Below are 55,433 nucleotides of genomic sequence, written 5' to 3' on the forward strand. Positions count from 1 at the left end.
GCTGTTCCGCGGCTGTGCCCAGCAGAAACACCGGCGGCCCCCCGCGCAGACGAAAAACCACAGGCAGCAGCTGGGCCAGCGCCGGCACGGGCAACGAACGGCGAGCCTCCCGCCCGGCCAGCGCCACCCCTATGCCCCTGCCGCCCGGCAGGGGGCGGGGATTGACGGCCGCGGGCACGGCCGGTTCCGTGCAGAAGTGGCCCCAGAAATCCACCAGGTTGAGGGGCGTTTCGGCCCGGCGGGCGCTGAGCCCGAAGCCCAGGGCCGCCCAGGAAGACCGCAGCACGCCCCCGGGCGCGGGCCGGTAGCCGCGGACCTGCTCCGGCGCAAAAACCCGACAGAGCGCGGCCGTCAGCCCGGAATAATTGCAGTTATACACAGCGGCAAAATCCTGCCGCCGCCACTGGGCCAGAATTTCCCGGTTGCGGGCCAGGGCCGCGGCCGAAGGCCGACCGTGCAGGGCCAAAGCCCAGACGCGCGCAAAAGGATAGAGCAGCCGGGCCAGGGGCTCCAGCCCCGCATCCACGGCCAGCTGCACCTCCCCCTGGGCCTGCAGCCCGCGCAAAAGCCGCCCGGTCTGCACCAAGTCGCCAAAGCGCGCCGCCTGTAAAACCAGAAATGCCGCCATATTGCCACGCAACGGGTTACACGCGTTCGCTGTTTTGTGGGGGAGCAGCGCTTTTTGTGTACAGCCCCGCCCCACCCTGCAACGGCCTTTTCCCTTTTCAGGGAGCGCATCGCCCCCCTGACCGAAAGTCGGAACGGCAGGGGTCCGGCCCCGCGCGCCGCAAAAATCCTTGGAGAGCAACTCTATGCGTTGCGCCAGACCAGGGCAAGCCCGGCGCTGCGGGCGGCGGCTTGGCGCAGCTGACCGCGGGCCAGGCGCATTTGCAACGGCCCCCAACGCGCACCCCGCCCTTAAACCATACGAACCATCTGCCGCGGGCGGCGGGCTGCGCCGAACGCGCGGCCGCCAGAGCTTTCTGATCGTGTTCAGAATTTTTCGCACATTTCGTCGTGCCGCGGGGTCAGAATTTTGGGTCTGCCTCAAGGCGCTGCCACGGGGCGCTCCAGCAGATAGCGCCGCAAGGCCACGGCGTTGTTGCAGTCCGTGTCCTTAGCCGCGTAGAGCAAGACCACCGTGGCGTGCCGGGCCAGCAGGCCCCGCAGATCTTCCAGGGCCGCGCGGGCTGGGGCGTCGGCGTCCAGCTCCTGAAAATAGCGCTCTTGAAAGGCCTCCCATTTTGCCCTGTCGTGGGCGAACCACCGCCGCAGGGCCGTGGAGGGGGCCAGGTCTCTGAGCCACACGTCCCAGGGCGCGCCGGCGCGGGCTACCCCGCGCGGCCAGACCCTGTCCGCCAGAACGCGGAAGCCCGCTTCCGGGCCGGGCCGATCGTACACCCGGGCAAGCAGTATCCGGGGCATAAAGGTCTCCTTGGCGTCAAGGGGCAAGGAAGGGCGCGCAACCAGCGGCTCGCAGGAAGGCTCCGAGGCTGTCGGGCCGCTCCGGCCCTACCGCCCCAGGACCAGCTTCTGCAGGCAGGCGGGGTCCGGACAAAGCCAATCCGCGCCGGCCTCCTGCAGTTCCTCCCGGCTGCCGTAGCCGTAGAGCACGCCCGCACAGGCCAGGCCCACGCTGTGCGCGCCCGCCACGTCGTATTTGCGGTCGCCCACCATCAGGCCCGCGGCCGGGTCATCCATGCCGCACAGGGCAGCCGCGTGGCGCAGCACCTCCGTCTTGCCCGTGCGGCGGCCGTCCAGCTCTGCGCCCGCCACATGGCTGAAGCAGGTGTCCAGCCCAAAATGGGTCAGGATGCGGCGGGCAAAGGGCTCCGGCTTGGAGGTGGCCAGGCAGAGCGTGCGCCCGGCGTGCCGCAGCGCCTGCAGCAAATCTTCCACCCCGTCGTAGACGCGGTTCTCAAAGATGCCCGTAACGGTGTAGTATTCCCGGTACAGACGGGTGGCCTCTTGCGCCAGGGCGGGATCCCCGCCCAGCAGTCGGCCGAAGGATTCCTGCAAAGGCGGCCCGATGAGCGGCATGAGCGCCGCCGCCTCCGGCACAGGACGCCCCATGCGCCGCAGGGCATACTGCACGGAGCGGATAATGCCGGTGTGCGAGGCGGTAATGGTGCCGTCCAGATCAAAAAATACATACTGCCAACGGCGTTCCGGGCTGGCTTCGGTCATGGTCTGCAAGGCTTTCTCCCGATGGTTCGGAGGGCGCTCGACAAAGCGCCCGGCGCAAGCCGGACACGCGCCCCCGCAGGCGGCAACGCCGCCTCAACGCCCGGTAAAAGGCGTATGCCGCCCCGTGCCGTCCGCGCCGAAGCGGGCGTCCAGGGCGCGGTTGTCGCCCGGCACGACAAAGTAGCCGTCCGTAGTTCGTTGGGCAACGCCCTGGCGCAGCAGTTCGCTCACGGTCACAAAACTGTAGCCCCGCGCCCGCAGGGCCGCCACCACCCCGCGCAACAGCGCGGCAGAACCGTGGGGCACGCGGTTGGCGTGGAAAAGCAGGATGGATCCGGGCCGCACCCGGCGGGCCACCTCCAGCGCCTGGGCCGGGGCGCTGTTGTCCCCGCCGCTCTCGGCCACCACGTCCCACTGCACCACCGTGAAGCCCAGGCTGGCCAGCAGATCCAGGGCCTGGGGCGAACAGCGGCCGTAGGGCAGGCGGAAGAGCGCGGGCACGGGCGGGATGGCGGGCGCCGCCCTGCCTGCGGCCCGCGCCGCGGCCAGGACGTCCTCCCGCAAAAGCTCATACTGGGCCTGGGTCCACAGCGCCTGCGCCCGCATGCCCTCCGCCGAGAGCAGGGCGAAATTGCCGTGGCTCCAGGCGTGGTTGCCCACCTCAAACAAAGGTTCAGCCAGGAGCTGACGCACCCGCGCCGCATGGGTGCGCATCCATTTGCCGCCCATAAACAGCGTGGCGGGCAGGCCCTCGGCCCGCAAAAAGTTGATGATGGCCGCGTCGTAGCCTGTGGTAACGGTGTCCAGCTCGCAAAGGTCAAAGGTCAGGGCAGCCACCTTGCGTGAATCCGGCACGGCCACCCGCCGCACCATGCCTACGCCTGCGGGATCCGCAGTCCTGGGCGGCAACAGGTGTACGGGTTCGCGCCGCGCCGGGGGGCGGCTGTCATTGGGCAGGGCCCGGCGCTGGTCCTGGGGGCCCTCCGCCCAGGGATCGGCGGCGGGGGCGGACGCAACTGCCGCTGACGCCGCCGCTGACGAAAAAAGGGCAGACAGACAGACGACCATGCCCAGCAGCAGCGCCAGGCCCGGCCACCCAAACAGTATCCGAAAACGCGCAGCAAATGCTCCTTGCACGACGGCCTCCTTATGGCCGGAAACAGTATTCAGGCCCGCCGCACGCCCCCGGCGCAGCGCCGCCCACTGGCGCAACCGCGAGCAAATCCTGCCGCGCGGACACCCCGCCCCTTGCCCCCACGGGCAATGCGCGTTACGGGGCCGTCGGCGTCAGGGGCAGATCCGCCGGGGCGCTCAGGCGCAGCTCGTGGCGCACCGTGGCCGAGCCTCCGGCGGGCACGGCGAGCTCCCAAACCAGCCGGTGTTCGGCGGATTCTTCCTTGGCCGCCGGGCTGTTTTTGAAGCTCACACGCACGTCCTGATCCACGACTTCCGGCAAGGGGCGCTCCAGCCGCAGAGGAATGGGCGTCTGCCGGGCATTGGCAACGGTATAGGTCCAGGCCCAGGTCCAGGTGCGGGTTTTGCCCACCAGGCCGCTTTCGCCCCGGCCCCGGCTGTCCGCCGTCACCCGCAGGCTGACGCGCGGATCCGGCCCGAAAAAGAGCTCCGTGGCCGCGCCGCGTGGCCGGAAGAAGCCCGCGCCCACCCGCTGACCATCCATAAAAAACTCCGCCGCGCCGTCGGGCCAGGCCGTGCCCGCGGAGGGCGTGGCCTGCGCCCGCAGCCAGACCGTGCCCTGCCCGCCCACGGGCCGGGCCAGCCACTGAAGGGGCGTTTTCCAGACGTCTTCGGCCAGCAGCAGGCGCGTTTTGCCCTGGGCCAGGCCGGGGGTTTGGGGCGTCCAGGTCGCGTAAACGCCGCTCGCGTCGTGTTCGACCGAAGCGGCATCCGCCTTGGCTCCAACGGCCATCATGAGGGCCTGGGGCGCTGCCATGCGGGCCACGGGCTGGGGCCGCGCTTCCACCACCCAGCGCGGCAGGGGCGCTGGCTCGCGCGGCCCGGCTGCGCCGTTGGCCAGGGTCAGCCGGGCCGTATCCCAATCCATGCCGGAATGCTGCCAGGCTTCGGCCAGCAGGCGCACTCGCGTGGTGTCGCCCTTGGCCGCGTCCGGCACGGCTTCAAAGGTATAGACGGGCCGCCAGCCGCAGTTGACGAGGCTGTAGCTGTAGCGCACGGGCAGGCCCACGGCGCTGACCGGCTTCTGCAGGACAACGGACACAAGTTCTCCCAGCTCCGGGGCCTGGGGCAGCTGCTTGAGGGCCTCCTGGGCCAGGGCCAGGCGGTGCTCCAGATCGGCCCGCTCATAACTCAGGTTGGGCAGCATGTCGGTCAGGCGTTTGTCACGCTCGGCCAGCTCCTGCAGGGACAAACCGCGCGCGTCGCCCTGCCAGAGGGCCAGCCGGGCCTTGACGGCCTCCAGCTTGCCGGCCAGGGCCCGCACGGCGTGCTCCAGCTCCGCCCGCTGCCGGGCCAGGCCGCCGCTCGCCTCCAGGGGCAGGGGGCTGGCGCTCCAGCCGCTCAGGGCGTGCCCCGGCACGCGCACCTCCAGATTCTGCGCCCCGCCGGGCAGGACAAATTCCACCACGCTGCGGCCCGCTTCCGTGCGCACAGGGGCCGTATGCGCCACATGCAGCACCGCGCCGGAGGGGGCCAGCAGCACGCTATCGGGTGGGACAGGGGCCGTGGGGCTTTCTGCAGCGAACGCGGGCGCGGCCGCAAGGAACACTGCGGCCAGGCAGGCCAGAACGCGGCTCCCCCAAAAGGAACCGCCGCCGGATCGCCGTAAGGCAGACAGGTGCGTCATGAGAAGTCTCCTGTACGCCGCCGGTCCGGGCCGCGCCCGAAGCTCAGCGGGTCAGTTTGCGGAACTTGGGACGGTGGGGCGTGTCCGCCTCCTTGCCCAGGCGCTTGCGCCGGTCATCCTCGTAGTCCGTGTAATTGCCTTCAAAGAAGACCACTTCGGCATTGTCCTCAAAGGCCATGATGTGGGTGGCCACGCGGTCCAGGAACCAGCGGTCGTGGCTGACGACCAGCACGCAGCCCGCAAAGTTGTCCAGGGCGTCTTCCAGGGCGCGCATGGTGTTCACGTCGATATCGTTGGTGGGTTCGTCCAGCAGCAGCACGTTGGCCCCGGATTTGAGCATCCGGGCCAGGTGCAGGCGGTTGCGCTCCCCGCCGGAGAGCACGTCCGCTTTTTTCTGCTGGTCCGCGCCGTGAAAGTTGAAGCGCGTGCAGTAGGCCCTGGCGTTGACCTCACGCCCGCCCAGGGAGACGGTTTCGCGCCCTTCGCTGATGAGCTCGTACACGGTTTTGCCGGGAGTGAGAGATTCCCGCCCCTGGTCCACATAGGCGAAGCGCACGCTTTCGCCCACGCGCAGGCTGCCGGCATCGGGCTGTTCCCGCCCGGCGAGCATGTTGAAGAGCGTGGTCTTGCCCGCGCCGTTGGGGCCCACAATGCCCACAATGGCCCCCGGCGGGATGACGGCCGTAAGCCCGTCCATGAGCATGCGGTCGCCCAGGCTTTTGCGCACGCCGTCAAGCTCAATGACGCTCTTGCCCAGGCGCGGTCCCGGCGGGATGTAGATTTCCAGATCGGGCGCGCGGCGCTCGCTCTCGTGGGAAAGCATGGCCTCGTAGGCGTTGAGCCGGGCCTTGCCCTTGGCGTGCCGCCCCTTGGGGGACATGCGCACCCACTCCAGCTCGCGCTGGAGGGTTTTCTGCCGCTGGGCCTCGGTTTTGTCCTCGTTGGCCAGGCGTTTCTGCTTCTGCTCCAGCCAGGAGGAATAGTTGCCCTTCCAGGGGATGCCGCGGCCCCGGTCCAGCTCCAGAATCCAGCCCGCCACGTTGTCCAGGAAGTAACGGTCGTGGGTCACGGCGATGACCGTGCCGGGGAAGGACGAAAGATAACGCTCCAGCCAGGCTACAGAGGCCGCGTCCAGGTGGTTGGTGGGCTCGTCCAGCAGAAGAATGTCCGGATTCTGCAGCAAAAGGCGGCAGAGGGCCACGCGGCGGCGCTCGCCGCCGGAAATGCGGTCTACCGGCATCTCGCCGGGGGGGCAGCGCAGGGCGTCCATGGCCATTTCCAGGCGGGAATCCAGATCCCAGACGTTGTTGGCGTCCATTTGCTCCTGCACCTGGGCCTGCCGCGCAAGAAGGGCGTCCATCTCCTCCGGCTCCATGGGCTCGGCGAAGCGGGCGTTGATCTCCTCAAACTCGCGGGCTATGGCCGCAAGCCCGCTCACGCCTTCCTCCACCACTTCGCGCACCGTGCGCGTTTCCCCGGCCAGGGGCTCCTGCTCCAGGTAGCCGATGCTGTAGCCTGGGGCCAGCACGGTTTTGCCCTCAAAGGCCTGGTCCACCCCGGCCAGAATCTTCAGCAGGCTGGATTTGCCCGCGCCGTTGAGCCCCAGCACGCCGATCTTGGCCCCGTAGAAGTAGGAAAGGGAAATATCCTTCAATACTTCGCGCTGGCCGTGGCGTTTGCTGACGCGGATCATGGAATAGATGATCTTGTCCGGTTCGTTGCTCATGATGCTCCTTATCTTCCGTCGTCTGCCGTCCGCGCGGACGCGGACGCGGTTTTACCGACCATAGCCGCTGCCGGGCGCTTTTTCAAGGCGGGACTCCGGCCCGACGCTTTGACTCCCGCGCCGACCTGTGCAACTCTCATGAAGCTGCAGGCCGCAGCGGCCCTGCCCCCAGGGGCCGCGCCCGGGCCGGAGCAACCCCGGAACCAAAGGAGCGCGTCATGAAAAAGGAAGTGGTCAGCACCGCAGAAGCCCCCGCCGCCGTGGGGCCGTACAGCCAGGCAATCTGCGCGGGAGGTTTGCTGTTTCTTTCGGGCCAGATTCCCCTGGACCCCGCCACCGGCAACATGGTCCAGGGCGGGGCGGCCGCCCAGGCGGCCCAGTGCTGCAAAAACGTTCTGGCCATTCTCAAAGCGCGCGGGCTCGACGCCGCACAGGTGGTCAAGACCACCGTGTTCATCACGGATATGAAGGAATTCGGCGCGGTCAACGAAGTTTACAAGCAGTACTTCACCGCGCCCTGCCCTGCGCGTTCCTGCGTGCAGGTGGCCGCCCTGCCCCTGGGCGCGCAGGTGGAGATTGAGGCCGTCGCAGTCCTTTAAAAGCGCTTGTGCGCCGTTGCAACAGCAGCAAGAAGACGCGCGCCCCGGCGCACAACTGCGCAGGTAGGCTGGCCTTGCCATTTGGCCTTGCGTGCAGCATACTGCAGCAGTATGGCTAAAAGGACCAGCAAGGCGGCACCCATGAAATCTTTGGACGCAGCGCCCGCACGCGGGTTTGTCCGCAACGCTCAGAAAGACCTCCTCCAGCACAGCCTGGCCGTCTGGCCGCGCCGGGAGCACACGCTGCTGGAGGTCAACTGCGGCTGCGGCGTTTTTTTGCCCTTGCTCTGGAACTGCGGCTTTGACCTGACCGCCACAGAGCTCGCCCCGGACCTGCGGGCCGAAGCCTGCGCCCGCATGGGCGCGCGCACGGAGGTGCTGGCCGCCGCCGCCGACCATCTGCCCTTTGAGAACGACGCCTTCCACTGGTGCGTGCTGCACCTGGAAAACGTGGCCCTCAAGGACACCGCGGCCGTGCTGGCCGAGGCCCTGCGCGTCACGGCCCGGGGCCTGGCCATAACCTTCTGGAACGCGGCCTCGGCGGCCTACGCCCTGCACCGCCTTACGGGGCGCAGGCAGCCCTGGCGCGGCACGGCCCGCTGCTGGTGGTCCCTGTGGCGGCAGATGCGCGCCCTGGCCCCCGGCCGGCTTTCGGGCGGCAGCGCCCTGATCCTGCCGCGCGGCTTCTGGCGCGGCGGCTGCGACGCCGCGGGCCGCGGCCCCAGCCCCCACTGGCTGCCCCTGGGGGCCTGGGGCGTCATCCGGCTGGACATGGCCCCGCCCGGCCGCGTTACCCCCCTGCCGTTGCGGATCAAGCCCCGCCGTCTGCCGCGGCCGGAGCCGGTCATGGAATACGGCCCCCGCGCCTCCCTGCCCCCTGCCCCCGGGACGGACAAACCATGAAGCTGCCGCATCCGTCTTTGCCGGCCTTTGTCAAGACCTTTGCAGCCATGCTGCGGCGTCGCCTCCTGCCGCTGACCATTGCGGCCATGGTGCTGGTGGCGGCCCTGGGCGGCCACATCGGCTGGCGTTACTGGCAGTTTCGCCAGACGGCGGACCACACCTTTGAAGAGCTGAAGGCCGCCCTGCATCCAACCGACGCGAAAGCCCTGGCCGGCCTGGTGGACTTCAACGCCCTGGGCAATCAGCTGGCCGCGGCCGTGGCGCAGAGCTATCCCTTTGTGCGTCCGGGGCCGGAACAACGCACCGACCTCAGCGACCTCATCCAGACCGCCCTGCTCCGCCAGGCCAAAACCAAGGAAGAACCTCTCAAAGATCTTCCGGATCTGCCCCATCGACTCAAAACGCCCCTCTATGTGCTGCCGCAGGATTTTTACACCCAGCTGGCCGCAAGCCTCTCGCTGCAGACCTCAGGCGATACCGTGGCCCTGGTGCGGGCCAAGGTGCGGCACCCCTTGCTGGACAAGGAATTTACGCTGCTTATGGAACTGGAACGCACGCCGGACACGGGCTGGAGAATCCGCCGTCTGGTCAACGGCCAGCAGCTGGTGCGGGATTTCCGCGCCGCGCAGGTGGCGCGCATGGAGGCCAAGCGCAAAGACATTGTGGAAAAAAACGCCGCGGTGACGGCGCGTTTCCAACGGGATTTCCCCATCCGGGACTGCTCGGCCGAGGCGGGCGTCATCTCGGACGGCAAAACCCTGCTGCTGGTGCTGCGCGTGCAAGCCCACAACAACGGGAGCGTGCGCGTCAACAACATGAATTTTGAGGCGACCGTGCTGGGGCCGGACGGGCATGAGCTGCTGCGCCGCCAGTGCAACGCCGTAGCGCCCATAGGCCCCGGAGAGGATCTGGACCACCGCTGGACTGTGGAGCTGGACGCTGCAAGCCCCCCTGGGCGGGCGGTGCGCGCGGCGGGCACCCTGGCCTGCCGGGCCGCCTGGAAAACCCTGGGGCTCGCCAACGGCGAAGTGCTGCACATTACGGATAAGCCCCCCCTGGTGGAAGAACTGCGCTGAACCGCCGGCCAGCCGTCGCCTGTTTGTCGTCATTTTTTTATGAAAAGCAGGGTGCTGCGACTTTCCTCCCGCAGGCTTCTGTGCCATACTTTATGTCGCCCGGCGCGCCGGGCCATTGCCGCCGCCGCGCAGGAAAGCCCCCGGCAACATTCAAATCCTTAAGGAGCTGCCAACATGTCGGGCCTCAGCCGTTCCATCCACCTGACGGTGCACATCCATAAAGACCCGGCCGCCATGGCCGAACGCGCGGCGCACATTCTGGCCGCGGCCTGCGAAGAAGCCGTCGCCGAGCGGGGCGTCTTCAAGATTGCTCTTTCCGGCGGGCAGACGCCCATTCCCCTTTTTCGCCTGCTTTCGGGCCGGGACTGGGCCGACCGCCTGCCCTGGGACAAAATGACCTTCTTCTGGGTGGACGAACGCTGCGTCAGCCCTGAACACCCGGACAGCAACTACGGCCTGGCCCGCCGCGAACTGCTGGGCCATGTGCCCGCCACCCATTTTTTCCGCATGCGCGGCGAGGAAGACCCCGTGGAGGCCGCCCGCAAATACGAACAGCAGCTGCGCGCGGATTTCGACCTGGGCCCGCAGGATCTGCCCCGGTTTGACTTCATGCTGTTGGGCATGGGCGAGGATGGGCACACGGGCTCCATCTTCCCCAATTCTCCGGCTCTGGCCGAGCGCAAACGTCTGGTCATCGACCAGTATGTGCCGGAGCGCAAGGCCGACCGGCTTACCCTGACCCTGCCGGTCATCAACAACGCCCGCTGCTGCATGTTCCTGGTCACCGGCAGAGAAAAGCACGACGTGCTCTCCCGCGCCCTCAACCTGCTGGCCCAGCCCACGCTGCCGGCGCAGATGGTGCGGCCCGGCTTCGGCGACCTGATCTGGGTGGCGGACGAAGCCGCAGCCACGGGCGCGTAGCGCGGCGCACGCAACGGAGCATGAAAGGCATGCTGGACATCAGCGGGCACGAGGCCTGGTTTGCGGCCTATGCGGCGCGGGAACGCGCCAGGGAGGCAGCCCGCCCGCAGGGCGACCCCGCCCCTATGGATCTCAAGCTGACCCACACCAGGGCCGTGCTGGCCGACGCCAGGCGCATCGTGGCCTCGGAGGCACTGACGCCGCCCCTGGCCCGCGCCTGCCTGCTGGCCGCCCTGTACCACGATGTGGGCCGCTTTGAGCAGTATCTGCGCTACCATACCTTCCGCGACCGGGATTCCTGCAACCACGGGCAGCTGGGCGTGCGCATCCTCAAGCGCGAAGGCCTCCTTGACGACGAGCCCCTGCGCAAGATCATTCTGGCCGCCGTGGGCCTGCACAACCGCTTTGCCCTGCCCGCCCGCGTGCCCCAGGGCGTGGCCCTGGCGGCCAACGTGGTGCGCGATGCGGACAAGCTGGACATCCTGCGCGTCATGGACGAACACCTGCGCGGCCCCGGCCCCTACAACCCCACGGTGGTGCTGCAGTTGCCCGACGATCCGCGCCTCTGCGGCCCGGAGGTCTGCCGCGCCGCGCTTGAAGGCCGCGTGGCCGCCTACGCGGACCTGCATTGCGTCAACGACTTTCGCCTCTTGCTGGGCACCTGGTTTTTTGACATGCACTTTGCCGCCAGCCGCCGCCAGTTCGTCACAGACGGCCACGCCCTGCGTCTGCTGCACGGCCTGCCCGACGCCAGCCCCCAGGCCCCGGCCCGAAACGCGCTGCTGCAGCGGCTGGAAGCCGCACGGTGAAGCCCATCCCCCACGCCGGCGCGCTGCCCGGCGTCCATGCAGCCCTGCCGGAGCCCCTGCCCCGGCCGCCGCTGGGCTTTCCTCAGCGCCTGCTGGCCGCCCTTGCGCCCTGGCCGCCTGAGGCGCGCAACGCCCCCTGCAATCTGCCGCCGCCCGATTTGCGCGCCCGCGCCCCGCAGCCCGCGCCCCTGCTGCGCCTGGCCTACGGCCTCTGCTTTTTGCCGCCGGACGCGGGCGCGGCCCTGCTGCGCCTGAACCTGGAGGCGGCCCGGACCGTGCTGGCGGCGGACTTCCGGCCGCCAGAACGCAACCTGGAATGGCCCGCCGCCCTGGGGGCCCGCTGCCTGCCCGGTCTGTGGCCCGCCGGCCCGGCCGCCGCCTTTCTGCGCCAGGGCGGCCTTGAGGGCCTGGCCGCCCGCGCCGACGCCCGCATCCTGGCGCGCCGCGCCTTGCTGGGCGGGGCCGCCGTGCTGCTGCGGCTGGAACGGCCTGCATAGCCGGGGCGCAGTGCGGGGGCAGGCCGCGCCTTGAGGGCCGCCGCGCCTTCTGCTATCCTTACCGCTGTTCATATCCTGCCGTGCGCGGGCGCGCCCCGCGTCGCTTTTGTTCCCGCCTTTTTCCGGAGTTTTTCATGGCCGACTTTGTCCATCTGCACTGTCACACGGAATACAGCCTGCTGGACGGCGCCATCCGCATCAAGGATCTCTGCGCCCGCGCCAAAGATTACGGCATGCCCGCCTGCGCCGTCACCGACCACGGCAACCTCTTCGGCGCGGCCTATTTTTACCGGACCTGCAAAGATTTCGGCATCAAGCCCATCGTGGGCTGCGAGGTCTACGTCTGCCGCGACCACACGGACAAAAGCCCGGATTCCCCTCTTGCCCGCACCCGCCACCACCTTATCCTTCTGGCCCAGAATACCGCGGGCTACCACAATCTGGTCAAGCTGGTCAGCGCGGGCTACCTGGAGGGCTTCTACTACAAGCCCCGAGTGGACAAGGCCCAGCTGCGCAAGCATTCCGAGGGGCTGATCTGCCTTTCGGCCTGCATTGCCGGAGAAATTCCCCGCGCCGTCATCAAAGACAACGACATGGACAAGGCCCTGCGCCTGACGCGGGAATATGCGGACATCTTTCCCGGCCGGTTTTATCTGGAGCTCCAGTCCAACGGGCTCAAGGAGCAGGAGGTGGCCAACACGGCCCTCATGGAGCTGGCCGAAACCACAGGCCTGCCCCTGGTGGCCACCAACGACTGCCACTACCTTAACGCCGACGACGCCGAAGCCCATGAGGTGCTGCTCTGCATCCAGACCCAGACCACCATGGACGACCCCAACCGCATGCGCTTCGGCACCCACGAGCTGTACTACAAGTCCGTGGAGGAGATGGAAAAGCCCTTTGCCCATGTGCCCGAAGCCCTGGCCAACACCCTGCGCATTGCCGAGCAATGCACGGTGGAGATGGACTTCGGCCACCACTATTTTCCGGTCTACGCCCTGCCCGAAGGGGCCAGTCTGGAATCCGAATTCCGCCGCCTGGCTGAAGAAGGGCTGGAGCGCCGCCTGGAAAAGCACCCCGACCGCGAACGCATCGACCCCCAGGCCTACCGCGAGCGCCTGCAATACGAGCTCAAGGTCATCTGCGAAATGGGCTTCCCCGGCTACTTTCTGATCGTGCAGGAATTCATCAACTGGGCGAAAAACCACCACATTCCCGTGGGGCCGGGGCGCGGCTCCGCCGCCGGTTCCCTGGTGGCCTGGGCCCTGCGCATCACCAACCTGGATCCCCTGCCCTACAATCTGCTCTTTGAGCGCTTTCTGAACAACGAGCGTGTCTCCCTGCCCGATATTGACGTGGACTTCTGCGAACGCCGCCGGGGCGACGTCATCCGCCATATGGTGGAGACCTACGGCGAAGGCTCCGTGGCGCAGATCACCACCTTCGGCACCATGAAGGCCAAGGGCGTGGTGCGCGACGTGGGCCGCGCCCTGGGCATGAGCTTTGCCGAGACAGACCGCATCGCCAAGCTGGTGCCCGCAGACCTCAAAATGACCATCGCCAAGGCCCTGGACATGGAGCCGGACCTGGCCAATCTCTATAAGGGAGACCCCCAGGTCCGGCACCTGCTGGACACGGCCCGCCGCCTGGAGGGCCTGGCCCGCCACGCCTCCACCCACGCCGCCGGGCTGGTGGTTTCGGACAAGCCCATGGTGGAGTATCTGCCCCTCTACCAGGGCAAACGCGGCGAGCTGGTCACCCAGTTTGACGGCCCCATGACTGAAAAAGTCGGCCTGGTGAAGTTCGACTTTCTGGGCCTCAAGACCATGACCCTCATCCAGGATACCCTGGACAACATCAGCCTTCAGGGCCAGACCCCGCCAGACCTGGACAACCTGCCCCTCACCGACGCCGCCACCTACGAGCTCTACGCCCGCGGCGACACGGACGGCGTCTTCCAGGTGGAAAGCTCCGGCATGCGTCAGTACCTGCGCATGCTCAGGCCCACCTGCTTTGAGGACGTCATCGCCATGCTGGCCCTGTACCGGCCCGGCCCCCTGGGTTCGGGCATGGTGGACGAATTCATCAAGCGCAAGCACGGCCAGGTGCCCGTGGTGTATCCGCACGATTCCCTGCAGGAATGCCTGCGCGATACCTACGGCGTCATCGTCTACCAGGAACAGGTCATGCAGATCGCCCAGATCGTCGCCAGCTACACGTTGGGCGGGGCCGACCTGCTGCGCCGGGCCATGGGCAAGAAAAAAGCCGAAGCCATGGCCAAGGAGCGCGTGACCTTTGTGGCCGGGGCGGAAAAAAACGGCATCGGAAAGGAAAAAGCCAACGAAATCTTTGACTTGATGGAAAAATTTGCCGAATACGGCTTCAACAAGTCCCACTCCGCGGCCTACGCCCTCATTTCCTACTACACGGCCTACCTCAAGGTGCACTACAAGGTGGAGTTCATGGCCGCCCTGCTCACCTCAGAGATGGGCAACCAGGACAAACTGCTCAAATACGTTTCCTGCTGCAAGGATATGGGCATCGACGTGGTGCAGCCCTCGGTCAACCAGAGCCAGCGCGAATTCACAGCCCACAATGGTCAGGTGGTTTTCGGCCTGGGCGGCATCAAAAACGTGGGGGACGAAGCCATCCGCGAGCTGGTGGAAGCCCGCAAGACCGAGGGCGACTACGCCTCCCTGCTGGACCTCTGCTGCCGGGTCAACCTGCGCAAGGTCACCAAGCGCGTGCTGGAATCCCTGGTCAAGGGCGGGGCCTGCGATTGCTTCGGCGTGCCCCGCGCGGCCCTGCTGGCGGCCCTGGACCTAGTGGTGGCCCGCGCCCAGAAAAAGGCCAAGGAAAAAAGCTCCAACCAGGTTTCCCTGCTGGCCATGGCCCCGGCCCTGGAGGCCCAGCCCCTGCCCGGCATCGGCCTGGAATGCCTTGAGGCCCAGCTGCCCGAAATGAGCGACGAAGATAAGCTCAAGGGCGAAAAAGAGGCCCTGGGCTTCTTCCTCACCAGCCACCCCCTGCTGCCCTTTATCCGCGAAATGCGCCGCCTGAACCTGACCTCTCTGGAAGACGCGCGCGAGCTCTTCCCCGGCGCGGAGCTGCGCTGCGCCGCCCTGGCGGTGAGCCTTAAGGAGGTCATTACCAAATCCCGCGGCGAGCGCATGGCCTTTGTGGGCATTGAAGACCTTACGGGCCACGCGGAGGTCACCTTCTTCCCCCGCGCCTATGCCGAATGCCGCAGCCTGCTGCAGTCCGAGCAGCCATTGTGCCTCACGGCCCGGCTGGACAGCCAGAACGACGCGCCCGACACCCCCGACCTGGAGGACGAGGAAGACGACGCCCCCCGCGAGCTGAAACTGCTGGGGCAGAGCGTCTGCCTGCTGGCCGACGCCTGCGGCGCCAGTGATACGCCAGTGTGCGTGCAGATACCCGAACACCGCCTGGGCCGGGAAGACATGCTGGCCCTGCGCGCCATTCTGGAAAGCCACCCAGGCCCGGTGGAGGCCCAGGCTCAGGTCTGCCTGGACGGTCACGCCTGCCTGCTGCTGCTGGACAGCAGCCTGAAGGTGCGCCCCGGCCCGGAGCTGGACAAAGCCCTGGCCGCCTGGGCCTCGTAAAGGGGCCGCGGCGCGGACGCGCAACAACAGGGCATTTCAACTTTGAGAAGCCCTGGCGGCTGTGTGAGCAGACGCCCGCGGTGGAGGCGTAAGCGCAATTTATCTGCGCTGTTAAGCGCAGAAACAAGCGTCCGCAAACGTTGAAAATGCATATTCTCAACGTTACTCTGCTCTAAAAAGAGGGATTCCCCCTGGCTGCGGGGAATCCCTCTTTTTATGGAGCAGCGCCGTGGGGCACAGGCCCCAAACGGCAGGCCCGCGGCGCGCCGTCAGCGGATGAAGTTGGTGGGCTCCCAGGGCTCCGGCGTGGGCGCGGCCACGCCGGCGGCCTTGCCGGCGGCAATGCACTTGATAAGCCAGGCCATGTTGTCGGCCAGGGTGCGCATAATCTGCAGGCCTTCCTTATCCTGCAGCACTTCCTGCGGCGTGTTGCCGTGCACGGAATTCCAGTACTGGGAAGAAACCACCGGCATGCGCGCGATGGTGAAGTATTTGTTCAGCCGGTCAAAAGAGGCGCTGGCCCCCCCGCGCCGACAGCTCACCACCGCGGCGGCTGGCTTGAAGGCATACTGCGCGGACTTGAGGAAAAACATGCGGTCCAGGAAGGAGCAGACCCCGCCGTTGGGCCCGGCGTAATATACGGGCGAGCCCACCACAAAGCCCTCGGCGGCGCGCAAAAGGTCAATGGCCTCGTTAACGTGGTCGTCATTGAACACGCAGTGGCCCGTGTCCTTGCACTTGCCGCAGGCGATACAGCATTGAATGGGTTTGACGCCCAGCTGCAGCATCTTGGTTTCAATGCCGTTTTTTTCCAGTTGCGCGGCCACGGCGGAAAGGGCCGTGAAGGTGCAGCCCTTGGGGTGCGGGCTGCCGTTGAGCAGAAGTACGGACATGCGATTCTCCTTTGGTTCTCCGGGGCATTTCCAGCGGGATTCCTGCCGGACAAAGGGTTACATAGGCACGGACCACGCCCCTGGCAAGCGCCCCGCCCGCAGCGCGGCCAGGCCCTGCGGCGAAAGGTGCCGCAAAAACGCAAGGAAGTCCGCCGCCTTTTCGCTGCGGCAGGCCAGGTAGCAGGCCGTGTACTCCCTGTGGGTCAAGGCCTGCCCATAGATGGGGTAACGGCGATCCCGACGGGCAAAGGGCAGGCCCAGGCGCTCCCCCACCGCCGGGTGGACGGGCAGCCAGAAATCCTCCAGCGGAGAAACATAGGCGCGCCGCACGCTGGGCGGCAGGCCGCCCAGCCCCAGCAGCCGCAGCAGGCTGTCCGCCACATGGCACATAAGCTCCCGGCCAGGGTGGTTGATGGTCACAAAGAGCTGCTCCTCCCGCCAGCGCTCCCGGATCAAGGGGGCGCAACGGATGGAGGCCGCGGCCTCCTTGGCCTCCTCCCTGGCCAGGCTGGCTTCCGCGGCGGCCTCAAGGGCGGCCCTGTCGCCAAGCAGCGGGGGCGCGCCGCGCAGGTAGAGGGCCAGGGCCTCTGTAGGCGTCAGTCCCTGGGCCAGCAGGCTTTCCAGCAGGCTGTCGCCGAAGTCTATGGGGGCCTCCCGCGTCCAGGTGGGCCAGTAGCCCTTAAAAAACAGGTTGGGCACGGTCAGCGTGCGGCAGGCTGGGGGCAGGCGCGGCAGAAGCTGCTCCGTGGACAGCGCGCCCCACTTGGGGGCCAGCCATTGGTATAAAAAAAGCGCGCACTGGCGCAGATCCACCCTGCCGATTTCTTCCCGCGTATAGTTGACGTACTGCCGAATACGGAACAGCCGGGCAAAGGCGGGCGTGTTTTCCAGCAAGGGGCGCAGGGCGTCGCCCTGGCAATTGGTGTGCAGCAGACACAGGGCCGGGGGCATGGCGGGTTGCCTCGGCGGTCAGCCGCGCGGCGCAGCCAATGGCGGCAGTTCCATATAGGTGGCGCTCTGCGCGCCCTTTTCCGCCACGGTTACGCTGTACAGCCGCACGGCCCGCGCCTGCGGATCGGCCTGCCCCGCCAGCCAGGCTTCCATGCCCCGCCAGATGTGCCGGGCCAGATTCTCCGAGGAAGGATTCAGCCGGTCAAAGGGCGGCGTTTCGTTGAGCAGGCGGTGGTCCAGGGCTTCCAGCACGGCTTTGAGGCCGGTTTTGAGCACCTTGAAGTCCAGCAGCATTTCCGTGTCCGGGGTCAGGTTTTGCCCCTCCACGGCGAGCTCCACGGCAAAGTTGTGGCCGTGCAGGCGCTCGCACTTGCCTTCATAGTGCCGGAGGGCATGGGCAGCCGCAAAGTCGTCTCGTACAGTCAGCCGCCAGAGATGGGTATTCATGACAAAATCCAGGAGACCACAAGGGCCGAAACAATGACTACGGCAATGGCCAGCACAATGCGGGCGTTCTGATTCCACTGAAACGTGGGCGCTTCCTCGTCCAGTTCCGGATCGCCCGTGGAGGGCGGCGTAAACAGCCGCTGCAGCCAGGAAAAAAAGGACATGTGTCTACGGGGGTTGCGGTTTGCCGCGCGCCTTGCCGGGCTTTGAGCCTGCTGCGGCGACGGGTCTGTAAAGAAATTTTAGTCTAGTCCGCGCCGGGCCCATTGTCAAAACCGGCGGCCCTGTTGACCTGCGGGCCGCGCCCTGGGATGCTGGGGCATGGTCTGGAGCAGTGTAACCATCCCCACGGCCCACGGGCCGCAACCCGGCATTGCGCCCATCCTTGTGGCCGCCAGCCGCGCTACGGACATCCCGGCCTTTTACGCCCCGTGGTTCCTCAACCGGCTGCGGGCGGGCTTTGCGCTCTGGCGCAACCCCTTCAACGGCCGGGGACAGTACGTTTCTCTGGCCCGGACGCGCTGCGTGATCTTCTGGAGCAAAAATCCCGCGCCCCTGCTGCCCTGCCTGCCGGAGCTGGACGCGCGCGGCCTGGCCTATTACCTGCACTACACGCTGAACGACTATGCGAAAGAAGGTTTTGAACCGGGCCTGCCGCCCCTGGCCCGCAGGGTGGAAACCTTTTGCCGCTGGTCCGACGCCCTGGGGCCGGAGCGGGTGATCTGGCGCTTTGACCCCCTGCTCCTGGCCGGGCCCCTGGCAGCCCCAGGCGCGGACGGCTGCGCCCGCCTGCTGGACAAAATAGCGCGCCTGGCCCGCGCCCTGGCCGGGCACACCAGCAAGCTGGCGTTCAGCTTTGCGGATATTGCGCCCTACCGCAAGGTCCGGACCAACCTGCGCCGCGCGGGCCTGCCCTGGCGGGACTTTACCCCGGAAGAAATGCGGACGCTTGCCCAGGGCATAGCGCAGATCTGCGCGGACTGCGGCCTTATCCCGGCCACCTGCGGCGAAACGGCGGACCTGAGCGCCTGGGGGGTAGGGCACAACCGCTGCATCGACCCGGAGCTGATCCTCAAACTTACCCGCAACCATCCGGACGTGCTGCGCCTCCTGGGCCGGGAGGGCCGGCAGCAGATCCTGCCCGGCGCGCCCGCGCCCCGCTGGCCCCGAGACCCCGGCCAGCGCCCGGCCTGCGCCTGCGTGCCCTGCAAGGACATCGGCCAGTACACCACCTGCCCCCACGGCTGCGTGTACTGCTACGCCAACGCCTCGCCCGCCGCCGCGCGACGCGGCCGCGCCGCCCACGACCCCCACGGCGAGGCCATTGCGCCGGAACGGGCCGGATAAGCGGACGATTCCCGACGGCAGGAAGAACGCGACCTTATGGACAACCGCCCGGCAAACCTGAGACCACACCATCAGGGGCAGACAAGCCTGAAAGCCTGCAAACCTGGCCCTCCGCAAAACTGGGGCCCGCAAAACTGGGGCCCGCAAACCTGGGGCCCTGAGGGCCGTCGGGGCCCCTTGCGCCCTTGCGTTCCATAGCCTAAACCTAAGAAAAGGATCTTTTCCCAGGGTTCTTTACAACCTCCAACCGCTTTAAGGAGGCGGATCATGTATACCGTTGCACTTATCGGCGCTTCGGGCCGCGCGGGTTCACGCATTCTGGCGGAACTTTCCCGCCGTGGGCACACAGTGACGGCCATCGCCCGCCACCCGGAAAACATCCCCGCCCTGCCCGGCGTGCGCGCCGTGGCCGGGGACGCCGGAAATAAAGCCGCGCTGGCCGCCCTGCTGCGCGGTCACGACGCGGCGGCCAGCGCCGTGCCCTTTGCCGTCAGCGATCCCCACATCCTCATCGAGGCCGTGCGCGAGGCGGGCGTCAAGCGCTACCTGGTGGTGGGCGGGGCCGGCAGCCTGGAAGTGGCCCCCGGCCAGCGCCTGCTGGACCAGCCGGACTTTCCCGCCGCCTACAAGCCGGAAGCCTCGGCGGGCGCGGTTTTTCTGGACCTGCTGCGCAAGACGGACGACCTGGACTGGACCTTCCTTTCGCCTTCGGCCGTGTTTGAACCCGGCGAACGCACGGGCACATTCCGCCTGGGCGGGGACCAACTTCTTACCACGCCGCAGGGCTCAAGCATCTCCTTTGAGGACTACGCCATTGCCTTTGTCGATGAGCTGGAGCGGCCCCAGCATGTGCGCCAACGCTTTACTGTAGGCTACTGATCGCAGGGGCAGGCAAAACGCCGCTCCGGCCCTCCTGCCCCCGCTCGAAGCCATCCTCCGGGCAAGGGCGGGAGGGTCTTTGCAAATGCGGCGGCTTGTGGCATAGCTTGTGCAAGGTCTGTGGCGGCAGCCCCGTCCTGTCACCCCTTTGACACGCCCCACCGGCAAAGGAAGCACTGTGGCCCGTAAGGCAAAAAACATCCGGCGCACGCAGCAGACGCCCCACAAGGCCGTCCTCCCTCGGCTGCTGCCGCCCCTGGTCTTTTTGCTGGCCCTCTGCCTGCTGGTGGTCTGCTTTTACGATTCCGGCTACACCTCCCTGCCGCCCACGGCCAAGCGCTACGACACGGCCAAGGCCGACATCCAGGCCCTGCTCCAGGACAGCCGCCGCGTCAATCTGCGCGAACCCTGGGAAAAACTGGCGGCGGAATTTCAGGATATTTACAAAACTGATCCGGACTGGCCCAACCGGCCCGCCGCCCTGTTCCGCGCGGCGGAATGCCTGGAAGACCTGGCCCGCCGCTCCTTTGCCCGCAGCGACGCCAAAAAGGCCGTAGCGGTCTACACCGCCGTGGCCGACCGCCACGCAGACAGCCGCTTGGCCGACGACGCCCTGTTCCGCGCGGCCAGGCTCAGCGCGGCCTGGCTTAAGGACGACGCGGGCGCGCTGGGGCTGCTTGCCCGGCTCAAAAGCCAATACCCGCGCGGGGATATGCTGCCCCAGGCCCTGGCCCTGGAAAAGGCCCTGCAGGCTTCCGCCGATGGCCGCACCGCCCCTGAAGCCCGTCAGGTGGCCGCCGCGGACGGCAAACCCGCCGCCCGTGATGTGGCAGATACGGAGGATACGGCGGCCGCTGCCGCCAACCCTGCCGCGCCCGCCCCGGACAAAGCCCCCAAACCGGCGCCGACGCCCGCAGTGCAGGCTCCCGCGGCTCTGCCCGTCAAGGACGCCAGCCCCGCAGCGCCGCAGCAGCCAACGGCAGCTGCCCACCGCGACAAAAGCGCTGCCGCCCTGGCCCAGGCCACGGCGGGGCTCAAGCCCTGGCCGGCAAAGGAACTTCTGGCGCGCTATACGGCAGGCAAAGCGAGCATGGCCCGGCTCAGGGCCGACAAAACGCGCTCCTGCTGGCGGCAGCCGTGGGAAGAGCTGCGCGATGATTTTTTGCGCGTCTACCTGGGCCGCAAAACCTGGGCCGCCGCCCCCGGCGCACTGTTCCGCGCGGCACAGAGCCAGGAAGCCCTGGCCGGCTGCTCTCACCTGAACGCCGAATACCGCCAGGCCCGCGACCTGTATCTGGCCCTGGCGGAAGAATTTCCCCGCAGTGCTTTGGCGGACGACGCCCTGCTGCACGCGGCCGCCCTGAGCTCCGGCCCTCTGAACGACCCGGCAGCGGCCCTGGCCCTGCTGGACCGCCTGGACACGGCTTATCCCAAGGGCGACATGCGCCCCCAGGCGGCGGAGCTGCGCGCCAGGCTCGCCGCGCCTTCCCTGGGCACAGCGCAAGCCGCCTCCGACGGCCCCGGCGCGGCGCAGACCGCCCCCGGCAGCGCGGGCGCAGCGGCTGCCCGCACCGCCCAGCCCCGGCACGTCAGCGATATGGCCCGGCAACTGGGGCTCACCGTGCGGCGGGTCTTCATTGACGCCGGGCACGGCGGCCGCGACCCAGGCACAAGCCACAACGGCGTGCTGGAGCGCGTCATTACCCTGGATGTGGCCAGGACTCTGGGCCGCCTGCTGGCGGCCAACGGCCTGGACGTGGTCTACAGCCGCACGGAGGACACAACCCTGGGCCTGCGCCAGCGCACGGATCTGGCCAACGCCGCCGGGGCGGATCTGTTTGTCTCCATCCACGTCAACGCCAATAACGACGCCAGGGTCTGCGGCTTTGAGACCTACTATCTGGATCTGGCGGCAGACCCGGAAGCCGCGCGCGTGGCCGCGCTGGAAAATGCGCACAGCGACCGCAGCCTGGGCGAAATGCAGAACGTGCTGGCCGACGTCATGCTCAACGCCAGGGTGCAGGAATCGCGGGCCCTGGCCCGCCAGGTGCAGCGCCTGGCGCTCTTCCGGCTGCAGCGGCGCGCCTTCAGCGTGCGGAACAACGGCGTCAAGTCCGCCCCCTTCCATGTGCTGCTGGGCGCGCAGATGCCCGCCGTGCTGGTGGAGCTTGGCTACTGCACCCACGCGGACGAAGCCCGCAACCTGAAAAATCCTCGATACCGCCTGGCCCTGGCCGAGGGCCTGGCCGAAGGCATCCTGGCCTACCGCGACCAACTGCTGCAGCGCCGCACGGCACAGAATTCCTTGACGCCGCAAGGGGCCGGTGCTATGTGAGGCAGGTCTTTCCGCCGTGCGCCCCTCGCGCGGGGAAGCGGTCCGATTTTTCTTTGCCGCCAAGGCACACGTGCAACTATACCGGGCTCCATAAAAATCAGTATCGGGGGAAGGAGAAATTCATGCGCAAGGTGTTCTCACTGGCTGTTATGGCCTGCCTGTTCCTGATGGGAACGGCCCATGCGGCTGACAGCTCAGCTGTGCCCGCGGTGAAAATCGGCGTCGTCGACATGCAGACCGTAGCCACGCAAAGCGAGCCTGCCCAGGCGGCCAAAAAGCAAATGGAAAACAAATTCGGCAAGGAGCGCGCCACGCTGGAAAAACAGGGCGAAGCGCTCAAAAAGAAGGCCGAAGCGCTCAAAAATCCCAAAGCCAGTGAAGAAAAAAAGCTGGACTTTATCCGCGCCAAGCAGGATCTGGACCAGAAGACCCGCAACTTTCTGCGCAAAGTGGAGCAGGAAGAAGTTAAACTGCGCCAGGACATGGTTACCCTGGTCTTCAGCGCCACCTATGAAGTGGCCCGCGCCAAGGGCTTCACGTTTGTTGTGGATGTGACCGCCGGCGGCGTGCTCTATGCAGACCAGTCCATGGACCTGACCCAGGACGTGCTGGCGGAAGTGAACAAACTGTACAAAGAAAAAACCGACGGCAAGGACGGCAAAAAGTAGCCCTGCCGGTTTCGCGCTTTCGGCCTCTCGACCCCAACGGGCCGGGAGGCTTTTTTGTACCCGCAATGCGGCGGCCCCGCGTGCGGGCCGCGGAAACGCCGTAGCGTCCCACACCAATCCTCAAGCAAGGAGGCTCCCATGCCGGATCAGATCCCCCAGCAGATGGACATTCAGCGCATTCTGCAACTGCTGCCCCACCGCTACCCCTTCCTGCTGGTGGACAGAGTGGTGGAGTGCGTCCCCGGATCGCACATCCGGGCCTATAAGAACGTCAGCATCAACGAGCCGTTTTTTCAGGGGCACTTTCCCGGCGCGCCCATTATGCCCGGCGTGCTCATTCTGGAAGCTCTGGCGCAGACCGGGGGGCTGCTGGCCGCCGCCGGGCTGGACGGCTTGGAAAACAAGCTCTTCCTCTTCACCGGGCTGGACGGCGTTAAGTTCCGCCGCCAGGTGCTGCCCGGTGACCGCCTGGACCTGGAGTGCGCCAACCTGCGCATGAAGCTCAACCTCTGCAAGATGGACGCGCGCGCGCTGGTGGACGGCAAATTGGCCGCCGAGGCCAAAATTACTGCCGCGCTGGGCGATCGACCGTAAGCCGCCCTGCCTTTCCCCCCGGCCGCCGAGGACGCGGCAGCGCGCCGTGCACCATGCGGCCTCCCCTGGGACGGTCAAACCGCTGCGCCCTTTGCGCGCACGCTTCCAGCTGCCACAAGGTAGGGCATTGCAACTTTGAAATGCCCTGGCGGCTGCGTGAGCAGACGCCCGCTGTGGAGGCATAGGCGCAATTTGTTTGCGCTGTTACGCGCCGAAACGCGCGTGCCTTAAACTTTGAGAACGCATATTCTCAAAGTTAATCTGCCCTACAGTAAGCTGCCCAGCCTGGGTACGCCCGGCGCGTCGCCTGAGGAGAATACCGTTTTTTGAAGGATGGGGGGCGTGGGGGAAGGGAGCTTTTGTTCACAAAAGTTCCCTTCCCCCACAAAAAAACGAACACACCTCCGCCCCAATTTCTCTTCCTATTCCTGCACGGCACGGCTTTCCACGGCCAGACGCTGGATCAGGGCTTCCATATTGTCAATGCCGGTGAGGCGCAGGCCCGCATCCCCTTGGGTGACGCGGCCCAGCACGGGGTAGGACTGACCGTTGCCGCCATCGCGCAGCACAAAAGGCACCAGCCAGCCCTGGCCGTCACGGCGGGCCTGGCCCACCTCGCGGATTTCCTTGCGCCCTGTGGAGGCGTCGGCAAAGAGCGGGGCCAGCAACCCCTGCGCTGCCGCGCCCGTGAGGGCGCGCCCGGCAAACGCGCCGGAGGCTATGCCGTTGTGGATGAACGCGCGCGACTCGCTGAGCAGCAGGGCGCGCACATTGCCGCCCATGCCGTCCTTGGTGGCCGCCTGCGAGAAAAGCAGGGCCAGCATGGGGGGAAGATCCTGGGAATCCTTCGGATCGCGCGCCCGGCGCACAAAAATGTCCAGGGCCTGCCGTCCACATCCACCAGGCGGTCAAAGGCGGCCGTATCAGCCGCATCAACGGCTTTGCCCGCCTCCAGCACGCACTGGCGGGCATCCGCCGCCAGGGCCATCCCGTCCTGGCAAACCACGACCAGAACAAACAGCGCAAAGCAGAGTGCGGCCAGACCGCGGCGCAGCTGGCCGGGCGCAGCAGCACGCGGCGCGGCAACACGACGGGCAACAGGTTTTGCGCTTGTTACGGCAAGGGGGCAGGGGCGCATAGTTCCTCCGGCACGCGGCCTTTGAGGGCCAGGGGCAGGCCGCAGTGCACCAGCAGCACCGTACCGCAGGCGGCGGCCAGACGTTGGTTGGCCAGGCCCAGCAAATCGCAGAACCTCCGGCCCACGGACGAAAGGGGGGTGAGGCCCAGGCCGACTTCCGCGCTCACCACGGCCAGAGGGCATGGGGGCGCGGCGACCACGGCGGCCAGGGCATCCACCTTAGCCAGAATGGCGGTTTCGTCCAGATCCTGGGCCATGAGGTTGGCAAGCCACAGGCTCACGCAGTCCAGCAACGCCGCCTGGGGCCGCTCCCCATCCGGACCTCCGCTGCCGGCCCGGCCTGCGGGGCCCTGGGGAAACTGCGCGCGCAACGCGCCCACGGGGTCCAGGCATGCCTCCAGGCAGCGCCAGCCGGGGCCGCGCTGGGCCTGGTGCCGCGCCACCCGCGCGGCCATTTCCGCATCCTCCGCCCGGCAGGTGGCCAGGTACAAGCGGCGGCGCGCCCGGCCCTCGACCCAGCGCTGGGCCAGCCCGCTTTTGCCGCTGCGCACGCCGCCCACAAAGAACAGGGCCTGGGGCCTCAACGCCCCAGCCCTCCTGCGGGCGCGCGGGGCGCAAGATCCTGCGGACCGGCCGCCGGGGCCAGCACGCTGGCTCCGGGCGCAGGCCCGGCGGTGGGCCGCGGCGCTGCCGTGCCCGTCTGAGCGCAACGGCGGGCCAGATCCCGCAGAATGCCCGCGGAACTCTGCACCGCGGCCCTTGCCTGGGCGTTCTCGCGCAGGCGGCGATCCACCCACTGAGCCACAAACAGCAGCGTATCGTCGTCCAGGGCCTGTCCGCCGCCCTGACGCACGGCCCCCACCAGGGAGCGCTGCACGGCGGCGCGTTCTTCTAAGGCGCGGCGGTAACGGGCGCTCAGGCCGTCCGCCCGCAGCTGCGCCGTGGCGATTTCGGTTTCGCCGGCCTTGTTTTCCCGCAGTTCGTCCAGGGCAAATACGGCTTCGGCCATCTGGCTGTTGATGTCCACCACGGCCTGAGCGGCCTGCTCCAGCTGATGCAGCCGCTTGTCCAGATCGGACTGGGCGGCTGCGGCCTCCAGCGCGCCGGCCAGGAGCACGGCGCGCCCGGCCACGGCCATATGCAGCTGGCGCGTCTGCTCCGGCGTGAAGTTGCGGGCCAGGGCCTCCCGATTCAGATCTTCCAGGAAACGATCCACATACAGGGCGTACAGGCCCTGCAGCATGGTGGGGTGGAAGGCGTAACGCAGCAAGGCCGCCCTTCCGCCACCGGGCCCGCCGGCAATGCCGGGCAACCGCGTGCCGTAGCGCTGGTTCAGCCCCTGCACGCTCACCTGCAGGACGCCGCCGTGGGGGCCGGGCTTGAAGCGCCCTGCCAGGTAAGCGGCCAGATCCTGCACAAATTCCGGCCGCACCCGGCTGTCTTCCGTCACCTTTGGGGGAACGGCCTCAGCCGTCTGCACGGCAGGCCCCGAAGCGCCGTCCTGTACGCCGGTCTGTCCCACAGATCCTTGCACGGTCTGCCCCGCCAACGTGCCGGGGGCCGTTACCGGGCTCAACACAGAAGGGGGCGGAGGCGGCGGGGCGTCCCGCAGCACGTTGCCCACCCCGGCCAGGGGGGTGCCGCTGGTGGCGTTGTCAATAACGGACGCGGCCTCCTCCCGCCAATGGTCGCGGGTGGCTTTGTCGCGGGTGAGCCAAAAGGCCGTACCGCCCACGGCCAGCGCGGCCAGCACGGCCAGAGTCACGGCCTTGCGCGCGCCGGCCCCGGCGGGCCTGGGCTTGGGCAGGTTGGTGATGTCCGCCGCCGGCGGCGCCTTTTTTTCCAGTTTCATGCGGTGCCTCCGTGAGTCTTGCCGCGCCGGGCAAGCGCGGCGGGGCCGGGCCGTTTCCCTGCCCGGGCACGGGCAGTCTAACATTGCCCCGGCCCGGCTGTGAAGACTTTTTCACGACACTTTCTGGATTTCCTGTTGGTACGGGCGGTTGCGTCGGTTCTACCCGCGCCTCCGGCGGGCCGCACGGGCGCGGGACGGGAAACGGAACGCGCGTTGCGCCCCAGTGGCGGAGGGCGTATAGTCTCTGGGCCGAAAGCCCGGCACCCCTGTAACCAGCAAGCCTCTTTACCCAGGGAGCGTTCCTATGCTTACCCCGCCCAACATCCTGACCATCGCGGGCTCCGATTCCGGCGGCGGCGCCGGCATCCAGGCGGATCTGAAAACCATCATGGCCCTCGGCGGCTACGGCATGAGCGTCATCACCGCGCTCACGGCCCAGAACGGCTGCGGCGTCGCGGGCATCCACGCCCCGGATCCGGAATTTGCGGTTCTGCAGCTCAAGACCGTGCTGGAGGGTTTTCCCGTAGCCGCGGCCAAGACGGGCATGCTCTTTTCCGCGCCCATCATCCGCGCCCTGGGACTGGCGCTGCGCAACCGCGCCTTCCCCCTGGTGGTGGACCCGGTCAGCGTAAGCCAGAGCGGCAGCCGCCTCTTGCAGGAAGACGCCGTAACCGCCCTGGTGGAAGAAATGCTCCCCGGCTGCGATCTGCTCACCCCCAACCGGCCCGAAGCCGAAATGCTCACGGGGCTGCGCATCAAAAATCTGGACGACGCCGCCAAAGCCGGAGAAAAACTCCTGACCATGGGGCCCAAGGCCGTGCTCATCAAGGGCGGCCATATGGAAAGCAGCGTGATGGTCACAGATTGCCTCTGCCTGCCCGGCGAGCCCCCCAAACGTCTGCCCCAGGCCAAGGTGGAGACCGCCAACAACCACGGCACGGGCTGCACGCTCTCTGCCGCCATCGCCACGGGCCTGGGCAAGGGCCTGCCCCTGCAGGCGGCCGTGGCCCGCGCGCAGGAATTTCTCAACCTCGCCCTGCGCAAAAGTTACGCCCCTGGCAAAGGCTGCGGACCGGTCAACCACGCGGCGGGGCTGCGCCCGGCATAGTTGCCTTACCAAAACGCGGCCGCGCCGCATACGGTTTTGGCCCGCTGTTTGCAGCTCCGCCAGCGGCAGCATTCCGGGCGTCAAAATCAAGGCGGTGCGCGCGTGCCTTTTCGTTTCAGCATGCAAAAAGTGCTCGAATACCGTGAGCAACTGGAAGAAGAGGCCCGCGTGCAGCTGGCCCAGCAGGAGCTTCGCCTGCGCCGGATCCGGGAAGAGCAGGCGCGCTGCGACGCCGCCCTCAGGGCCGCCGAGGCCCGCCTCTGCGACCCGGCCTGCATGGACACGGCGGAACGCTGGCTGCAGGAGCAGTACGCCAAGGGTCTGCGCGCCGACGCGGCCAACCTGGACCGCCAGGCGCGCATGCAGGAAACGCTGACGGACGAGGCCCGTCGCCTGCTGGCCGCCCGCGCTGTGGACAAAAAGCTGCTGGAAAAACTCCGCCAACGGCAGCAACGGCAGTACGCCCGTGAGGAATACCTGAAGGAGCAGCGCGTCAATGACGAAACAGCCACCCTACGCTACAAAGCGCCCACTCTCTAGACTGTTCCGCTGGCTGGCGGCGCTGTGCTGCTTCAAACTGGTGGTGCTGGGCGCGCTGCTGCTGGATATTCCCCTGCCGGAGCTTTTTCCTGCGGCAACAACGCCGCAAAAGGCCGCGCCCGCGTCGGCCCGCGCCCCCGGTGCCGTCAATACCGCCGCCAATGACGTTGCCGTGACCGCAGTTTCGGCCCCTGTGGCCCAGGCCCCGCGGGAGAACGAAAATCCATTGCAACCCCAGGCGCAAAGGGCGGCAGCGGCTCCTGCCGCCACGGCAGCTCCGCCCCAGGGCGCGGCCGCCGCGCGCCTGGCGGCCGCAGCCAAGCCCGGCGCGCCCTTGCCGCACGCTTTGTCCGATGCGGATCTGCCCGCGCCCCGGCCCACGCCGCCGCCCACGGCCCATCCCGCCCCTGAAGGAAGCGCCGCCCTTGCGCACCCTGCCCTGCCCGATCCTTTGCCCGCGCCCAGCGTGGCTCCGGGCACGGTTCCGCCCCAACCCGCTCCCCTGCTGGCCGCAGCCCCCGCCCCCGCCCCGGCGGCGGACGGCTGGCTGGACGCTCTGGGCCTGACCCGACTGCCCATCCCCGGCCTGGGCAGCGTGCGGGCCGCCCAGGCAGCCGCCCTGGACATGCCCGTGCCGCAGACCCCGGCCACCGGCGCAACGTCCCCCTTTACCCCGGCGGCGCAGACCGCGCCCCTGAGCCTGCCCGGCGCGCCCGCCATTCCGGCCGACATCCCCCGGGGCCAGAGCGCCGACGGCAGCCCCTTGCCGCCGCGCGGCAGCGCAGACGTGCCGCCCTTGCCGCAACCTTCGTCCTCCACGGGGCTTGCGCCCGCGCCCGCGCCCGCCGTGCGCCCCGCGCCCGCGCCCACGGACCCCAACATCAAAGCGCAGGAACTGGCCCGCCAGCAGCAGGACATCCTTACCCTGCGACGGCAGATGGACCAGCGCCTCAAAGACCTGCAAAGCGCCGAAAAAAAGGTCCAGGACATGATCCGCGAGGCCCGGGGACTGGAAGACGAAAAAATCCGCAAGCTGGTGCTCACCTACGGCCAGATGAAGCCCAAGGCCGCGGCCAAGGCCCTGGAAACCATGGACGAACGGGTGGCCGTGCGCATCCTTTCGGGCATGACGCCCAAACAATCAGGTGAAATTCTTACCTATATGAATCCCAAGCAGACGGCCAAACTCACGGAGCTCATCACCCGCATGAGGCTGCCTGAATAATGCGCCTCAAACTGCTGCTGGCCTATGTGGGCACACGCTACAGCGGGTGGCAGATCCAGGAAAAAGCCGACCCGCCGCCCACCATTCAGGGCGCGCTGGAGGCCGCCTTGCGCCGCATCACGGGCCTGGCCGTGCGCGTGCACGGGGCGGGCCGCACGGATGCGGGCGTGCACGCCCACGGCCAGACGGCCCACTGCGACGTGCCGGAAGACCGCGCCCCGCGCGACTGGCGGCACAGCTGCAACGCCGTGCTGCCCAGGGACATCCGCGTGCTGGCCGCCGCGCCCGCCGCGCCGGATTTCCACGCCCGCAAGGACGCCCTGCACAAAACCTACGTCTACCAGTTCTGGCAGGAGCGCGCCTTTACCCCGCCTTCCCTGATTCCTTTTGTCTGGAGCTGCGGCCCCCTTGACGCGGCGGCCATGCGCGCGGCCCTGCCCCACCTGCTGGGCGCGCATGACTTTGCCGCCCTGCGCAACGCGGGCACGGATGTGGAAGGCACAGTGCGCACAGTGCTGGACGCCCGGCTGGAGGCCGCCCCACCCTGCCCCTGGTACCCGGCGCACAAGCCCATGCTGCTCTTCCGCGTTACGGCCGACGGCTTTCTGAAGCAGATGGTGCGCAACATGGCGGGCCTGCTGGCCGCCTGCGGCCAGGGCAGGCTGGACCCCGCGCGCGTCCCGGCGCTGCTGGCCGCGCACGACCGCCGGGCCGTGCCCTCGGTCACAGCCCCCGCCGCGGGCCTTGCTCTGGCGCGGGTGACGTATAAAACAGAATCTTTTTACTGAAAAATCCGGACCGGAAGCGACAGGGCGCACCGGCACGCGGCCGCCCGCCAGGCTGGCAGGCCCAAGCCGCTCCCTCCCTCAGCGCCTGCGGTCCTTGCGCCGCTTGCGCTGGCGCAAGGTTACCCGCCACAGCCAGGAAGCCACCAAGCCTATGGCCACGCCGCCGAAGGCGTAGAGCGTCTGCGCCGCCATGTGCGGCCGGTCAAAGCCCCACTGCGCGGCCTTGTTCAGCGAAGGATGGTAAAGCGCCCAGGCTACGGCCGCGGCCAGGCCCAGCGCCCCCAGCGCGCCCGCCAGCCAGAAGGGGGGGATAGGTTCCTCCCAGAAAAAAGACGAACGGTAGAAGCGTCGCCGGGCCAGACATACGGTCAGCAGCACCACGCCCACCATGAGGGCCGTGATCCAGGAAAAACCGTTGAGCAGCGAGCCCGCCGCGCCCAGGCCAAGAAAAAGCGCCGCCAGCCGGAAGGCCCTGGCCTGCCGCCGCTCCAGGCCGTAGGAGACGAACAGCAGGGCCCCGCCGCTCACGGCGGTGATAAAGTGCCCCACAGCCACCACCTGGTAGGGGATGAGCTCCCGCAGCATATGCAGGATGTGGCGGCCCGGCGGCAACAGGGCGGAGGTCAGCAGGATGGCCCCGGCCGCAAACACCATGTAGGCCGAAATGGAGTGCGAAAGCACGGAAAGCCAGCGCCCGGCCTCGCGCAGCATGTTGCGACGCTGGCGCACCTCGTACACGGCCAGAAGCAGGGCTGCGGCCAGCAGCGGCAGGATAAAGTAGATCAGGCGAAAGAGCAGCACCGCCGCAAAGACCGCCTGCTCGTGCGCGGTATGGGTCAGGTGCAGGATGACCAGCTCAAAAACCCCCACCCCGCCGGGGATGTGGGTGAGCACCACGGCCACCTGAGCCAGCAGGTAGCTGGGCAGAAAATCCAGGAAACTGATGCCCATCTGACCTGGCAGCAGCACATACATGCAGGCGGCGGCGGCAATGATGTCCACCCAGGCCACCAGGGCCTGAGCAAAGGCGATGCGCGGCGCGGGGAAGACAAATTCCTTGCCGAAGATGTGCACGGGCTTGCGCACCACGCAGCAGAGCACCAGATAGGAGCAGGCGATAAGGGTGAGCCCCACGCCCAGGATGCGGATGTCCTGCAGGGGCATTTTGGCCAGCAGTTCGCCGGGGATGACGGGCGGGGCCAGCATGAAGATGACGCCGCACAGCCCCAGCACCCCCACCCAGAAGGTGACGGCCAGCATGAGCACCAGGCGCACGATTTCAGCCAGGGAAAAGCCCCAGGCCGAATAAAACCGGAAGCGCACGCTGGTGCCGCCGAGCAACGCGCCGAAATTGTAGCTCACGGCCTGGCCCACAAAGGAGACCAAGGCCACCCGCGGCAAGGGCAGGGTTTTGTGGATGGCCTTGAGGGCCAGCCAGTCATAGCCCACCAGGATGATGTAGTTGACCGCCATAAGCAGGAGCGAAGCCCCGATGCGCGCCGTGGAGATCTGGTTGATGCTGGCGCGGATTTCGGCCATGCTATAGCTTTTGAGCTTGTGGTAGAGCAAATAGACGGCCAGCAGAAAAATAGCCGTTACCAGCACGGGTCCGAGGTAGCGCAAGTATTTTTTCATGGCCTGCCGGGGTTGGGTTGTGCGCCGGAACGTGGAAAGGCGATTTGGTCAACATATACGCTGTGCCGCCGCCGCGCAAGGGCGCATCCGGGACACGGGGCTTGACCCTTTTGCTTCTGGAGGGTAGTGTAAAAAAACGGTTACGGTACTGCTCCCGGTTTGCGGGCCGGTGAGCGCGGCTGCGGTCGTTGCCGACCGTCCCGATTTTCCCCCAAAAGCTCCAAAAATTTTTTGCGCTCGCTCCGCTGCTTGGGCAGCGGCGCTTTTTTTGCGCTTGCGAGGTTTGACATGACAATGACGAGTATCCCCATTTCCGTGCAAGGCTACAAAAAGCTGGAGGAAGAGCTGGCCCGCCTGAAAAGTGAGCGCCCGATCATCATCCAGGCCATCAAGGAAGCCCGCGAGGAGGGCGACCTGCGCGAAAACGCGGGTTACGACGCCGCCCGCGAGCGCCAGGGCATGGCCGAAGCGCGCATCAAGTATATTGAATCCCGCCTGGCCCTGTACCAGGTTATCGACCTGGACAAGCTCAGGGGCGACAAAGTCGTGTTCGGCGCTACCGTGGACGTGGAGGATGTGGACAGCGGCGAGGCCCGCACCTATACCATTCTCGGCCCTGACGAAGCGGACCCGGCCAAGGGCTCCATCTCTTTCCTCTCGCCCGTGGGTCAGGCCCTGCTGGGCCGCGAAGAAGGCGACGAGGTTACCGTGGATATCCCCCGCGGCCGCGTCACCTATGAAGTGACCGGCATCCGCTTTCAGGGCAGCGCGGTGCTGAAGTAAGCCCCGATCCCGCACCCTCGGCCCTGCGCCGCGCCAGCCGCAACCTTTCCGCCCTCTTGGGGGGGCAGCTTCCCGCCGCATCTCGCCCCCGCCCGTTCTCCAGTCAGTGCCGGAGCCCGGGCGGGGGTCGTTTTTTCCTGCTGCGCAAAAACCCGCGGAAAGGGCGCATAAGACTTGGCAGAACCCGCCCGCGTTTGCTAGGCTGCTCCCTCAAGGGCACGGCGGCAGACGCGCCGCCCCGTCCCGCGAGCCCCGTCGCCACGCCGACTGTTTGTCCACGCAACCCAAGGCTCTTTTATGAATCCGACGCTGCCGCGTCTGCTTTACATTCTGGCCGCCCTCGCCTGGTATCTGCTGCTCTGGCATACGCCCGTCACTATTTTTATGGCGGCCTGCCTCTCCTGCCTTACCCTGCCCCAATACCGCCACCTCTGCCGCAAAGGACGCATCTGGCGGCAACGGCTGGACCGCAGCCGCCCCGTCACCCGCCGCCAGCGCCTCTTGCTGGGCCTGAGCCGCCAGGCCCCCCTGTGCGGCTATATTGTCATGATTCTGACCTGCCTCATCGCGCCCATCGCCACTCTGGCCCTGCTGGTCACACCCCAGGCCGCCGCGGGCTTCAGCCGCCTTAAGGAGCTCCAGGCCAACAACTTCCAGCTGCCGCCGGAATGGGTGTCCACGCTGCAGGACTGGCGCATGAGCCTCTCGGAATACCCCCGGGTGGAGCGCCTTGTTGACGACTTTCTGCAAAAGGTGGACGCCTTTCTGGGCGACGCCATCAGCACCCTGCTCACCCGGGGGGTGGACGTGCTGGGCGGCACCATGACCGTGCTCTGGACGAGCTTTCTCTTCGTCACCCTCACCATTCTCTTCACGGTTTACGCCGGGCATATCCGCAAAATCAGCGCGCGCATCTTCCGCATTCCTCAGGCCATGCTGCGCCGCTTTACCGGCACCATCCACCGGGCCCTGCGCGCCATCATGCTGGGCATCGTTCTCGTGGCCCTGGCCCAGGGCGTGCTCTGCGGCATCGGCTTCAGCGCCGCGGGCGTCAAGCAGCCCGCCTTCTGGGGCATGCTGGCCACCCTGGTGGCCCCCATCCCCATGGTGGGCACGGCCCTGATCTGGCTGCCGCTCTGCCTTTCGCTCTGGTTCACGGGGAAAACCATGGCCGCCGTGGGCCTGGCCCTCTGGGGCTCCCTGGCCGTGGCGGGCGTGGACAACGTGCTGCGGCCCCTGTTTTTACGGCAGGGCATCAACGCGCCCTTTTTTGTGCTCATCATTTCCATCCTCTGCGGTCTGGCCAGTTTCGGTCCCGTGGGCCTCATCGCCGGCCCCGTGCTGCTGGCCTTTGCCATGCAGGCAGTGGAAGAAGCCAACCGCATCTACCAGCATGGCTAACTGCGAATCCGCAAACGACACCCGCGCCCTGCCGCCCGCAAAGGTCGCCCCGCGCCGCGTTCCGGCCCTGCTTTTTCTGCTGCTTGTCCTCCAGCTTGTTCTGGCCCCGGCGGCGCGCGCAGCTCTGGGCGGGGTGCGCGCCGCCATCCTCATCAACATGAACACGGGCAAAGTGCTCTTCGCCAAAAATGCGGACGCCCCCATCCCACCGGCATCCCTCACCAAGGTCATGACCATGTACCTGACCCTGGACGCCGTGCGGGGCAAGAAACTGCGCCTGCAGGAAAAAATTCGCATCCGGCCCGATGTCGCCCGGGTGGGCGGTTCCTCCATGCATCTGCGCACGGGAGAAAGGGTCGCCGTGAGTCAACTGCTGACCGGCATGGCCGTGGCCTCCGGCAACGACGCCGCTACAGCCCTGGCCCTGCGCGTGGGGGGCAACCAGCGGCAGTTTGTCCGGGCCATGAACGCCAGGGCCCGCAGCCTGGGCCTGCGCCGCACGGCCTTTAAAAACCCCACCGGTTTGCCCGCCGCCGGGCAAAAAACCACCGCCCGCGACATGGCCGCCCTGGTCCGCGCCTATCTGCGCAGTCACCCCTCGGCCCAGGTTTTCCACAGCACCCGCTTCTTTACCCACCGGGGCCGCACCATGCGCAACACCAACGCCCTGCTGGGCACGGTGCCGGGCGTCAACGGCCTGAAAACCGGCTGGACGGTAGCCTCCGGCTACAACCTCATTGTCACCGCCCAGCGGGGCAAAACCCGCCTGCTGGCCGTGGTGCTGGGCGGCAGCAGCCGCAACCTCCGCGACGGCGCGGCCCGCAGGCTGGTGGAAGCCGGGTTCCGCGCGCCGGGCTCGCCCAAGGCAGTAAAAAAAGCCCTGGGCAGAAGATAAGCCCGCACAAGGCAAGGGGTGCGGCGCAGCCCCCTCTCCCGCCCCGCGCCGCGCGCAGACCGGCTGCGCCCAAGGACGCAAAGCCGGAACGCCCCTGAACCGCCCTGCCCTCCAAAACCCCACAAAAAAGCCCCCAAGGTCATCGCTGTCCTGAGGGCCCGGGAAAGGCCAACGCCCTACGGCATTCCAACGTTGAAATGCCGTAACGCCTGGCGGCCGCCTGTGCGCCGCCGCAGCATTGCGCTCATGCGGGGGCTCTGGGCGCTACTCCGCAGCGTCCAGCGGAAACCAGTACGGCTTCAGGAAGTGCAGGCGGCACACCTCGCCGGTCTGAGGGCCCCGGTCGTAGCGGCCTTTCTGCACGCGCACTTCCTGCCCGCCCACACGAATCTGATAGTCGATGATCTCCCCAAAAAAGGTGCGGCGCTCCACAGTGCCAGGCACGCCGCCCTCATCCGCGAACTCGATTTCATTGGGGCGGCTTGCCATGGTGCCCTTGCCCGCGCGCACGATGGCCGCCTCCGGCACGCAGCCGGAGGGGAACGGCGCGGCCACGCCGTCCAGCGCCATGGCGTTCTCGGTCACTTCCATATCCGTGAAATTGGAAAGCCCGATGAAGCTGAACACAAACCTGTTGGCGGGTTTGGTGTACACCTCAAGCGGCGAGGCTATCTGTTGCACCACCCCGTTTTTCATCACCAGGATGCGGTCCGAAAGGGCCATGGCTTCGGACTGATCGTGCGTTACATACATAATGGAAAAGCCGTAAAGTTTTTGCAGCTCTTTGATTTCAAACCGCATTTCTTCCCGCAGGTGCGGATCCAGGCTGGAGAGGGGTTCGTCCAGGAGCATCACGGAGGGGTTGATGGCCAGGGCGCGCGCCAGGGCCACCCGCTGCTTGCCGCCGCCGGAAAGCTCCGCCGGGCTTTTTTTAGCCACATCCAGCAGGTTGGTGTGGCGCAGCGCCTCGGTGGTGCGTTTGTCTATTTCCGCCGCCGTGGTCTTTTTGATGCGCAGGGGAAAGGCCACGTTTTCGTACACGCTCATGTGCGGCCAGACGGCAAAGGCCTGAAACACCATGCCGAAATCGCGCTTTTCCGGCGGCAGGTAATATTTTTTGGCGCCGGAGGAAAGCAGCTTGTCGTTGACGCTGATCTCCCCTTCATCCAGGTCTTCAAAGCCGGCCACCATGCGCAGGGTTGTGGTTTTGCCGCAGCCAGAGGGCCCGAGCATGGAAAAGCATTCGCCGTCGCCGATCTGGAGATTCAGCGAAGAAACGGCCTTAACCTTGCCAAAATACTTGCTTACGTTGGTCAGTGTAATGGACATGCTCAGGCCTGCTTGGTTTTGGCAAAGTGGTTGATGATGGTCTGCCCCGTCACGATAAGGATCAGCGCTATGCCTGCCAGGGCGGCCGAGGTTACTGTTTCCCCGTCCTCATTGAGGGTGTAGATGGCCACGCCGATGGTGCGGCTGGTGGTGCCGTAGAGCATGACGGAAACCGTCAGCTCGCGCAGGGCCGGCAAAAAGATGAGGAAAAAGGCCGCCACCATGCCGGGCCGCACCAGGGGCAGCACAATATCGCGCAGGGCCTGCCACATGGTGGCCCCGCAAGCGCGGGCCGCCTCCACCAGCGAATCGTGCACCTGCTCCAGCGCGGCGGAATTGGCCTTGAGCGAAAAGGCCATGTAGCGCGCGATATAGGCGATAAGGATGATCCAGATGGTATTGTACAGGTTGATGCCGAAGCGGCCGCTCCAGGCCAGAATAACGCCCAGGGCGATAACGGAACCGGGAACGGAAAACGGCAGCATGCCCAGAAATTCCAGTATGCCCTTGCCGCGCACCTGCATCTTGACGATGACGTAAGAAATCATCACCCCGGCGAACATGGTGATGGTGGCGGCGGCCAGGCCGAGGCCGATGCTGTTTTTGATGGCCTGCTGGGTCTGATCCCACTCAAAGAGCACGTACTTGTAGTTCTCCAGCGAGAGATTCTCCCAGGTGATGGGCACGCCGTAGGTCTTCAGCCCGCCCACCAGGAAGATGGTCACCGTGGGCAGCACGATGGTTACGCCGATGTAGAGCAGACAAAAGACGAACAAAGGGGTGCGCAGGCCGCGCAGCTTCAGCTCCATGGGGCGGAAACTTTTGCCCGCGATGATCTGGTATTTGCCAGACCCCAGAATTTTGCGCTGCAGCCAGATGATGCAGGCCGCCGTCACCACCAGCACCGAGGCCAGCACGGTGCCCGTGCGGATGGAATCGAAGCTGCCCGCGCTCTGGTGGATGCGTTCGTAGATCAGGGTGGGGATGTTGTAGATGCCCACCTCTATGCCCAACACGGCCACCGTGCCGAAGTGGGCCATGGAGTACAGCATGATGAGCAGCGCACCGGAAAGAATGCTGGGCATCACCAGCGGCAGGGTTATCTTGCGGGTAATGGTAAAGAGCCCCGCGCCGGAAATCCGGGCCGATTCCTCCAGCGTGGGGTCCATGCGCTCCAGCGCGCCGCAGACCTGAATAAAAACAAAGGGGAAAAGGTACATGGTTTCGATGGCGATAATGCCGCCATACGAAAAAATGTTGAACAGCGCATCTTCCGCGCCGGTAAGGTCGCGCCACAAGCGGTTGATGTAGCCCGCGCGGGGAGAGAGCAGCATCTTCCAGGCCAATGCCCCGATGAACGAAGGCAGCATAAAGGGCACCAGGAACATGCTTTTCATAAACCCCTTGTAGGGGATGTCGGTGCGCGTCACCAGCCAGGCGAAGAAGGTGCCCACAGTAGTGGCGCACAGGGTTACGCCGCTGGCGATGAACAGCGAGTTCAGCAGGGCCTGATACGTTTCGCCCTCGCTGAGGGTTTTGACCACGTCCGCCGCATTGAACTTGCCGTCAACAAAGAAGGCGTTGAAAAAAATGAGGGCCACCGGCACCACAACCACGATGACAAGAATGGCAATGGACAGAAACAGAATAACTTCCGCCACGCCGAAAGAATGTTGTCGTTTGACCGCTTGCATACCTGTCCGCCTGATTTGAGATGGATGCGCCACCCCGGGCCGCGCCGCAGCCGGCGCAGGGGCATGGGGCCGCGCGTGCTTTTTTATTTGAACCAATGCGCGTTGCGCAGGGTAAAAACGCAGTCTTCGCCTTCTTTAAAAAGACGATCGTTTGCCAGGGCCTCGTGCGTATCCACGGCGGTGCGCAGGCACTGGCCGCCCACCTCCAGCTGGTAGTCCATAAACGCGCCCAGGAAACTGGCCCGGCGCACCGTGGCCCGCACGCCTTCGCCCGTGCGCCGCAAAACCACGTCCGAAGGACGAAAGCCCACCCTGAGCTCCCCGTCCAGGCCGGCTTCAGGCAGCAGGGGAAAGGCCTGCCCCGCCAGATCGGCCGCGCCGTCCCGCGCCGTAACGTGCAAAAAATTGCTCATGCCCAAAAAGGAAAACACAAATTCGTCAACAGGCCTGGCAAAAAGCTCCGCCGGGGCGCCCACCTGACGCAACGCGCCCTGCTCGTCCATCACTGCCATGCGGTCCGAAATGGCCAGGGCAATTTCCTGATCATGAGTGACATACAGGATGGTGACCCCAAGATTTTTTTGCAGCGCCTTGATCTCAAAGCGCATTTCCTCCCGCAGGTTGGCGTCCAGGTTGTTCAGGGGTTCGTCCAGCAAAAGCAGGCTGGGCTGGGCCACCAGGGCGCGGGCCAGGGCCACGCGCTGCTGCTGCCCGCCGGAAAGCTGCGAGGGCAGGCGGTCTTCCATGCCCGTGAGGTTCACGTCGTTGATGCTTTTTTGCACCAGTTTCGCCGCTTCCGCCGGATCGGCCTTGGCGATTTTGAGGGGATAGCCCACATTTTGCCGTACCGTCATGTGCGGCCACACGGCATAATCCTGAAAAACAACCCCCAGGCTGCGCTGTTCCGCAGGCAGAAAAACGCCGGTTCCGGCGTCGGCCACCACCTCGGAACCAATGCGCATGCTGCCTGCGTCCAGCGACTCAAAACCGGCGATAATGCGCAAGAGCACCGTCTTGCCGCAGCCGGAAGGCCCGATGAGCGTAAAGCACTCGCCGTCTTCCAGCTTCAGGGAAAGATTCTGCAATACCTTATGGTCGCCATAGGATTTTGAAATGCCGTCAAGTACGATTTCCGCCATAAACTGTCCTTATGCGGGCCGCGCGTCGGCCGCGGCCATTCAGAGGGGGACGCCCCTTCCCGAAAGCGAGGGCGTCCCCCTGCGGCGTTGCCCGGCCGGCGCGCGCTCCTGCGGCGGGCGTCGGCCGGACGTCACACGATTGTCATCCTATTGTAACTATTTTGCCATCATGATGTCGGTAAATTTTTTAATGGTGGCTTCCTTATCGTCAAGAATCTTCTGGTAATCAATTTTAAGGCTGCGCGCCATGGCTTCCTCGCCGGAAGGCAGGCCGTATTCCTTGCCGGGGGCTATGCCTTTGCGCACGGGCAGGGTGCCCTGCTCGGCCAGAATCTTCTGCCCTTCTTCAGAAAGCAGAAAATCCACAAACTTTTTGGCGGCGTCCAGGTTGGGCGTGCCCTTGAAAATGGCGGCGGGGCTGGGGATAACGAGCATCTCCGGCGGGTAGGCCAAGGCAAGGTCCGCGCCCTTTTTGATCTTTTCGTTCACAATATAGTCAACGCCGATGCAGGCGAGCAGGTCGCCGGAGGCCGTGTCGTCCACCACCTGGCCGGAGCCCTTGCCGATGCGCGCGCCGTTTTTATGCACGTTTTCAACATAGTCCCAGCCGAACTTATCCACCAGCAGCTGAATGCTCATGTACGCGGTGCCGGAAAGGGCCGGGTTGGCAATGCCGAAGGCTTTTTTGAATTCGGGCTTGGTCATGTCGCTCCACTGCGTGGGCGGCTGCTTCACATAGCGCTTGTTGTAGGCGATGCCCAGGGTGCCCAGGCGGACGGCCGTAAACGAACCGTCAAAATCATTAAACGGATTGATGACGTTGGGCATCTCCGGCGAGACGTATTTTTCCAGAATGCCCTCGGCGCGCATGTTGAAAAAGTCCGGCACTTCGCTGGTCCAGATGACGTCGGCCATAATTTTGCCCGATTGCCGCTCGGTGGCAATCTTGGCCATCAGCTTGCCGGCCCCGGCAGACTGATAATCAACAGATATATCAGGGTATTTTTTAACAAAAGCCTCTTTCATGGAACCGATGATGGATTCCTTCAGCGAGGTGTAGACCACCAGTTTTTCCGCCGCAGCGGCAGAAACCGCAGAGGCCGCCCACAAGACGACCGCTAAAAAAAGAATGCCGTAACGTTTCATTTTTTTTTCCACTCCACTCATGAAAGGTGCTCGGGCAAAAGCCGCGTTCCGGGCTACAGCGCCCCCAAAAAACAAGCGTTTCTGCACGGTATCCAAAGCAGGGTGTGATGACAATCCATTTTTCCGCCATATGGGCAAGGCAGGACAAGCCTCCCACTTCTGATAAAGGCGACTGCTGCCCGGCCTTCCGGCAAAAGTTCTGTGCAAGGCTTTGGGGCCCCCGCGGCCCGGGCGCGCCGACGGCAGCCCCGGCTACTTGCCAAGTTTGGCCAGCAGGGTTTTGCGGTTGATGCCCAGGCGGCGCGCAGCCTCGCTTTTGTTGCCGCCCACCTGTTCCAGGGTGTCCTGCACGGCCAGGCGCTCGATTTCTTCCAGCGTCATGTGGGCGAAATCCGGGCGGGAGGCGGGGCGGGGGGCCTCCTCCCCGGCGACAATGGTGGGGGGCAGCTCCCGTTCGCTCACATACTCGCCCACCAGCAGCACCACGGCGCGCTCCACGGCGTTCTCCAGCTCGCGCACGTTGCCGGGCCAGGAATGCTTGAGCAGACGGTCCATGGCCGTGGGGGTGAAACCCTTGACGCCCTTGCCGTTGCGCTGGGCAAAGATTTTGAGAAAGTGCATGGCCAGCAGGGGGATGTCCTCCCGCCGGTCGCGCAGGGGCGGCAGGGTCAGGGCCACCACGTTGAGGCGGTAGTAAAGATCCTGACGAAAGCGGCCTTCGGCCACCTCCTGGGCCAGATCCTTGTTGGTGGCGGCCAGAATGCGCACGTCCACCTTAAGGGGCTGGTCCCCGCCCACGCGCTGGATCTCCCGCTCCTGGATGACGCGCAGCAGCTTGACCTGCATGGAAAGGGGAATCTCCCCGATCTCGTCCAGAAAAATGGTGCCCTTGTGGGCGGCCATAAAGCGGCCTTCACGGCGTTTTTCCGCCCCGGTAAACGCGCCCTTCTCGTGGCCGAAAAGCTCCGATTCCAGCAGGGTTTCGGTAAGGGCCGCGCAGTTTACGGTCACATAGGGCCCGTTGCGGCGGGCGCTGTTGGCGTGGATGAGCCGGGCCATGACCTCCTTGCCCGTGCCCGATTCGCCGGTGATGAGCACCGTGGCCTCGGAAGGCGCAATGGCCGCCGCCAGATCCAGCACCTGACGCATGGCCGGGCTCTGGCCGATGATCTGGCGGGCGTCAAAGGCGGCGGCCAGTTCGTGGCGCAGGCTGCGCACCTCGTCCTTGAGGGTGGCGTGGTCCAGGGCGCGCTTCAGGGCCAGCTTGAGCACGTCAAAGGCCAGGGGCTTGGTCAGGTAGTCGTAGGCTCCGGCCTTGAGGGCTTCCACGGCCCCGGCCACGTCGGAGTAGGCCGTCATGATCAGGATGGGGATGGCCGGATTGTAGGCCTTGATGGCGCGGGTGGCCTCCACGCCGTTCATGCCGCCCATGCGCACGTCCATGAGGATGAGGTCAAAGGGCCGCTCCCGGCAAAGGGCCACGGCGGCCTCGCCGTTGTCCAGGCCGGTGGGGGCGTAGCCCCATTCCTCCAGCAGGGCCTCCAGCATTTCGCGGTGGTTGCGGTCGTCGTCCACCACCAGCAGCTGGATGGATTTTTGCGCGTTCATCGTTGGTTTTTCTCCGTGTCGCCGCGGGCTGGGGCGGCGTCCGTTGCGTCCGCGTCAGGACGCAGGGGCAGGATAAGGGTAAATTCCGCCCCCTGCCCCGGCGCGCCGCCCACGTTGGCCGCGTGCAGCCGACCGCCCAGGCCCTCCACAATCTGCAGCGCGATGGAAAGCCCCAGCCCCGTGCCCGAAGGCCTGGTGGTGAAGTACGGCGTAAAGATGGAGGACAAAGCCGCCTCGGCAATGCCCGGCCCCGTATCCGTAACCGTAATGGCGTAAAAATTGCCGTCCGGCAGCGGCGCAAGGGCCACGCGCAGCTCCCCGCCGGGGCTCATGGCCTGGGCCGCGTTAAGAAAAAGATTGAGCAGGGCCTGGGTCAGGCGCTCGGCGTGGATGGGCACGTCCGGAAACTCCGGCGGCAGATCCTGCGCCACCCGCACGCCCTTGGCCTGCAGATCCGCCTCGGCCAGGCGCAGGGCGTGGCGGATCACCTCCCGCACGTCCCCGGCGCTGCGGGGCATGGCTCCGGGCCGCGCAAACTGCAGAAGCTCCGAAACCACCCGGTCCAGGCGGTCCACCTCGTCCACCATGCGCCGGGCCGCTTCTTCCTCGCGGCCGCCGGGCGCAAGCCTGCGGGCCAGGTATACGGCCACGCCCTTGATGGTGCTCAGGGGATTGCGGATCTCATGGGCCACGCCCGCCGCCAGATTGCCCAGGGCGGCCAGGCGGTCGTGGCGCTGGGCCTCGGCCCGCAGACGTTTGACCTCGGTAATGTCGCGCAGCACAAACACATGCCCCAGAAACACGCCCGTCTCGTTGCGCACGGCGGCCGCGCCCAGGCTTACGGCGGCAGGCCGACGGCCAGGAACGTTCAGCCGGGCTTCGCGGTCCGGAATCCTGCCCTTCTTGGCCAGCTCCCGCGCCAGGGCCGCCCAGTCCAGACCAGGCAGACCGCGCAGGGAAGCGCCCACGGCCCGCTCACGGGCAAGGCCCAGCATGTCCAGGGCTGTGGCGTTGATGAGCGCCACCGCCCCGCCGGGGTCGCTGGTGATGAGCCCCAGGGGCAGATTGGCCACCACCTCCGCGGCCATGGCCCGCTGGTCGCGCAGCATCCGGCGCGAGCGCCGGTAGTTGTGGGCCCAGAACAGGGAAACCACCGCCGCCAGGGCCAGAGCCGCCACCAGGGCGGCGCTGACCAGCGTATTGCGGCGGTCGGCGGCCAGGGCCGCCTCAAAAGGCTGCATGTCCAGCCCCACCATGGCAATGCCCAGCGCGCGCCGCGTTTGCGGCACCTCTTCCGGGCCCGCAGACGGCGGGGGCGGCCACCCCCGGCGCGCTCCTGCCGCGTCCGGCGGCGCGGCTTCCCCCATCATGCCCGGCCCCATGCCGCGGCCGAACATGCGGCCCATGCGGCCCTGGTGGGCCTGATGCTCCGGGCGCAGGGGCGCAAACAGCCGGTAAACCTCAAAAACCTTGCGCTCGCCCCACTGGCGCACGCGCCAGGCCGGGCCCTCCCCCACTTTCTCCGGCGGGGGCAGGGCGGCTGCCGCCTGCTCGGTGGTAAGGGCCGCGGCCCCGTTGTGGGCCATTATCAGGCCACCGCTGCCGGCCACAGCCATAAACACAATGCCCGGCTGCTTGGCCGTCTCCATCAGCAGGGGCTCCAGGCTGCGGAAATTGTCCGCAGGCCGGCAAAAGCCGGAGCGCCCGCCCGCCTCCAGGGCCCAGATCAGGGCCTCGGCTCTGTCCACCATATTTTGGGTCATGGCTTCCCGCTCCCGCTGACTGCTGCGGACGGAAAGCGCCGTCACGGCCGCGCCCAGGATGAGGGCCAGACCCAGCAGCATCCAGGGGGAAAGGCTGCGGATCCATAAGGGACGTGGGGAAGATGTCGCTGCTGCCATGGCTGTGTCCTCGGCCGCGGCGCTGCGGCCGGGGCGTGCGTAAAAATCGGCGGGCGGCAACGCCGCGGCGTACCGCCCGTTCTTGCAATAGGTATTTTTTACACACCTGGCAAGAGGGCGGGAAGTTTTGGGACAGCGTCCAGGGCAATTGAGTAAATTCTGGACAAATCCCACAACGACCGCTGACGGGGCCGTGGCGCCAGTATTTAAAATTATTTAATAATATTAATATATTATATAATTTTGTCGGGTTTGGCACGGCCTTTGCCTTATGCTGGGCAACGGCGGCGCACAGCGGCCGGCCACGGCAAAGGGCCGTGAGACCGCGCCACAGCCGCTGTAAGGAACAATATATGTTTGGGTGCTTTTCAGACGGATTTATGGGCGGAGGCGGCTGGCCGGGCATGGTGCTCGTGTTTCTGCTGCTGGTGCTGGCGGCGGTCTGGGCGTGCAACCTGCTGCGCTCTCGCCGACAGAGCCACGGCGACCGGCGCGACTCGCTGGAAATCCTCAAGCGGCGGCTGGCGGCGGGCGAAATCAGCCTGGAAGAATTTGAAAACCTTAAAAAAGTGCTCTAGCCCCACGGCATGCGGACCTGCGGAGAAAAACATGGGAATGCGCAGTACGGTGCTGCTGGGAATCCTGGCCCTGACGGCGGTTCTGCTGAGCGGCTGTCACGGCGGGCCGGGGCCGGGCTGGTACGGCGGGTGTGACGGCTACTTCGCGCCCCCCGCCGTACAGGCCCCCCGCCGGTAAACAAGACGTTTTGACACGCGGCGCTGCCGCAACAAACAGCAAAGGATATACGACCATGAAAAAGACCCGTTTGACCACACTGACCCTTTCCCTGGCCCTGGCGGCCACCTTGGCTTTCGCCGGCATGGCGGCGGCCCGGTCCCATTACTACATGGGCGGCCCGGGGAGCGCGCTTACCGTGGAACAGGTAACCGCCATGCAGGAGCTGCACCAGCAGTTCTTCCAGAAAATGCAGCCGCTCATGCAACTGCAGTGGGCCAAGCAGGCGGAGCTCGACGCCCTCTACACCGCCGGCGCCAAGGACGACGACGCCAAGGTGCAGGCCATCCGCAAAGAGCTGACCGACATCAGCAACAAACTTTACGCCGCCGATGCGGACATGCGCAAGCAGATGCAGGATAAAGGCATCCCCTACATGGGCGGCATGGGCATGGGCCGCGGCTTTGGCCCCTGCGGCGGCGGTTACGGCCCGCGCGGCGGCTACGGCCCCCGCGGCGGCATGATGGGCCCCGGCTACGGTCACATGGGCTACGGCCACATGGGCTACGGCGGCTACGGCGGCATGATGGGCCCCGGCTACGGCCCCTACGACGACGCGCGCTGATCCCCGCGCCGACAGGTCAGGCCGGCGTCCTGCCAACGCCGCGCCCGACCTTTGAAAAACTTCCCCCCTTGTCCGGCCATATGGACATAAACCCCTCCTGAACACGCTAACCTTAACCCACGCGGCCCCGACGCTCCCCGGCGTCGGGGCCGCGTGGCTTTTCTGCGGCGGCAAAAAGAAAACGGGCCGACGGCGTGCAGCGTCGTCGACCCGTTTTCTTTCAGGATGCCGCCTTGTTACCAGGGCGACCGCGCTCAGGCCAGATAGTCCCCGCGGTTAAACTTGACCTTCTCCGTGGTCGCAAGCACTTCCAGCTCGTTGACCAGGGAATCGAAGCCCGCATTCTGTCCGCGCAGGTTCGCCGTGCTGTCCTTCAGCGCGGCAACCTGCCCGTCAATGCCTTGCAGCAGCGCATAGGCATCTTTCAGGGAGGCGTCGTCGCCCGCGCCGAGGGTCTGCACATAGCTTTCCCACATGTCCAGCGTTCCGGCGGCCTGGGATACGGCGTCCTCCAGGCCGGCGGCTGCGTCTGCGCCTGCGGCGGGCGCGGCGGAAACGTCCGTCAGCAGCATCTGGCTGATCAGCGACGCCTGGGCGGTCTGCCCGCCTGAGGCCGGCACGGCTGCGGCGGCATCTTCTCCAAGGCCCATCTGTTCGGCCAGGGCGGCGGCAAAAGCGTTGCCGTCGCTTTTCTGCCCGGCGTCGGTCCTGGCGGCAAGCTCCTGCTGTCGCAGCAGGGCCTCCAGTTGTTCGTTCTGAATCTTCATGACGCCTCCAGGGGTTGGCATTGCCGTATGCGTCGTCAACTGCAAAAACTTTGCCAGGAATAAGTCTAGACATAAGCCCCCGGTTTTGCAAGGCCGGCCCCCGCGCCGGAGGAAAAATTTTCCCGCCCCCGGCAAAGTGGCGGAAAAGACTTGTCTATCGCCGCAAAAACACCTACGATTTACCACAGGTAAAGGCAAAAATCCGTGAACGGCGGTTCGCGCTGTGCAGGCGGGGCGAACGCGCCGCCCCCACATTGTGAAAAACATCTCTGCGTTCCGAGAACAGGAGTTTGCCATGAAGGAAATCAAAAAGATCCTGTGCGCCGTTGACCTCTCCGACCACAGCAAGGACGTGGCCGAATACGCCCTGCTGCTGGCCCAAAAGCTGAACGCCAGCGTGCTGGTGGTCTATACTGCGCCCTCCCTGAGCCAGTATGTGGGTTTTCATGTGCCCCCCAACACCATTGAAAATTTTGTGGGCGAGATCGTCACCGGCGCGGAAAAGTCCATGGAATCCTTTGTCGCCGAAAACTTTCCGGGCGTGGAGGCCAAGGGCCAGGTGCTCATCGGCTATGCCGCCGAAGAAATCCTCAATCGCGCCAAGGAAGAGAGCGTGGACCTCATCGTTATGGGCACCCACGGCCGCAAGGGCATTGACCGCATCCTCTTTGGCTCCGTAGCCGAAAAGGTGGTCAAAAACGCCGACATGCCCGTGCTGACCGTGCGGCCCACGGATATTGAAGACTAAACCGGCCGCGGGCCCGCCCCCGGAACCGTTTTTGTTCAGGCCCCCGCCGCCGACGGGGGCCTGCCTTTGTCAGAAAGGCGGCCCGCAACGCCCTGCGCCACAGCGGTTCGCAGCGGCCTTCGCGGCCCGTGCGGCGGCAGCGCACGCAACTGCTCTACCATTGGAGCTTCCATGACCCCCAGCAGCGTCCGGCCGGAAATCGCCGGTCTCAAACCCTATGCGCCCGGCCTTTCCATCGCGGAAATTCAGGAAAAATACGGGCTTTCCCAGGTCATCAAGCTGGCCAGCAACGAAAACCCCCTGGGCACGCCCCCCCTGGCCGTCGCCGCCCTTCGCCGCCACGCGGAAGGGGCCTTCCGCTACCCGCAGGGCGGCAATCCGCGCCTGGCCGCCGCCCTGGGCCGCCGCCACCGGGTGGAGCCCGCCCGCATTGTGGTGGGCAACGGCTCGGACGAAATCCTGGATCTGCTCATCCGGGTGCTGGCCGTGCCGGGCCGGGATAATCTGGTCTGCTGCCGCCCCTGCTTCAGCATCTATCCCATCCAGGGTCAGATCTGCGGCGTGGAGGTGCGCCGCACCCCCCTGCGGGAAGATTTTTCCTTCGATTTCGGTGCCATGATCAATCTGGCGGACAGCAACACCCGCCTTATGTTCGTGACCACGCCCGACAACCCATCCGGCCACTGCCCGCCCCGTGCGGATGTGGCGCAGCTGGCGCGCGAGCTGGCGGCCCGCGCGCCCCAGTGCCTGCTGGTGGTGGACGAAGCCTATATGGATTTTGCCCCGGACCCGGCCGCATCCTCCCTGCTGGAAAGCGGCGAACTGCCAGAAAACGCCGCCTTTATGCGGACATTTTCCAAACAGTACGGCCTGGCGGGCCTGCGCGTGGGCTACGGCGTGCTGCCGCGCGACCTGGCGGACTACCTCTGGCGCGCGCGGCTGCCTTTTTCCGTCAACGTGCTGGCCGAGGAAGCCGCCCTGGCCGCCCTGGAGGACAGCGCCTTCTACGCCGCCACCCAGGAAACCGTGCGCACCGGGCGCGATGCGCTCACCGTAGGCCTTACGGCGCTGGGCTGCAGCGTGTGGCCCAGCGCGGCCAACTTCCTCATGTTCCGCCTGCCCGAGGCCGCGCCCGCTGCGGCCGTCTGCTTTGAGGCGTTGTTGCGCCGCGGGATCATCATCCGCCCCCTGACCAGCTACGGCCTGCCCGACCTTTTGCGCGTCAGCGTGGGCGACGCGCGGGAAAACCGCGCTTTTCTCAACGCCCTGGACGCCATCCTGAACGCGGCCCGCCAAGGGGGTGCGGCATGAGCGCCACTCTCCCCGTAGTGACCCTGGACGGCCCGGCGGGCGTGGGCAAAACCACCCTGGCCCGGCGCATGGCCGAAAGCCTGGGCCTGGCCTATCTGGATACCGGCGCCATGTTCCGCTGCCTGGCCCTCAAGCTGGGGCCGGGCGCGGAAGCCCTGCCCGAAGAGGATCTGCGCGCCCGCTGCGCGCAGTACGCCTTCCGCCTCAGCGGCACGGGGCGGGGCTCCACCCTGTTCTGCAATGAAACGCCCGTGCGCGGCGAAGTGCGCACCGAGGCCGTGGGCATGCTGGCCGCGCGCATTGCCGCCGTGCCCGTGGTGCGCGAGGCCCTGCGCGGCATCCAGCGGCGCATGGGCGAGGCCTCCCCCCTGGTGGCCGAAGGCCGCGACATGGGCACGGTGGTCTTTCCCGATGCGCGCTTCAAATTCTTTCTGGACGCGGCCCCGGAGGTGCGCGCCGTGCGCCGCCTGCGCGACCTGGAAAACCGTGGTCAAAGCGCGGACCTCAACAGTCTGACGGATCAGATCCGCCGCCGCGACGCCATGGACCGCAACCGCGCCGTGGCCCCCCTGCGCCCCGCCCAGGACGCCTTGCTGGTGGATACCTCCCATCTGGACATTGAAGGCGTGCTGGGCGTTATGCTGCACCATATCGACGTGCACGGCGGCGCGCGCGCCCTGCGGGCCGCCGCGCTCTGACGCGGTTTTCTGCGGCGCCGTCTTGTGCCCCGGCGGCAGGAGTGATACCATGCTCCAGCCTTCGGGAGCCGCGCGGCCCCCGGCCCAATACAACCTCAAGGAGCTTCCATGTCGGAACTGCGCACGCCGCTCACCGCCTGGCACGAGGCGCACGGGGCCAAAATGGCCCCCTTTGCCGGCTGGCTCATGCCCATCCAGTACGAGGGCATCCTGGCCGAGCACCAGCACACCCGCCGGCACGCCGGTTTGTTTGACATCTGCCATATGGGCGAATTTCTGGTGGAGGGCCCAGGGGCGGACGCAGCCCTGCCCCAGGCCGTGAGCCACAATCTGCAGACGCTTGCCCCCGGCAAATGCCGCTATGGCTTCATCCTCAACGAAGCGGGCGGCGTGCTGGACGACGGCATCATCTACCGCTTCGGTCCGGATTCCTTCATGGCCGTAGTCAACGCCGCCTGCGCCGCGGACGACTTCGCCACCCTGCGCGCCCGCCTGCCTGAGAGCGTGCGGCTTACCGACATCTCCGCCGCCACAGCCAAGGTGGATCTGCAGGGGCCTGAATCTCTGGCCGTGCTGGAGCAGGCCCTGGGCGAGAATTTCCACGATCTCGGCTACTTCGCCTTCCGCAGAACCCGCTGGCAGGGGGAGCCCCTGCTGGTGAGCCGCACGGGCTACACGGGCGAACTGGGTTACGAGCTGTATCTGCCCGCCGCCAGGGCCGTGGCCTTCTGGGAATGCCTCCTGGCCGACGCGCGGGTCAGGCCCGCAGGCCTGGGCGCGCGCGACACCCTGCGCCTGGAGGCGGGCCTGCCCCTCTACGGGCACGACCTGGATGCGGCGCACACCCCGGCCGAGGCCGGTATGGGCCGCATGCTCACCAGCGCGGCCGACTATGTGGGCAAGGCCGGCGCGCAGACCGTGCGCCAGGTGCTGACCCCGCTTGCCCTGGAAGGCCGCCGCGCCGCCCGCCACGGCGACGCCCTGACCCTGCCCGACGGCACGCCCGCGGGCCGGGTGACCAGCGGCTCCTTTGCCCCCTCCCTGGGCCACGGCATTGCCCTGGCCTGGGTGGACGCGGCCCACGCCGAAGCCGCGCAGTTTGTGATCCAGGCCGCCAGAACGGCGCTGCCCGCCGTAAAAGCCGATCTGCCCTTCTACAAGAACGGCACGGCCCGGCAGAAATTGGCTTAACCCGCCGCACCGGCGGCACATGAACTTCAGTTTTTGAGGAGCAGAATCATGGCCAGCAATCCCACGGACCTTTTGTACAGCCAAAGCCACGAATGGGCGCGCCTTGAAGGCGACGAAGCCGTTGTGGGCATCACCTTTTTTGCTCAGGAATCCCTGGGCGACATCACCTATGTGGAGCTGCCCGCCATGGGCGACGTCCTGAGCGAAGACAAGGAATTCGGCACCGTGGAATCGGTCAAGGCCGCCAGCGACCTGATCTCGCCCGTTTCCGGCACGGTGACGGCCGTCAACACGGCTCTGGAAAACACCCCGGAGCTCTGCAACAGCGATCCTTACGGCCAGGGCTGGCTGGTGCGGGTGAAGCTCAGCCAGAAGCCCGGCGGCCTCATAGACGCCGCGGCCTACGAGGCGCACTGCGCCTCTGCGGCCCACTAGGGCAGATTGCCTTTGAGAACAGGCCTGCTCAAAACGTGCGACACGCCCGTTCCGGCGCTTAACAGCGCAAATACATTGCGTTTGCGCCTACACGGCGAGCGTCTGTCTCTGCAGCCGCCACGGCATTGCAACATTGCAATGCCGTAGAGCGCACGCCGTCCTTGAGCAGGCCCTTCTCAAGGGCGGGCAACACGCCCCCGCACCAAGGCGCGTCAACCAACTATCCCGCGGCGCAACGGCTTTCTGTTGCGCCGCGCCGTTTGCGCAAGGAGCAACCATGCCGTATATCCCCCACACGCCTGAAGAGCTCAAGGAAATGCTCAAGGTCGTGGGCGTGCGCGCGCTGGACGATCTGTTTGCCGACATCCCGGCCGACATGCGTCCCCGCCGGTTCGACCTGCCCAAAGGGCAAAGCGAAGCCGCCGTATGCGCCTATTTTGAAGCGCTTGCCGCCCGCAACCGCACGGACCTCACGTCCTTTCTGGGCGCCGGCTACTACGCCCACGATATCCCCAAGGCCGTGGACGCCCTGGCCGGGCGCAGCGAGTTCTACACCGCCTACACCCCCTACCAGGCCGAGTGCTCCCAGGGCACCCTGCAGGCTATTTTTGAATTTCAGACGGCCGTAAGTCGCCTGATGGAAATGGACTGCGCCAACGCCTCGGTTTACGACGGCGGCTCCGCCCTGTTCGAGGCGGCCATGATGGCCGTGCGCAGCACCAAGCGCCGCGTGCTGGTGGTGGACGAGGCCGTGAACCCCATCTGGCGGGTCATGCTGGCCACCTACATCTCCAACCTGGATGTGGAGCTTAAAACCGTGCGGCAGGAAAACGGCGTGAGCCGCGTGGAAGCCCTCAAAGCCGCTATAGACGACCAGACAGCCGCCGTACTGGTGCAGAACCCCAACTTTTTCGGCGCGGTAACGGACTTTACGGAAGTTTTTGCCGCAGCGCGCGCGCACAAGGCCTTCGGCATCATCTCCGTATACCCGGTCATGCAGGCCGTGCTCAAAACCCCTGGCGAAATGGGCGCGGATGTGGCCGTGGCCGAAGGCCAGAGCCTGGGCCTGCCCCTTGCCTTCGGCGGCCCCTACCTGGGGCTGATGGCCTGCCGCAAAGAGCATATCCGCCAGTTCCCCGGCCGCATCGTGGGCCGCACCAAGGATGTGGACGGCAAAACGGGCTATGTGCTCACCCTTCAGGCGCGGGAGCAGCACATCCGCCGGGCCAAGGCCACCTCCAACATCTGCTCCAATCAGGCCCTCTGCGCCCTGCGCGCCCTCATCCACATGAGCCTGCTGGGGCCGGAGGGGCTCACCCGCCTGGCTGAAAACAACATGGCTCTCGCCCGCTACGCCGTGGAGCGCCTCACCGCCCTCAAAGGCGTGGAGCTGCTCAACGACGCGCCCTACGGCACGGAGGTGGCCCTGCGCCTGCCCGTGCCCGCCGCCCGCCTGACGGAGACCCTCACCGCCCACGGCTGCGTGCCGGGCTATGCCGTGGGCCGCTATTACCCGGACATGGAAAACGTGCTGCTGCTGGCCTGCACGGAGCAGAACAGCCGCGCTCAGATCGGCATGCTCGCCGAAGCCGTGGGAGGTCTGCTGTGAACACCATCTTCGCCAAATCCGTGCCCGGCCGCTGCGCCTGCCGCCTGAAAAGCGACGCCCCCAAGGCCGCGGACATGCTGCCCAAGGCCCTGCTGCGCGCCCGTCCGCCCCGCCTGCCCCAATGCTCGGAGCTGGACGTGGTGCGCCACTTTACCGAGCTTTCGCAGCGCAACTACAGTGTGGACGCCAATTTTTACCCCCTTGGCTCCTGCACCATGAAGTACAACCCCAAATTCACGGAATACGTGGCCGCGCTGCCGGGCTTCAGCCGCCCGCATCCCCTGCTGGCCCAGTCCGGCCGGGGGGCCGCCTGCGTGCAGGGCGCGCTGCAGTGCCTGCGCGAGGCCGAGGCCCTGCTCTGCGAAATCACGGGCATGCGGGCCTTCACCTTTCAGCCCATGGCCGGGGCCAACGGCGAATTCACGGGCGTGAAACTCATTGCCGCCTACCACAAGGCCAAGGGACGCAACCGCAAAAAAATGCTCATTCCCGACGCGGCCCACGGCACCAATCCGGCCTCGGCGGCCCTGGCGGGCTTTGAGACCGTGAACCTGCCTTCGCGCGACGGCATGGTGGACCCGGAGGCCGTGGCCGCGGCCGTGGCCGAACACGGCGAAGACCTGGCCGGCATCATGATGACCTGCCCCAACACTCTGGGCCTCATGGAAACCCACCTGCCCCGCATTGTGGAGCTGCTCCACGGCGTGGACGCCCTGCTCTACTACGACGGTGCCAATATGAACGCCATCCTGGGCAAGATGCGGGTGGGCGACGTGGGCTTTGACGTGGTGCACCTTAACGTGCACAAAACCTTTGCCACCCCCCACGGCGGCGGCGGCCCCGGCGCAGGCCCCGTGGGCGTAAGCCAACGCCTGTTGCCCTTCCTGCCCGCGCCTCGCGTGGCCGCGCGCGAAGACGGCAGCCTCTTCCTGGATTACAACCTGCCCCAGTCCATCGGCTGCATCGGGCCCTTTTACGGCAGCTTCGGCGTGGTGGTCAAAGCCCTGGCCTACATGCTGCGCCTGGGCGGCGAAGGGCTGAACCGCGCGGCGGAATACGCCGTGCTCAACGCCAACTATCTCAAAAAGAAGCTGGAAAATACTCTGGATATTCCCTTCAAAAACCGTTTCTGCGCCCACGAATTCGTGGCCTCGGCCCCGGAGGGCCTGCGCGCCCTGGATATCGCCAAGGCCCTGCTGGAACGCGGCATCCACGCGCCCACCATCTACTTCCCGCTCATCGTGCACGAATGCCTGATGGCCGAACCCACGGAAACGGAAAGCAAACAGACCCTGGACGCCTATGTGGCCGCACTGGAAGAGATTGTGGCTCAGGGGCGGCGCGACCCCCAGAGCCTGACCCAGGCCCCCGTAAACCTGCCCGTGCGTCGGCTGGACGAAACCGCCGCCGCGCGGCATATGGTGCTTACCGAGGACATGGGCTAACCCCCGCCGCTCCGGCTTTCTGACGGCCGGGCCCCGCATGGGGCCCGGCCTTTTTTTGCCCTACCGTTCCGCAGCGTTGCGCGCCAGGCCCACGGCCGCCGGACGGCGCAAACCGCGCCAGGCCTTTCCCGCAACATAATGAAAAAGTGCACATATCGTGCAATGCCGCGCGCACCATGCGCTTTGGCCTTGCGCGCAAGGCGGCTGCCGCGGCAACAGAATTCTGACCGCAGCGATAGTGTATTTGCGCTAAAAGTATAGATTATCAATTGTTATAAAAAGAGAAACTTGCTCTTTGCCCTATACTTTTATAAAATTTTGTCGAAAAAATAAAAAAGAGCACAGCGGCATTGTCGCTATGGCGCGGGGGCGCGCCAAGGCGGCGGCCCGCGACCAACAGGTGCAGTTTTCCCCCCCGGCGCGCGCCGGGCGACCGAAAAGCCGCGTGCACGCGCGACCGAACGGCGGTCCCGCAGCCTGCGGCCGGTTCGGCGTGCGCGCACTCAAGGAGCAGACCCATGCGTTGGACACTTATGCACAAGTATGTGGGCTCGTTATTCGGCGCCCTGATCACCTGTTGCGGCATAGTGTTGTTTGTTTCCATCTACTATATGAAAGTGCCCATTGAGGACGAGCTGGACAAAGGCATCCGCCGCATGTGTCAGGTGGTGCACATGTCCAATGAAAGCACGGCCCAGCGCTTTGCCCAGAGCGCCGCGCTCATTGCTGACGAAGACAGCCTTGCCCGCGCCATCGCCGAAAAAGACCACGAAACGGTCTCCCGCCTGGGCAAGGCAGCTATGGAGAAGGCCAACTCCGACTTCATGACCATCACAGACGCTACAGGCGTGGTGGTGGGCCGCGGGCACTCCGCCAAGTACGGCGACAGCGTCCTTAAGCAGGAAACCGTGGTTAAGGCCCTCAAGGGCCAACCGGCTGTGGCCGTGGTTGCGGGCACCGTGGTGCCCTTCACCCTGCGGGCTAGTCAGCCGGTCATGTACGAGGGCCGCCTAGTGGGCAGCATCTCCATCGGCGTTTCGCTGGTGGACCCGGCCTATATGGACTGGCTCGGCAAGGTGACGGGCTCCCATGTGACCATCTTCAAGGGCGATACCCGCGTTATGACCACCATCGTCCGGGACGGCAAGCGCGTCATCGGCACCAAGCTGGAATCCAAGGATATTGTCAAGGCCGTGCTGGAGCGGGGCGAAACCGTCTTTGCCCACAATACCATTCTGGGCGTGCCGTACAATTCCGCCTACTGGCCGGTTAAAGCCGCCGACGGCAAAACCGTGGGCATGTGGTCCGTGGGCATGCCCATTGACGTGCTGCGCGGGCTGGAAAAAACCGCTATCCAGAAGGCCGTTATGGTGGGCTGTGCCCTGCTGGCCTTTCAGCTCACCATCTCCTTCGTTCTGGGGCGGATGGTGGGCGCGCCCGTGGCCAGGATCACCAGCTACGCCCAGGCCGTGGCCGCAGGCAAGGACAACAACCTGACGCTGGACGTGCACAGCCACGACGATATGGGCCTCCTGGCCGATTCGCTGCGCAGCATGGAGGCCAATTTGCGCAACCTGGTGAGCGAGGCCGCAGCCCAGGCTGAAGAGGCCCGCAAAAAAGGCGCGGAAGCGGAAAAAGCCATGGCCGAGGCCCGCGAAGCCCAGACCCGCGCCGAAAGCGCCCGACAGGAAGGCATGGTCAACGCCGCCGCCCAGATTGAAGGGGTGGTGGATCAGCTCAACGCCTCCATCAACGATATGGCCGCCAGGGTGGAAAACACCGCCAAGGCCCTGGACCACGCCGCCGCGCGGCTCTCCGAAACGGCTACCGCCATGGAGGAAATGAACTCCACCGTTCTGGAGGTGGCCAAAAACGCCGGCGGCGCGGCGGACGTTTCCAACGCGACCAAAAACAAGGCCGAAAGCGGCGCGACCATTGTTTCCCAGGCCGTGTCCAGCATCCAGGAAGTGCAGCGCCAGTCCCTGGCCCTCAAGGAAGGTATGAACCAGCTGGACGAGCACGCCCGTGCCATCAGCCACATCATGGGCGTTATCTCGGACATTGCGGACCAGACCAACCTGCTGGCCCTCAACGCCGCCATTGAGGCCGCCCGCGCGGGCGACGCCGGGCGCGGCTTCGCCGTGGTGGCCGACGAGGTGCGCAAACTGGCTGAGAAAACCATGGCCTCCACCACGGACGTGGGCAACGCCATCCACGCCATCCAGGAAAGCGCCGGGCAGAGCATCGGCCAGGCGGATGTGGCCGCCAAAAACATCGCCGAAGCCACGGACTTCTCCAATAAGTCCGGCGAGGCCTTAAACGAAATTGTGGGCATGGTGGAACAGACCGCCGACGAAGTGCGCGCCATTGCCACGGCCAGCGAGGAGCAATCCTCGGCCAGCGAGGAA

51 protein-coding genes (2 of these 51 running past the window's edge) are annotated in these 55,433 nt (G+C 66.4%); 30 read left to right on the top strand and 21 right to left on the bottom strand.

The features are described from left to right. From BLS55_RS00485 to ettA, 6 genes are all read right to left on the bottom strand, one after another. Positions 1–628 carry the 5' portion of a glycosyltransferase family 9 protein gene (locus BLS55_RS00485; protein WP_092152369.1) on the bottom strand. 602 nt of this gene lie to the left of the window's left edge, so 628 of the gene's 1,230 nt are visible here — the first part of the coding sequence; it begins with the start codon at positions 626–628; the stop codon falls past the left edge of the window. Between the two features lie 419 nt (positions 629–1,047). Further along, a complete protein-coding gene (locus BLS55_RS00490; protein WP_092152370.1) occupies positions 1,048–1,425 on the bottom strand; it encodes a DUF488 domain-containing protein in 378 nt (125 codons plus the stop codon). 87 nt (positions 1,426–1,512) lie between these two features. Continuing rightward, a complete protein-coding gene (locus BLS55_RS00495; protein WP_092152528.1) occupies positions 1,513–2,187 on the bottom strand; it encodes an HAD family hydrolase in 675 nt (224 codons plus the stop codon). 93 nt (positions 2,188–2,280) lie between these two features. After that, positions 2,281–3,324, bottom strand: coding sequence for a polysaccharide deacetylase family protein (locus tag BLS55_RS00500; protein ID WP_257243072.1), 1,044 nt, complete (start codon positions 3,322–3,324; stop codon positions 2,281–2,283). 133 nt (positions 3,325–3,457) lie between these two features. Then, complete coding sequence (locus BLS55_RS00505; protein ID WP_092152371.1) at positions 3,458–5,008, bottom strand: DUF4139 domain-containing protein; 1,551 nt, start codon at positions 5,006–5,008, stop codon at positions 3,458–3,460. A gap of 43 nt (positions 5,009–5,051) precedes the next feature. Beyond that, positions 5,052–6,734 (bottom strand): energy-dependent translational throttle protein EttA, encoded by a 1,683-nt coding sequence (gene ettA / locus BLS55_RS00510; RefSeq protein WP_092152372.1) that lies wholly within the window; start codon positions 6,732–6,734, stop codon positions 5,052–5,054. A gap of 218 nt (positions 6,735–6,952) precedes the next feature. Here ettA and BLS55_RS00515 point away from each other — a divergent pair, with 218 nt between their 5' ends. From BLS55_RS00515 to dnaE, 7 genes are all read left to right on the top strand, one after another. Next, on the top strand, positions 6,953–7,333 hold the full coding sequence (locus BLS55_RS00515) for a RidA family protein (RefSeq protein WP_092152373.1): 381 nt from the start codon (positions 6,953–6,955) through the stop codon (positions 7,331–7,333). Positions 7,334–7,474: 141 nt separating this feature from the next. Continuing rightward, positions 7,475–8,236 (top strand): class I SAM-dependent methyltransferase, encoded by a 762-nt coding sequence (locus BLS55_RS00520; RefSeq protein ID WP_092152374.1) that lies wholly within the window; start codon positions 7,475–7,477, stop codon positions 8,234–8,236. Beyond that, entirely contained in the window at positions 8,233–9,312 is a 1,080-nt protein-coding gene (locus BLS55_RS00525; RefSeq protein WP_092152375.1) for a hypothetical protein, read from the top strand. The genes BLS55_RS00520 and BLS55_RS00525 overlap by 4 nt, the downstream gene beginning before the upstream one ends. Before the next feature lie 174 nt (positions 9,313–9,486). Continuing rightward, a complete protein-coding gene (pgl, locus tag BLS55_RS00530) occupies positions 9,487–10,233 on the top strand; it encodes a 6-phosphogluconolactonase (RefSeq protein ID WP_092152376.1) in 747 nt (248 codons plus the stop codon). A 20-nt stretch (positions 10,234–10,253) separates the two neighbouring features. Further along, positions 10,254–11,042 (top strand): HD domain-containing protein, encoded by a 789-nt coding sequence (locus tag BLS55_RS00535; RefSeq protein WP_257243073.1) that lies wholly within the window; start codon positions 10,254–10,256, stop codon positions 11,040–11,042. Beyond that, positions 11,039–11,539 carry a hypothetical protein gene (locus tag BLS55_RS00540; protein WP_092152377.1) on the top strand — a complete coding sequence of 167 codons (501 nt, stop codon included), beginning with the start codon at positions 11,039–11,041 and terminating at the stop codon, positions 11,537–11,539. The genes BLS55_RS00535 and BLS55_RS00540 overlap by 4 nt, the downstream gene beginning before the upstream one ends. A 134-nt stretch (positions 11,540–11,673) precedes the next feature. Beyond that, entirely contained in the window at positions 11,674–15,165 is a 3,492-nt protein-coding gene (dnaE, locus tag BLS55_RS00545) for a DNA polymerase III subunit alpha (protein WP_092152378.1), read from the top strand. Between the two features lie 269 nt (positions 15,166–15,434). Here the strand turns inward: dnaE and BLS55_RS00550 are convergent, their stop codons facing one another. The 4 genes from BLS55_RS00550 to BLS55_RS12015 are packed head-to-tail and all read right to left on the bottom strand — an operon-like array spanning position 15,435 to position 17,620. Beyond that, positions 15,435–16,058 (bottom strand): flavodoxin family protein, encoded by a 624-nt coding sequence (locus BLS55_RS00550; protein ID WP_092152379.1) that lies wholly within the window; start codon positions 16,056–16,058, stop codon positions 15,435–15,437. A gap of 57 nt (positions 16,059–16,115) precedes the next feature. Continuing rightward, positions 16,116–17,009 carry a WcbI family polysaccharide biosynthesis putative acetyltransferase gene (locus tag BLS55_RS00555; RefSeq protein ID WP_092152380.1) on the bottom strand — a complete coding sequence of 298 codons (894 nt, stop codon included), beginning with the start codon at positions 17,007–17,009 and terminating at the stop codon, positions 16,116–16,118. 18 nt (positions 17,010–17,027) lie between these two features. After that, the gene (gene queD / locus BLS55_RS00560; protein WP_092152381.1) at positions 17,028–17,456 is read right to left on the bottom strand and encodes a 6-carboxytetrahydropterin synthase QueD; all 429 of its coding nucleotides are present in this window, start codon (positions 17,454–17,456) and stop codon (positions 17,028–17,030) included. Then, entirely contained in the window at positions 17,453–17,620 is a 168-nt protein-coding gene (locus tag BLS55_RS12015) for a hypothetical protein (protein WP_180365352.1), read from the bottom strand. Before BLS55_RS12015 ends, queD begins: the two co-directional genes overlap by 4 nt. Before the next feature lie 157 nt (positions 17,621–17,777). On the opposite strand from BLS55_RS12015, the gene BLS55_RS00565 reads away from it, so the two are divergent. The 5 genes from BLS55_RS00565 (at position 17,778) to fabZ (ending at position 23,279) form a co-directional block, all read left to right on the top strand. Next, complete coding sequence (locus BLS55_RS00565; protein ID WP_092152382.1) at positions 17,778–18,803, top strand: DUF1848 domain-containing protein; 1,026 nt, start codon at positions 17,778–17,780, stop codon at positions 18,801–18,803. Positions 18,804–19,070: 267 nt separating this feature from the next. After that, entirely contained in the window at positions 19,071–19,682 is a 612-nt protein-coding gene (locus BLS55_RS00570; protein WP_092152383.1) for an NAD(P)-dependent oxidoreductase, read from the top strand. Between the two features lie 178 nt (positions 19,683–19,860). Continuing rightward, complete coding sequence (locus tag BLS55_RS00575) at positions 19,861–22,017, top strand: N-acetylmuramoyl-L-alanine amidase (RefSeq protein WP_092152384.1); 2,157 nt, start codon at positions 19,861–19,863, stop codon at positions 22,015–22,017. A gap of 122 nt (positions 22,018–22,139) precedes the next feature. Continuing rightward, entirely contained in the window at positions 22,140–22,685 is a 546-nt protein-coding gene (locus BLS55_RS00580) for an OmpH/Skp family outer membrane protein (protein ID WP_092152385.1), read from the top strand. Positions 22,686–22,823: 138 nt separating this feature from the next. Next, positions 22,824–23,279 carry a 3-hydroxyacyl-ACP dehydratase FabZ gene (gene fabZ / locus BLS55_RS00585; protein WP_092152386.1) on the top strand — a complete coding sequence of 152 codons (456 nt, stop codon included), beginning with the start codon at positions 22,824–22,826 and terminating at the stop codon, positions 23,277–23,279. Positions 23,280–23,701: 422 nt separating this feature from the next. On the opposite strand, the gene BLS55_RS00590 is transcribed toward fabZ, so the two are convergent. The 3 genes from BLS55_RS00590 to BLS55_RS00600 all read right to left on the bottom strand — a co-directional run bounded on the left by BLS55_RS00590 (position 23,702) and on the right by BLS55_RS00600 (position 26,269). Continuing rightward, entirely contained in the window at positions 23,702–24,103 is a 402-nt protein-coding gene (locus BLS55_RS00590; RefSeq protein ID WP_092152387.1) for a hypothetical protein, read from the bottom strand. A gap of 289 nt (positions 24,104–24,392) precedes the next feature. Further along, a complete protein-coding gene (locus tag BLS55_RS00595) occupies positions 24,393–25,001 on the bottom strand; it encodes a bifunctional adenosylcobinamide kinase/adenosylcobinamide-phosphate guanylyltransferase (RefSeq protein ID WP_092152388.1) in 609 nt (202 codons plus the stop codon). Then, on the bottom strand, positions 24,998–26,269 hold the full coding sequence (locus tag BLS55_RS00600) for a hypothetical protein (RefSeq protein WP_092152389.1): 1,272 nt from the start codon (positions 26,267–26,269) through the stop codon (positions 24,998–25,000). The genes BLS55_RS00595 and BLS55_RS00600 overlap by 4 nt, the downstream gene beginning before the upstream one ends. Positions 26,270–26,573: 304 nt before the next feature. Here BLS55_RS00600 and thiD point away from each other — a divergent pair, with 304 nt between their 5' ends. From thiD to truA, 4 genes are all read left to right on the top strand, one after another. Then, entirely contained in the window at positions 26,574–27,377 is an 804-nt protein-coding gene (thiD, locus tag BLS55_RS00605; protein ID WP_092152390.1) for a bifunctional hydroxymethylpyrimidine kinase/phosphomethylpyrimidine kinase, read from the top strand. A gap of 120 nt (positions 27,378–27,497) precedes the next feature. After that, positions 27,498–27,917: a flagellar export protein FliJ gene (locus tag BLS55_RS00610; protein ID WP_257243074.1), complete on the top strand. Its 420-nt coding sequence runs from the start codon at positions 27,498–27,500 to the stop codon at positions 27,915–27,917. Beyond that, complete coding sequence (locus BLS55_RS00615) at positions 27,874–29,142, top strand: MotE family protein (RefSeq protein ID WP_092152392.1); 1,269 nt, start codon at positions 27,874–27,876, stop codon at positions 29,140–29,142. Before BLS55_RS00610 ends, BLS55_RS00615 begins: the two co-directional genes overlap by 44 nt. After that, positions 29,142–29,930, top strand: coding sequence for a tRNA pseudouridine(38-40) synthase TruA (gene truA, locus BLS55_RS00620; protein WP_180365353.1), 789 nt, complete (start codon positions 29,142–29,144; stop codon positions 29,928–29,930). The genes BLS55_RS00615 and truA overlap by 1 nt, the downstream gene beginning before the upstream one ends. 78 nt (positions 29,931–30,008) lie before the next feature. On the opposite strand, the gene BLS55_RS00625 is transcribed toward truA, so the two are convergent. Continuing rightward, positions 30,009–31,565 carry a putative bifunctional lysylphosphatidylglycerol flippase/synthetase gene (locus tag BLS55_RS00625; RefSeq protein ID WP_092152394.1) on the bottom strand — a complete coding sequence of 519 codons (1,557 nt, stop codon included), beginning with the start codon at positions 31,563–31,565 and terminating at the stop codon, positions 30,009–30,011. 294 nt (positions 31,566–31,859) lie between these two features. On the opposite strand from BLS55_RS00625, the gene greA reads away from it, so the two are divergent. The 3 genes from greA to BLS55_RS00640 all read left to right on the top strand — a co-directional run bounded on the left by greA (position 31,860) and on the right by BLS55_RS00640 (position 34,644). Further along, entirely contained in the window at positions 31,860–32,348 is a 489-nt protein-coding gene (gene greA / locus BLS55_RS00630; RefSeq protein WP_092152395.1) for a transcription elongation factor GreA, read from the top strand. 297 nt (positions 32,349–32,645) lie between these two features. Beyond that, entirely contained in the window at positions 32,646–33,749 is a 1,104-nt protein-coding gene (locus BLS55_RS00635) for an AI-2E family transporter (protein WP_092152396.1), read from the top strand. Next, positions 33,742–34,644 carry a D-alanyl-D-alanine carboxypeptidase family protein gene (locus BLS55_RS00640; RefSeq protein WP_092152397.1) on the top strand — a complete coding sequence of 301 codons (903 nt, stop codon included), beginning with the start codon at positions 33,742–33,744 and terminating at the stop codon, positions 34,642–34,644. The genes BLS55_RS00635 and BLS55_RS00640 overlap by 8 nt, the downstream gene beginning before the upstream one ends. A 264-nt stretch (positions 34,645–34,908) precedes the next feature. Here BLS55_RS00640 and BLS55_RS00645 read toward each other — a convergent pair whose 3' ends face one another. From BLS55_RS00645 to BLS55_RS00670, 6 genes are all read right to left on the bottom strand, one after another. Continuing rightward, complete coding sequence (locus BLS55_RS00645) at positions 34,909–35,973, bottom strand: ABC transporter ATP-binding protein (protein ID WP_092152398.1); 1,065 nt, start codon at positions 35,971–35,973, stop codon at positions 34,909–34,911. A gap of 2 nt (positions 35,974–35,975) precedes the next feature. After that, the gene (locus BLS55_RS00650) at positions 35,976–37,667 is read right to left on the bottom strand and encodes an ABC transporter permease (protein ID WP_092152399.1); all 1,692 of its coding nucleotides are present in this window, start codon (positions 37,665–37,667) and stop codon (positions 35,976–35,978) included. Positions 37,668–37,750: 83 nt separating this feature from the next. Then, a complete protein-coding gene (locus tag BLS55_RS00655; protein WP_092152400.1) occupies positions 37,751–38,806 on the bottom strand; it encodes an ABC transporter ATP-binding protein in 1,056 nt (351 codons plus the stop codon). Between the two features lie 156 nt (positions 38,807–38,962). Beyond that, positions 38,963–39,952, bottom strand: coding sequence for an ABC transporter substrate-binding protein (locus BLS55_RS00660; RefSeq protein ID WP_092152401.1), 990 nt, complete (start codon positions 39,950–39,952; stop codon positions 38,963–38,965). A gap of 252 nt (positions 39,953–40,204) precedes the next feature. Next, positions 40,205–41,560, bottom strand: a complete 1,356-nt coding sequence (locus BLS55_RS00665; RefSeq protein ID WP_092152402.1) for a sigma-54-dependent transcriptional regulator — start codon at positions 41,558–41,560, stop codon at positions 40,205–40,207. Next, the gene (locus BLS55_RS00670) at positions 41,557–43,461 is read right to left on the bottom strand and encodes a two-component system sensor histidine kinase NtrB (protein ID WP_143339489.1); all 1,905 of its coding nucleotides are present in this window, start codon (positions 43,459–43,461) and stop codon (positions 41,557–41,559) included. Before BLS55_RS00670 ends, BLS55_RS00665 begins: the two co-directional genes overlap by 4 nt. A gap of 353 nt (positions 43,462–43,814) precedes the next feature. On the opposite strand from BLS55_RS00670, the gene BLS55_RS00675 reads away from it, so the two are divergent. Genes BLS55_RS00675 through BLS55_RS00680 form a run of 3 tightly spaced genes read left to right on the top strand, consistent with a single transcriptional unit; the run spans position 43,815 to position 44,821 of the window. Further along, on the top strand, positions 43,815–44,039 hold the full coding sequence (locus tag BLS55_RS00675; RefSeq protein ID WP_092152404.1) for an SHOCT domain-containing protein: 225 nt from the start codon (positions 43,815–43,817) through the stop codon (positions 44,037–44,039). A 31-nt stretch (positions 44,040–44,070) separates the two neighbouring features. Then, positions 44,071–44,217 (top strand): hypothetical protein, encoded by a 147-nt coding sequence (locus BLS55_RS12020; RefSeq protein WP_180365354.1) that lies wholly within the window; start codon positions 44,071–44,073, stop codon positions 44,215–44,217. 55 nt (positions 44,218–44,272) lie between these two features. After that, positions 44,273–44,821, top strand: a complete 549-nt coding sequence (locus BLS55_RS00680; RefSeq protein WP_092152405.1) for a hypothetical protein — start codon at positions 44,273–44,275, stop codon at positions 44,819–44,821. Between the two features lie 254 nt (positions 44,822–45,075). Here the strand turns inward: BLS55_RS00680 and BLS55_RS00685 are convergent, their stop codons facing one another. Further along, on the bottom strand, positions 45,076–45,588 hold the full coding sequence (locus tag BLS55_RS00685) for a hypothetical protein (RefSeq protein WP_092152406.1): 513 nt from the start codon (positions 45,586–45,588) through the stop codon (positions 45,076–45,078). A 295-nt stretch (positions 45,589–45,883) separates the two neighbouring features. On the opposite strand from BLS55_RS00685, the gene BLS55_RS00690 reads away from it, so the two are divergent. The 8 genes from BLS55_RS00690 to BLS55_RS00725 all read left to right on the top strand — a co-directional run. Then, positions 45,884–46,336, top strand: coding sequence for a universal stress protein (locus tag BLS55_RS00690; RefSeq protein WP_092152407.1), 453 nt, complete (start codon positions 45,884–45,886; stop codon positions 46,334–46,336). Between the two features lie 171 nt (positions 46,337–46,507). Beyond that, entirely contained in the window at positions 46,508–47,647 is a 1,140-nt protein-coding gene (gene hisC, locus BLS55_RS00695; RefSeq protein ID WP_092152408.1) for a histidinol-phosphate transaminase, read from the top strand. Then, the gene (gene cmk, locus BLS55_RS00700; RefSeq protein WP_092152409.1) at positions 47,644–48,345 is read left to right on the top strand and encodes a (d)CMP kinase; all 702 of its coding nucleotides are present in this window, start codon (positions 47,644–47,646) and stop codon (positions 48,343–48,345) included. Before hisC ends, cmk begins: the two co-directional genes overlap by 4 nt. Before the next feature lie 108 nt (positions 48,346–48,453). Beyond that, complete coding sequence (gene gcvT / locus BLS55_RS00705) at positions 48,454–49,536, top strand: glycine cleavage system aminomethyltransferase GcvT (RefSeq protein ID WP_092152410.1); 1,083 nt, start codon at positions 48,454–48,456, stop codon at positions 49,534–49,536. A gap of 48 nt (positions 49,537–49,584) precedes the next feature. Further along, positions 49,585–49,971 carry a glycine cleavage system protein GcvH gene (gene gcvH / locus BLS55_RS00710; RefSeq protein WP_092152411.1) on the top strand — a complete coding sequence of 129 codons (387 nt, stop codon included), beginning with the start codon at positions 49,585–49,587 and terminating at the stop codon, positions 49,969–49,971. Between the two features lie 277 nt (positions 49,972–50,248). Continuing rightward, entirely contained in the window at positions 50,249–51,580 is a 1,332-nt protein-coding gene (gcvPA, locus tag BLS55_RS00715) for an aminomethyl-transferring glycine dehydrogenase subunit GcvPA (RefSeq protein ID WP_092152412.1), read from the top strand. Beyond that, positions 51,577–53,025 carry an aminomethyl-transferring glycine dehydrogenase subunit GcvPB gene (gene gcvPB / locus BLS55_RS00720; RefSeq protein ID WP_092152413.1) on the top strand — a complete coding sequence of 483 codons (1,449 nt, stop codon included), beginning with the start codon at positions 51,577–51,579 and terminating at the stop codon, positions 53,023–53,025. The genes gcvPA and gcvPB overlap by 4 nt, the downstream gene beginning before the upstream one ends. Before the next feature lie 518 nt (positions 53,026–53,543). Beyond that, on the top strand, positions 53,544–55,433 hold the 5' portion of the coding sequence (locus BLS55_RS00725; RefSeq protein WP_092152414.1) for a methyl-accepting chemotaxis protein. 141 nt of this gene lie beyond the right edge of the window; the window shows 1,890 of its 2,031 coding nt (coding positions 1–1,890); its start codon is at positions 53,544–53,546; its stop codon lies beyond the right edge, outside the window.

It is taken from the genome of Desulfovibrio legallii, assembly GCF_900102485.1.
Lineage (GTDB): Bacteria > Desulfobacterota > Desulfovibrionia > Desulfovibrionales > Desulfovibrionaceae > Desulfovibrio > Desulfovibrio legallii_A.

What these genes read in the sequence shown, in the direction of transcription:
- BLS55_RS00570 (WP_092152383.1), top strand. Translation starts at nt 19,071, where the DNA reads ATGTATACCGTTGCACTTATCGGCGCTTCGGGCCGCGCGGGTTCACGC.
- BLS55_RS00515 (WP_092152373.1), top strand. Translation starts at nt 6,953, where the DNA reads ATGAAAAAGGAAGTGGTCAGCACCGCAGAAGCCCCCGCCGCCGTGGGG.
- thiD (WP_092152390.1), top strand. Translation starts at nt 26,574, where the DNA reads ATGCTTACCCCGCCCAACATCCTGACCATCGCGGGCTCCGATTCCGGC.
- BLS55_RS00495 (WP_092152528.1), bottom strand. Translation starts at nt 2,187, where the DNA reads ATGACCGAAGCCAGCCCGGAACGCCGTTGGCAGTATGTATTTTTTGAT.
- truA (WP_180365353.1), top strand. Translation starts at nt 29,142, where the DNA reads ATGCGCCTCAAACTGCTGCTGGCCTATGTGGGCACACGCTACAGCGGG.
- BLS55_RS00660 (WP_092152401.1), bottom strand. Translation starts at nt 39,952, where the DNA reads ATGAAACGTTACGGCATTCTTTTTTTAGCGGTCGTCTTGTGGGCGGCC.
- BLS55_RS00600 (WP_092152389.1), bottom strand. Translation starts at nt 26,269, where the DNA reads ATGAAACTGGAAAAAAAGGCGCCGCCGGCGGCGGACATCACCAACCTG.
- BLS55_RS00520 (WP_092152374.1), top strand. Translation starts at nt 7,475, where the DNA reads ATGAAATCTTTGGACGCAGCGCCCGCACGCGGGTTTGTCCGCAACGCT.
- BLS55_RS00675 (WP_092152404.1), top strand. Translation starts at nt 43,815, where the DNA reads ATGTTTGGGTGCTTTTCAGACGGATTTATGGGCGGAGGCGGCTGGCCG.
- BLS55_RS00615 (WP_092152392.1), top strand. Translation starts at nt 27,874, where the DNA reads ATGACGAAACAGCCACCCTACGCTACAAAGCGCCCACTCTCTAGACTG.
- BLS55_RS00550 (WP_092152379.1), bottom strand. Translation starts at nt 16,058, where the DNA reads ATGTCCGTACTTCTGCTCAACGGCAGCCCGCACCCCAAGGGCTGCACC.
- gcvH (WP_092152411.1), top strand. Translation starts at nt 49,585, where the DNA reads ATGGCCAGCAATCCCACGGACCTTTTGTACAGCCAAAGCCACGAATGG.
- BLS55_RS12015 (WP_180365352.1), bottom strand. Translation starts at nt 17,620, where the DNA reads ATGTCCTTTTTTTCCTGGCTGCAGCGGCTGTTTACGCCGCCCTCCACG.
- BLS55_RS00590 (WP_092152387.1), bottom strand. Translation starts at nt 24,103, where the DNA reads ATGCTGGCCCTGCTTTTCTCGCAGGCGGCCACCAAGGACGGCATGGGC.
- BLS55_RS00625 (WP_092152394.1), bottom strand. Translation starts at nt 31,565, where the DNA reads ATGAAAAAATACTTGCGCTACCTCGGACCCGTGCTGGTAACGGCTATT.
- BLS55_RS00610 (WP_257243074.1), top strand. Translation starts at nt 27,498, where the DNA reads ATGCAAAAAGTGCTCGAATACCGTGAGCAACTGGAAGAAGAGGCCCGC.
- BLS55_RS00680 (WP_092152405.1), top strand. Translation starts at nt 44,273, where the DNA reads ATGAAAAAGACCCGTTTGACCACACTGACCCTTTCCCTGGCCCTGGCG.
- BLS55_RS00690 (WP_092152407.1), top strand. Translation starts at nt 45,884, where the DNA reads ATGAAGGAAATCAAAAAGATCCTGTGCGCCGTTGACCTCTCCGACCAC.
- BLS55_RS00635 (WP_092152396.1), top strand. Translation starts at nt 32,646, where the DNA reads ATGAATCCGACGCTGCCGCGTCTGCTTTACATTCTGGCCGCCCTCGCC.
- BLS55_RS12020 (WP_180365354.1), top strand. Translation starts at nt 44,071, where the DNA reads ATGGGAATGCGCAGTACGGTGCTGCTGGGAATCCTGGCCCTGACGGCG.
- gcvPA (WP_092152412.1), top strand. Translation starts at nt 50,249, where the DNA reads ATGCCGTATATCCCCCACACGCCTGAAGAGCTCAAGGAAATGCTCAAG.
- BLS55_RS00645 (WP_092152398.1), bottom strand. Translation starts at nt 35,973, where the DNA reads ATGTCCATTACACTGACCAACGTAAGCAAGTATTTTGGCAAGGTTAAG.
- BLS55_RS00505 (WP_092152371.1), bottom strand. Translation starts at nt 5,008, where the DNA reads ATGACGCACCTGTCTGCCTTACGGCGATCCGGCGGCGGTTCCTTTTGG.
- fabZ (WP_092152386.1), top strand. Translation starts at nt 22,824, where the DNA reads ATGCCGGATCAGATCCCCCAGCAGATGGACATTCAGCGCATTCTGCAA.
- BLS55_RS00665 (WP_092152402.1), bottom strand. Translation starts at nt 41,560, where the DNA reads ATGAACGCGCAAAAATCCATCCAGCTGCTGGTGGTGGACGACGACCGC.
- pgl (WP_092152376.1), top strand. Translation starts at nt 9,487, where the DNA reads ATGTCGGGCCTCAGCCGTTCCATCCACCTGACGGTGCACATCCATAAA.
- greA (WP_092152395.1), top strand. Translation starts at nt 31,860, where the DNA reads ATGACGAGTATCCCCATTTCCGTGCAAGGCTACAAAAAGCTGGAGGAA.
- queD (WP_092152381.1), bottom strand. Translation starts at nt 17,456, where the DNA reads ATGAATACCCATCTCTGGCGGCTGACTGTACGAGACGACTTTGCGGCT.
- BLS55_RS00650 (WP_092152399.1), bottom strand. Translation starts at nt 37,667, where the DNA reads ATGCAAGCGGTCAAACGACAACATTCTTTCGGCGTGGCGGAAGTTATT.
- dnaE (WP_092152378.1), top strand. Translation starts at nt 11,674, where the DNA reads ATGGCCGACTTTGTCCATCTGCACTGTCACACGGAATACAGCCTGCTG.
- BLS55_RS00685 (WP_092152406.1), bottom strand. Translation starts at nt 45,588, where the DNA reads ATGAAGATTCAGAACGAACAACTGGAGGCCCTGCTGCGACAGCAGGAG.
- BLS55_RS00555 (WP_092152380.1), bottom strand. Translation starts at nt 17,009, where the DNA reads ATGCCCCCGGCCCTGTGTCTGCTGCACACCAATTGCCAGGGCGACGCC.
- cmk (WP_092152409.1), top strand. Translation starts at nt 47,644, where the DNA reads ATGAGCGCCACTCTCCCCGTAGTGACCCTGGACGGCCCGGCGGGCGTG.
- BLS55_RS00535 (WP_257243073.1), top strand. Translation starts at nt 10,254, where the DNA reads ATGAAAGGCATGCTGGACATCAGCGGGCACGAGGCCTGGTTTGCGGCC.
- BLS55_RS00655 (WP_092152400.1), bottom strand. Translation starts at nt 38,806, where the DNA reads ATGGCGGAAATCGTACTTGACGGCATTTCAAAATCCTATGGCGACCAT.
- BLS55_RS00670 (WP_143339489.1), bottom strand. Translation starts at nt 43,461, where the DNA reads ATGGCAGCAGCGACATCTTCCCCACGTCCCTTATGGATCCGCAGCCTT.
- BLS55_RS00490 (WP_092152370.1), bottom strand. Translation starts at nt 1,425, where the DNA reads ATGCCCCGGATACTGCTTGCCCGGGTGTACGATCGGCCCGGCCCGGAA.
- BLS55_RS00640 (WP_092152397.1), top strand. Translation starts at nt 33,742, where the DNA reads ATGGCTAACTGCGAATCCGCAAACGACACCCGCGCCCTGCCGCCCGCA.
- ettA (WP_092152372.1), bottom strand. Translation starts at nt 6,734, where the DNA reads ATGAGCAACGAACCGGACAAGATCATCTATTCCATGATCCGCGTCAGC.
- BLS55_RS00565 (WP_092152382.1), top strand. Translation starts at nt 17,778, where the DNA reads ATGGTCTGGAGCAGTGTAACCATCCCCACGGCCCACGGGCCGCAACCC.
- hisC (WP_092152408.1), top strand. Translation starts at nt 46,508, where the DNA reads ATGACCCCCAGCAGCGTCCGGCCGGAAATCGCCGGTCTCAAACCCTAT.
- BLS55_RS00525 (WP_092152375.1), top strand. Translation starts at nt 8,233, where the DNA reads ATGAAGCTGCCGCATCCGTCTTTGCCGGCCTTTGTCAAGACCTTTGCA.
- gcvT (WP_092152410.1), top strand. Translation starts at nt 48,454, where the DNA reads ATGTCGGAACTGCGCACGCCGCTCACCGCCTGGCACGAGGCGCACGGG.
- BLS55_RS00580 (WP_092152385.1), top strand. Translation starts at nt 22,140, where the DNA reads ATGCGCAAGGTGTTCTCACTGGCTGTTATGGCCTGCCTGTTCCTGATG.